48 protein-coding genes (1 of these 48 running past the window's edge) are annotated in these 57,671 nt (G+C 38.7%); 32 read left to right on the top strand and 16 right to left on the bottom strand.

Annotated elements, in window-relative coordinates; genetic code table 11:
* Positions 1–87: the end of an SEL1-like repeat protein gene (locus ASU03_RS09930; protein WP_057831693.1), read on the top strand. Its footprint begins 984 nt before the window's first position; the window shows 87 of its 1,071 coding nt (coding positions 985–1,071); the start codon falls outside the window, past its left edge; the stop codon is at positions 85–87.
* Between the two features lie 86 nt (positions 88–173).
* Here the strand turns inward: ASU03_RS09930 and dinG are convergent, their stop codons facing one another.
* Complete coding sequence (gene dinG / locus ASU03_RS09925) at positions 174–2,312, bottom strand: ATP-dependent DNA helicase DinG (protein WP_057831692.1); 2,139 nt, start codon at positions 2,310–2,312, stop codon at positions 174–176.
* 89 nt (positions 2,313–2,401) lie between these two features.
* On the opposite strand from dinG, the gene ASU03_RS09920 reads away from it, so the two are divergent.
* Entirely contained in the window at positions 2,402–4,951 is a 2,550-nt protein-coding gene (locus tag ASU03_RS09920) for a DNA polymerase II (protein ID WP_082627271.1), read from the top strand.
* Positions 4,952–5,129: 178 nt separating this feature from the next.
* Complete coding sequence (locus ASU03_RS09915) at positions 5,130–6,311, top strand: cystathionine beta-lyase (protein WP_082627270.1); 1,182 nt, start codon at positions 5,130–5,132, stop codon at positions 6,309–6,311.
* Positions 6,312–6,390: 79 nt separating this feature from the next.
* Here the strand turns inward: ASU03_RS09915 and ASU03_RS09910 are convergent, their stop codons facing one another.
* On the bottom strand, positions 6,391–7,737 hold the full coding sequence (locus ASU03_RS09910; protein WP_057832228.1) for an alkaline phosphatase: 1,347 nt from the start codon (positions 7,735–7,737) through the stop codon (positions 6,391–6,393).
* A 676-nt stretch (positions 7,738–8,413) separates the two neighbouring features.
* Here ASU03_RS09910 and ASU03_RS09905 point away from each other — a divergent pair.
* The 3 genes from ASU03_RS09905 (at position 8,414) to ASU03_RS09895 (ending at position 11,349) form a co-directional block, all read left to right on the top strand.
* A complete protein-coding gene (locus ASU03_RS09905; RefSeq protein WP_057181144.1) occupies positions 8,414–8,764 on the top strand; it encodes an HIT domain-containing protein in 351 nt (116 codons plus the stop codon).
* A 211-nt stretch (positions 8,765–8,975) separates the two neighbouring features.
* Positions 8,976–10,052 (top strand): sensor histidine kinase, encoded by a 1,077-nt coding sequence (locus ASU03_RS09900; RefSeq protein ID WP_082627236.1) that lies wholly within the window; start codon positions 8,976–8,978, stop codon positions 10,050–10,052.
* Positions 10,053–10,506: 454 nt separating this feature from the next.
* Positions 10,507–11,349, top strand: a complete 843-nt coding sequence (locus ASU03_RS09895) for a LytR/AlgR family response regulator transcription factor (RefSeq protein WP_057831690.1) — start codon at positions 10,507–10,509, stop codon at positions 11,347–11,349.
* A gap of 78 nt (positions 11,350–11,427) precedes the next feature.
* Here ASU03_RS09895 and pyk read toward each other — a convergent pair whose 3' ends face one another.
* Both pyk and ASU03_RS09885 read right to left on the bottom strand, forming a co-directional pair.
* Positions 11,428–12,882 (bottom strand): pyruvate kinase, encoded by a 1,455-nt coding sequence (gene pyk, locus ASU03_RS09890; RefSeq protein ID WP_057831689.1) that lies wholly within the window; start codon positions 12,880–12,882, stop codon positions 11,428–11,430.
* 84 nt (positions 12,883–12,966) lie between these two features.
* Positions 12,967–13,815, bottom strand: coding sequence for a MurR/RpiR family transcriptional regulator (locus ASU03_RS09885; RefSeq protein WP_057831688.1), 849 nt, complete (start codon positions 13,813–13,815; stop codon positions 12,967–12,969).
* Between the two features lie 463 nt (positions 13,816–14,278).
* Between ASU03_RS09885 and zwf the strand changes: the two genes are divergently transcribed.
* From zwf to ASU03_RS09865, 4 genes are all read left to right on the top strand, one after another.
* Complete coding sequence (gene zwf, locus ASU03_RS09880) at positions 14,279–15,748, top strand: glucose-6-phosphate dehydrogenase (RefSeq protein WP_057831687.1); 1,470 nt, start codon at positions 14,279–14,281, stop codon at positions 15,746–15,748.
* A complete protein-coding gene (pgl, locus tag ASU03_RS09875; protein WP_057831686.1) occupies positions 15,748–16,443 on the top strand; it encodes a 6-phosphogluconolactonase in 696 nt (231 codons plus the stop codon). Before zwf ends, pgl begins: the two co-directional genes overlap by 1 nt.
* A gap of 62 nt (positions 16,444–16,505) precedes the next feature.
* A complete protein-coding gene (gene edd / locus ASU03_RS09870) occupies positions 16,506–18,320 on the top strand; it encodes a phosphogluconate dehydratase (RefSeq protein WP_057831685.1) in 1,815 nt (604 codons plus the stop codon).
* Between the two features lie 132 nt (positions 18,321–18,452).
* Positions 18,453–19,100 carry a bifunctional 4-hydroxy-2-oxoglutarate aldolase/2-dehydro-3-deoxy-phosphogluconate aldolase gene (locus ASU03_RS09865; protein ID WP_057831684.1) on the top strand — a complete coding sequence of 216 codons (648 nt, stop codon included), beginning with the start codon at positions 18,453–18,455 and terminating at the stop codon, positions 19,098–19,100.
* 140 nt (positions 19,101–19,240) lie between these two features.
* Here ASU03_RS09865 and ASU03_RS09860 read toward each other — a convergent pair whose 3' ends face one another.
* From ASU03_RS09860 to rne, 3 genes are all read right to left on the bottom strand, one after another.
* Positions 19,241–20,182 (bottom strand): GYF domain-containing protein, encoded by a 942-nt coding sequence (locus ASU03_RS09860; protein ID WP_057831683.1) that lies wholly within the window; start codon positions 20,180–20,182, stop codon positions 19,241–19,243.
* A gap of 83 nt (positions 20,183–20,265) precedes the next feature.
* Complete coding sequence (locus ASU03_RS09855) at positions 20,266–20,697, bottom strand: DUF4339 domain-containing protein (RefSeq protein WP_057831682.1); 432 nt, start codon at positions 20,695–20,697, stop codon at positions 20,266–20,268.
* Between the two features lie 311 nt (positions 20,698–21,008).
* Entirely contained in the window at positions 21,009–24,083 is a 3,075-nt protein-coding gene (gene rne / locus ASU03_RS09850; protein ID WP_057831681.1) for a ribonuclease E, read from the bottom strand.
* Positions 24,084–24,776: 693 nt separating this feature from the next.
* Here rne and rluC point away from each other — a divergent pair.
* Positions 24,777–25,859, top strand: a complete 1,083-nt coding sequence (rluC, locus tag ASU03_RS09845) for a 23S rRNA pseudouridine(955/2504/2580) synthase RluC (RefSeq protein ID WP_082627235.1) — start codon at positions 24,777–24,779, stop codon at positions 25,857–25,859.
* Positions 25,860–25,864: 5 nt separating this feature from the next.
* Positions 25,865–26,518 carry an HAD-IA family hydrolase gene (locus ASU03_RS09840; RefSeq protein WP_057831680.1) on the top strand — a complete coding sequence of 218 codons (654 nt, stop codon included), beginning with the start codon at positions 25,865–25,867 and terminating at the stop codon, positions 26,516–26,518.
* 70 nt (positions 26,519–26,588) lie between these two features.
* Here ASU03_RS09840 and ASU03_RS09835 read toward each other — a convergent pair whose 3' ends face one another.
* Positions 26,589–27,191, bottom strand: a complete 603-nt coding sequence (locus tag ASU03_RS09835) for a Maf family protein (RefSeq protein ID WP_057831679.1) — start codon at positions 27,189–27,191, stop codon at positions 26,589–26,591.
* Between the two features lie 193 nt (positions 27,192–27,384).
* Between ASU03_RS09835 and yceD the strand changes: the two genes are divergently transcribed.
* The 13 genes from yceD (at position 27,385) to ASU03_RS09770 (ending at position 37,793) form a co-directional block, all read left to right on the top strand.
* Positions 27,385–27,897, top strand: coding sequence for a 23S rRNA accumulation protein YceD (gene yceD / locus ASU03_RS09830; RefSeq protein ID WP_057831678.1), 513 nt, complete (start codon positions 27,385–27,387; stop codon positions 27,895–27,897).
* Positions 27,898–27,945: 48 nt separating this feature from the next.
* On the top strand, positions 27,946–28,116 hold the full coding sequence (rpmF, locus tag ASU03_RS09825; RefSeq protein ID WP_011043108.1) for a 50S ribosomal protein L32: 171 nt from the start codon (positions 27,946–27,948) through the stop codon (positions 28,114–28,116).
* A gap of 40 nt (positions 28,117–28,156) precedes the next feature.
* Entirely contained in the window at positions 28,157–29,206 is a 1,050-nt protein-coding gene (plsX, locus tag ASU03_RS09820) for a phosphate acyltransferase PlsX (RefSeq protein ID WP_082627234.1), read from the top strand.
* Between the two features lie 91 nt (positions 29,207–29,297).
* Positions 29,298–30,236 carry an ACP S-malonyltransferase gene (fabD, locus tag ASU03_RS09815; protein WP_057831677.1) on the top strand — a complete coding sequence of 313 codons (939 nt, stop codon included), beginning with the start codon at positions 29,298–29,300 and terminating at the stop codon, positions 30,234–30,236.
* 123 nt (positions 30,237–30,359) lie between these two features.
* Positions 30,360–31,106: a 3-oxoacyl-ACP reductase FabG gene (gene fabG, locus ASU03_RS09810; protein ID WP_057831676.1), complete on the top strand. Its 747-nt coding sequence runs from the start codon at positions 30,360–30,362 to the stop codon at positions 31,104–31,106.
* A gap of 159 nt (positions 31,107–31,265) precedes the next feature.
* Complete coding sequence (gene acpP / locus ASU03_RS09805; protein WP_011043112.1) at positions 31,266–31,499, top strand: acyl carrier protein; 234 nt, start codon at positions 31,266–31,268, stop codon at positions 31,497–31,499.
* A gap of 156 nt (positions 31,500–31,655) precedes the next feature.
* A complete protein-coding gene (gene fabF / locus ASU03_RS09800) occupies positions 31,656–32,894 on the top strand; it encodes a beta-ketoacyl-ACP synthase II (protein WP_057831675.1) in 1,239 nt (412 codons plus the stop codon).
* Between the two features lie 122 nt (positions 32,895–33,016).
* Positions 33,017–33,823 carry an aminodeoxychorismate lyase gene (gene pabC, locus ASU03_RS09795; protein ID WP_057831674.1) on the top strand — a complete coding sequence of 269 codons (807 nt, stop codon included), beginning with the start codon at positions 33,017–33,019 and terminating at the stop codon, positions 33,821–33,823.
* A gap of 46 nt (positions 33,824–33,869) precedes the next feature.
* On the top strand, positions 33,870–34,904 hold the full coding sequence (gene mltG / locus ASU03_RS09790) for an endolytic transglycosylase MltG (RefSeq protein ID WP_057831673.1): 1,035 nt from the start codon (positions 33,870–33,872) through the stop codon (positions 34,902–34,904).
* 56 nt (positions 34,905–34,960) lie between these two features.
* Positions 34,961–35,599: a dTMP kinase gene (gene tmk, locus ASU03_RS09785; protein ID WP_057831672.1), complete on the top strand. Its 639-nt coding sequence runs from the start codon at positions 34,961–34,963 to the stop codon at positions 35,597–35,599.
* A 9-nt stretch (positions 35,600–35,608) separates the two neighbouring features.
* Positions 35,609–36,610 (top strand): DNA polymerase III subunit delta', encoded by a 1,002-nt coding sequence (locus ASU03_RS09780; RefSeq protein WP_057831671.1) that lies wholly within the window; start codon positions 35,609–35,611, stop codon positions 36,608–36,610.
* Positions 36,611–36,619: 9 nt separating this feature from the next.
* Positions 36,620–36,946: a PilZ domain-containing protein gene (locus ASU03_RS09775; RefSeq protein ID WP_057831670.1), complete on the top strand. Its 327-nt coding sequence runs from the start codon at positions 36,620–36,622 to the stop codon at positions 36,944–36,946.
* 79 nt (positions 36,947–37,025) lie between these two features.
* A complete protein-coding gene (locus ASU03_RS09770; RefSeq protein WP_057831669.1) occupies positions 37,026–37,793 on the top strand; it encodes a TatD family hydrolase in 768 nt (255 codons plus the stop codon).
* Between the two features lie 478 nt (positions 37,794–38,271).
* Here ASU03_RS09770 and ASU03_RS09765 read toward each other — a convergent pair whose 3' ends face one another.
* Positions 38,272–39,858 (bottom strand): cation:proton antiporter family protein, encoded by a 1,587-nt coding sequence (locus tag ASU03_RS09765; RefSeq protein ID WP_057831668.1) that lies wholly within the window; start codon positions 39,856–39,858, stop codon positions 38,272–38,274.
* Between the two features lie 726 nt (positions 39,859–40,584).
* The gene (locus ASU03_RS09760; protein ID WP_057831667.1) at positions 40,585–41,205 is read right to left on the bottom strand and encodes an arylesterase; all 621 of its coding nucleotides are present in this window, start codon (positions 41,203–41,205) and stop codon (positions 40,585–40,587) included.
* Between ASU03_RS09760 and ASU03_RS09755 the strand changes: the two genes are divergently transcribed.
* The 3 genes from ASU03_RS09755 (at position 41,204) to ASU03_RS09745 (ending at position 45,711) form a co-directional block, all read left to right on the top strand.
* Positions 41,204–41,917, top strand: a complete 714-nt coding sequence (locus ASU03_RS09755; RefSeq protein ID WP_057831666.1) for an ABC transporter ATP-binding protein — start codon at positions 41,204–41,206, stop codon at positions 41,915–41,917. The two genes, ASU03_RS09760 and ASU03_RS09755, sit on opposite strands and share 2 nt — an antisense overlap.
* Positions 41,907–44,420, top strand: coding sequence for an ABC transporter permease (locus tag ASU03_RS09750; protein ID WP_057831665.1), 2,514 nt, complete (start codon positions 41,907–41,909; stop codon positions 44,418–44,420). Before ASU03_RS09755 ends, ASU03_RS09750 begins: the two co-directional genes overlap by 11 nt.
* A 226-nt stretch (positions 44,421–44,646) precedes the next feature.
* Complete coding sequence (locus tag ASU03_RS09745) at positions 44,647–45,711, top strand: AI-2E family transporter (protein WP_057831664.1); 1,065 nt, start codon at positions 44,647–44,649, stop codon at positions 45,709–45,711.
* 66 nt (positions 45,712–45,777) lie between these two features.
* Here the strand turns inward: ASU03_RS09745 and ASU03_RS09740 are convergent, their stop codons facing one another.
* The 4 genes from ASU03_RS09740 to ASU03_RS09725 all read right to left on the bottom strand — a co-directional run bounded on the left by ASU03_RS09740 (position 45,778) and on the right by ASU03_RS09725 (position 48,857).
* Complete coding sequence (locus tag ASU03_RS09740) at positions 45,778–46,209, bottom strand: lysozyme inhibitor LprI family protein (RefSeq protein WP_057831663.1); 432 nt, start codon at positions 46,207–46,209, stop codon at positions 45,778–45,780.
* A 113-nt stretch (positions 46,210–46,322) separates the two neighbouring features.
* On the bottom strand, positions 46,323–46,625 hold the full coding sequence (locus ASU03_RS09735) for a YciI family protein (RefSeq protein ID WP_057831662.1): 303 nt from the start codon (positions 46,623–46,625) through the stop codon (positions 46,323–46,325).
* 56 nt (positions 46,626–46,681) lie between these two features.
* Positions 46,682–47,260, bottom strand: coding sequence for a septation protein A (locus ASU03_RS09730; protein WP_057831661.1), 579 nt, complete (start codon positions 47,258–47,260; stop codon positions 46,682–46,684).
* Positions 47,261–47,603: 343 nt separating this feature from the next.
* Positions 47,604–48,857, bottom strand: coding sequence for a sensor domain-containing protein (locus tag ASU03_RS09725; RefSeq protein ID WP_057831660.1), 1,254 nt, complete (start codon positions 48,855–48,857; stop codon positions 47,604–47,606).
* 500 nt (positions 48,858–49,357) lie between these two features.
* Between ASU03_RS09725 and ASU03_RS09720 the strand changes: the two genes are divergently transcribed.
* Positions 49,358–49,621 carry a globin domain-containing protein gene (locus ASU03_RS09720; protein WP_082627233.1) on the top strand — a complete coding sequence of 88 codons (264 nt, stop codon included), beginning with the start codon at positions 49,358–49,360 and terminating at the stop codon, positions 49,619–49,621.
* A 474-nt stretch (positions 49,622–50,095) separates the two neighbouring features.
* Here ASU03_RS09720 and ASU03_RS09715 read toward each other — a convergent pair whose 3' ends face one another.
* Complete coding sequence (locus ASU03_RS09715) at positions 50,096–50,707, bottom strand: TetR/AcrR family transcriptional regulator (protein ID WP_057831658.1); 612 nt, start codon at positions 50,705–50,707, stop codon at positions 50,096–50,098.
* A 147-nt stretch (positions 50,708–50,854) separates the two neighbouring features.
* Here ASU03_RS09715 and ASU03_RS09710 point away from each other — a divergent pair, with 147 nt between their 5' ends.
* Both ASU03_RS09710 and ASU03_RS09705 read left to right on the top strand, forming a co-directional pair.
* Positions 50,855–52,903 (top strand): NADPH-dependent 2,4-dienoyl-CoA reductase, encoded by a 2,049-nt coding sequence (locus ASU03_RS09710; protein WP_057831657.1) that lies wholly within the window; start codon positions 50,855–50,857, stop codon positions 52,901–52,903.
* Positions 52,904–53,571: 668 nt separating this feature from the next.
* Complete coding sequence (locus ASU03_RS09705; protein ID WP_057831656.1) at positions 53,572–55,017, top strand: acyloxyacyl hydrolase; 1,446 nt, start codon at positions 53,572–53,574, stop codon at positions 55,015–55,017.
* 546 nt (positions 55,018–55,563) lie between these two features.
* Here ASU03_RS09705 and ASU03_RS22085 read toward each other — a convergent pair.
* Positions 55,564–55,770, bottom strand: coding sequence for a phage integrase N-terminal SAM-like domain-containing protein (locus ASU03_RS22085; protein ID WP_082627232.1), 207 nt, complete (start codon positions 55,768–55,770; stop codon positions 55,564–55,566).
* A gap of 950 nt (positions 55,771–56,720) precedes the next feature.
* Between ASU03_RS22085 and ASU03_RS09700 the strand changes: the two genes are divergently transcribed.
* Positions 56,721–57,350 (top strand): thiol:disulfide interchange protein DsbA/DsbL, encoded by a 630-nt coding sequence (locus tag ASU03_RS09700; protein ID WP_057831655.1) that lies wholly within the window; start codon positions 56,721–56,723, stop codon positions 57,348–57,350.
* Positions 57,351–57,671: the final 321 nt, after the last annotated feature.

Raw genomic sequence — 57,671 nt, 5'->3', positions numbered from 1 at the left:
GACTTTACTAAACAAGTCGATATTAGAGCGACAACAAAGGCTTTTGCTAAAGCATTAGAATATGCTCGAGGTAATAAAGAGTATTAAATACCCGTTAAAGGCTTAAAATTTTATTTAAGCCTTTAACGGTGTACAGGACCGTTTATTAAAATAACAGTCAAAATTAGCTTAAATTATCTTTCATACACTCGGCTAAAAGGCGGCAAAGAGTCGAGTATTTGCTTACCATAGCGTTTGGTTACTACACGTTTATCCAGTAAGGTTATAATACCTTTATCTCTTTCATTTCGTAATAAACGACCACAAGCTTGTACCAATTTTTTCGCTGTATCAGGTACAGATAAGGTCATAAACGGGTTACCACCTTTAGCGGTAATATATTCAGCTTGAGCTTGTTCAACTGGCGACGTTGGCACCGAAAATGGCAGTTTGGTGATAATTAAGTTAGTAAGGTAGTTTCCAGGTAAATCTAGCCCCTCTGAAAAGCTTTGTGTACCAAAAATAATACTTTCTTTGTTATTATCGCAACGTTTTTTATGCTGTATTATTATTTGTTGTCGGGATAATTCGCCTTGCACCATGATTTCAATATCACTTTCATCCCTGAGTGCTTGTGCGACCTTATTCATTTGCCAATAGGAAGAGAATAGCACCAAGCTGGCACTTCCTTGGGCAAGGTATTTTGGTAATTTAGCAATTAATTCATCAGTGAACTCTTGTGCGCTGGCTTCATTTTCCATATTAGCGATAACTAATTTAGCGTTATTCTGGTAATCAAAAGGGGAGTCAACGTGTTGATATTGACTGCCATCATTATTTTTTAAACCCACTTGAAAGCGAAAGTGGTCGAAGGAATTTAAGGCACGTAAGGTTGCTGAGCATAATACGGCACCTTCACATTTGCTCCACAGCATATCTTCTAAGGTAAAACCTACTTCGATAGGGGATGCGCTTAATAGGTAATCATGACGCTTAGAGGTCAGTTTCTGTAACCAACGAGCCATAGGGGCTGCTTTTTCACTATCGGTTTTAGCATACATAAACCATAGGGCTTGTAAGTTGTCTAAACGTTGCAACATAAAGCCAGCTTCAGCCAATAATGGCTCGGCTAAATACAGTTGGGTATCGCCATCTTTTACCGATTCAATAAGTCCGTTATAGAGTTTATTTAAATGGGCTAATGATTTTTTACTTAAGCCTTGTAAATCTTCAGCCCAGGTTTTTAATGTTTGTGGAATGATGCCATTTTCAAATCGATACACTTGTTCATCATGTTGCGATTTTTTAGTAAATTTATTATTCTGGGATAATGAATCATTTTCTTGAAAATAAGTATTGGCATTAGCGTCAATGAAATTAACTACTTTTTGCATTTCCATGAGTAAATCTTGACAGTCATCGCCTAATTTAGCCGCCGGAGAAATAGCACTTTGTGACTTAATCAATTTAGCCATTTTATCGCCAGTTTCTGCGAGTTTAGTTAACCACTCAATTGAGCCTTTTAGGCTAATACTGGCACTGGAAAAATCACGGGTTACCTTGGCTAGGTGGTGCGCTTCGTCAATGATATAATAGGTATCTTCTGGTGATGACAGTATTCTACCGCCACCGAGCTCAAGATCGGCTAATAATAAACTATGATTGATCACTAAAACATGAGCTTGGTCCATGGTTTCACGTGCTTTGTGAAAAGGACAGTGACTATGCTCAGCTAAATGTTTTAAACAGCTATGTTTATCACTTTGTACCTGCTGCCAAATATGTTGAGGTAGCTGGGTTTTCCAAGAGTCAATATCGCCTAACCAGGAGCCATCAACAAGAGCCTTGTGCATGGCATTGAGTGTGCGAACATCTTTTGCATCGGGCTTTTCTGCAAAAGTAAAACCAACTTGAGCTGGTTCATTATCTAAGCCAGTGGTCACCGCTTGGCTTAATTTTTGTCGACAGACATAGCGTTGTCTGCCCTTGACTAAAGTAAATTCAAAATTTAAGCCCGAGTGTTTTTTAAAAAAAGGCAGATCTTTGTCGACTAATTGTTCTTGTAAGGCGACAGTGGCCGTTGAAATACAAACCTTTTTATCTCGATCAAGCGCTAGGGGAATTGCGCCTAGGCAATAAGCGAGGGATTTTCCTGTACCTGTGCCAGCTTCAATAGTAATTATCTTTCTATCTTTACTGTATTCACCTGCTAGAGTTTTCGCTATTTCGGCAATCAGTAAAGTTTGTTGTTTACGAGGATTAAAGTGAGTTAAGTTGTCGCCGATGGCTTTATAGGCTTGGCGAATAGCTTGTTTTAACTTATCAGATAACATTGTTACTAGTTTCCAAAAAACAGGATATCGGTTACACTGCTGTATATATTAACAGGTTTAAGCGCTTCACACGAAAAAAATACCAAAAAATGGCAACTTTTAACAACATCAATATCAATAGCGGCTTTCTACTTACCCGCCAAGTGCAAGATAGCGCCAGTGGTTTGCAAGTTACCCTTTGGCTGAAAAGTAGCTCTGGCCCAGTTAAACTGCAAATAAAGCATGAACTCGCTGTTTTTTTTGTTGAACATCATCAATTAGAAATTGCTCAAGGTATATTGACTGCCCAAGATATTCCTTTAGCAAAATCTCAACAATTATCATTAAAAACCTTTGCTCAGCAAAAGGTTGCTGCCCTGTATTTTAACTCTATGCGCAGTTTTTATCGTGCTAGAGAGGCCTTAAAAGCTAAACAAATAAAATGTTATGAAGATGATATTCGCCCCGACGACAGATTCTTAATGGAGCGCCATATTACTGCAGATATTACTTATGTAAGTGATGTTATTACTAAAGGGCTAGGTGATTATATTGATGGTAAGCAAAGTAATGACAGCGATAAAGCTTCTCAGGGTTACCAATTAATTACACAAGCCAGGTGTAAGCGCGCTACAGCACAAAGTGACATTAGCCTTACTATGCTCTCTATAGATATCGAATGCTCTATGCAAGGGCAGCTATACTCCATTGGTTTGTACGCCTGTAATACTAATACCTCGGCTAGTAAAGATGAATTTAAACGGGTCTTAATGATTGGTGAGCCACAAGCAACGAGCGAAAATTATATTCAATGGCTAAAAGATGAAAAACAGCTATTGCAGCAATTTATTGTGGCAGTGAATGTATTTGATGCCGATATTCTTATTGGTTGGAATGTCATCAATTTTGATTTTATCTTATTACAAAAACGTTGTGACTTATATGGTATTGAGTTTGCTATTGGCCGTGATGGTAGTAGTCCTAATTGGCGTAAAAATGCGAATAACCCTGAGCAAAATTTTATTGAAATAGCAGGTCGTGTTGTCCTTGATGGCATAGATTTGTTGAAAAGTGCAACTTATAGTTTTGCTAGTTTTTCACTTGATAATGTCGCCCATAATCTACTTGGCTTGGGTAAAAAGGTGGTTGATGTTGATAATAGAGTAGAAGAGATCACCGACAATTTTAACCATAACAAACCAGCACTGGCCGCTTATAACTTAGAAGATTGCCGCTTAGTTTGGCTTATTTTTGAAAAAACTCAGTTACTGGCTTTTGCCCAGCTAAGGGCGCAACTTACGGGTTTAGCCATTGATAGAATAGGTGGCTCTGTGGCGGCATTTACCAATCTTTACTTACCTAAGTTGCATCGCAGTGGTTATATCGCCCCTAATATGGGGGATGGTGACTCTGGTCTAGTATCTCCTGGTGGCTATGTTATGGATTCAATACCTGGCCTGTATGAAAATGTTTTGGTACTTGATTTTAAGTCGTTATATCCATCTATAATACGCACCTTTAAAATTGATCCCATGGGCTTAATTGAAGGTCTTGAAGAGGTTCGTGCGCTGAAGTCAGTGAAAGAAAAGGACGGGCATTTGCATCAAGATAACCGTCTTCGTGTTATCAAGGGCTTTGATGGCGCTTATTTTTCCAGAGACGCGCACTTTTTACCTGATATCATCGAGACCCTGTGGTTAGAGCGAGATAAAGCTAAATTACAAAAAAATGCCGCTTTATCACAAGCCATTAAAATTATTATGAACAGTTTTTATGGTGTTTTAGGCTCTAGCGGTTGTCGGTTTTTTGATCCCCGACTTTCGGGCTCTATTACCAAACGAAGCCATGAAATCTTAAAGAAAACCAGTCACTGGATCACAGCAAAAGGCTATAAAGTCATCTACGGTGATACCGACTCCCTTTTTGTTTATATCGGTGCCGATAAATCAAAGCAGCAGGCAAAGCAAATAGGCCTTGAGTTACAAAAATTTATTAATGATAAATGGCAATATACCCTGCAACAAGAATTTAAAATCACTAGCCAATTAGAAATCGAATTTGAAACCCATTTTACACAATTTTTAATGCCTAAAATACGTGGCTTTAATACCGGTAAAAACGCCAGTAAAAATACCGGCAAAGGTCAAAATGATATTGGTACTAAAAAGCGTTATGCCGGTATTGCTAATGGTGTGATGATCTTTAAAGGCTTGGAAACAGTGAGAAGTGATTGGACTGAGTTAAGCAAAGACTTCCAACAAGAGCTTTATCGGTTAGTGTTTAACGATGAGCCCATTGATGAATATATTAAAATGATAGTGGCTAATTTGAAGCATGGCCACTATGACAATAAATTGATTTATCAGAAAAAAATTCGACGAAAGCTCAGTGATTACGTTAATACACCGCCTCATATTAAAGCGGCACTGATTGCCAATAAAAAGTTAACAGCGCAGGGCAAGGAGCAACAATATAAACATAGGAGTACAATTAGGTATGTAATTACGCTAGAGGGGGTCCAGCCCTTAGAGTTTAACGACAGTAAACTTGATTATGATTTTTATGTGGAGAAACAACTTAAGCCAATAGCAGATGATATTTTACCCTTTATTGGCCGAGACTTTGAGTCGATTGCTGGTGACCAGTTGGGTCTTTTTTGACGATTATTTAATGGCTGCTATGTTTTTTTATTTTAATTACATTTATTTTCAATTTTTATTAACAATTTCTAGTCAGTAAGCTTTAATCAGGTTATAAATGCTTTATCATTATTTAGATGGCTAGATAGCTGGAATTAATCTTTATGCGCTTAGCTAAGCCCCTTTGATGGAAGTTGATATGAAACATGATACTAAAATAGTAAAAGCTGGACGAAACGCAAAATGGACTAAGGGTGTGGTCAATCCTGCAATTACCCGGGCATCAACGGTTGTTTTTGATACGGTTGCCGAAATGAATCATGCCGTTGCCAATCGACATAATCAAACCATGGTTTATGGCCGTCGTGGCACCACCACAGCTTTTGCTTTTAGTGAGGCCATGACCGAGTTAGAGGGCGGTGCTGGTTGTGCATTATACCCATCGGGTACTGCTGCTATTACCAATGCTATCCTAGCTTTTATCCAGCAAGGTGATCATATTTTAATGGTGGATACTGCTTATGAGCCTACCCGGGATTATTGTGATAAAATATTAGCTAAAATAGGGGTTAGTACCACCTATTATGATCCTATGATCGGTGCTGGTATTGAAGCTCTGATCCAAGATAATACCCGTATTGTTTTCTTAGAATCTCCCGGCTCAATTACCATGGAAGTACAGGATGTGCCGAGCATCAGTGCTGTTGCCCATAAACATGGCTGTATTGTTATGCTTGATAATACTTGGGGCGCTGGCATTAACTTTAAACCGTTTGATTATGGTGTAGATATTAGCGTGCAAGCGGCGACTAAATATATTGTTGGTCACTCTGATGTTATGCTGGGTACCGCAACGGCAGTAGAAAAACATTGGCCGCAACTTCGTGATTACAGTTATTTAATGGGTCAGTGTACTTCCCCAGATGACTTATACCTAGCGTTGCGTGGTATTCGTACCCTAGTAGTTAGATTAAAGCAACATCAACAAAGTGCAATTACCGTTGCTCATTGGTTAACGGCACGACCAGAAGTCGCTAAAATTTTACATCCCGCTTTTGCGTCTTGTCCAGGGCATGAGTTTTTTAAGCGGGATTTTTCTGGCTCGAATGGCTTGTTTTCATTTGTACTTAATTGCGGTAACAAAGTCGCATTAACCGCATTTTTGGATGGTTTAGAGCACTTTAAACTGGGCTATTCATGGGGCGGTTTTGAAAGTTTAATTTTGGGTTTTAGTAATGTAAATTCTATTCGTAGTGCCACTAGCTTTGATTGCGAGTTCCCATTAATTCGCCTCCATATTGGCTTAGAAGATGTTGAAGACTTAATCAGTGATCTTGAAAGTGGTTTTGAACGATTTAATAAAGTTCTAGCTGATAGTTAAGCGTATTTAATAAAGACTTACTGACAAATAAGTACACTATATTTCGTGCTTATTTGTCAGCTATGTATATTTAGTTACCTTATTTACCTAATAAGGTAAATATCTTTTTAGCAATATCGGTATTGTCTAATTGGCCGCTAAACTGCTCACTTTGCTTGCCAAAAGCAAATACTGGCACATCAATGGCAGTATGGCCTGTTGTGGTCCAGCCAGTATTGGTACGTTTATCAATGATAGTCAAAATTTCCTGGCGATAGAATTCTTTAAGTTCTGGCGCTTTTTGTGCTGTTTTTTCTGTAGCGCTTAACAACAAGTGCAGTGTTGTCGCTTGCTGGTAACTAGCGTTCACCTGAATTATTTGTTGGAATTCTTGGGTGTTTAAGTCAAAGTTTAGCCACTGATTGATTTCCTGAAGATTTAGCTGGTCGTTAGCGACAATATTTTTCGCTATTGTTGCTGGTGAATGCTGCATGGTACGTAATATTTCAGGATTCCAGCGATAGTCTTTATTGGCCGCCAAGGTCAAGCCACCAGTACTGTGATCCGCGGTTAATACCACTAAGGTATCAGGGTTCTCTGCAACGAATGATTCTAAATATTCCATCACTTTGGCCAAGTCATCCATTTCATGCATGGCAGTCGCGATATTATTATCATGTCCGCCCCAGTCAATTTGGCTAGCTTCAACTAATAGAAAAAAGCCAGCCTCGTTTTTCAGTTGCTTAGTCGCAGCCTTGGTTAAAGGTGTTAGTCGGTGTTTATTACTGTCATCAAGCGCCCAAGGCAAGCCAAGGTCGGAAAATAAGCCGATGACAGGTTTATCGTGAACTAATTCAGTTAACTGGCTGTAACTATCAATGTATTGAAAACCTGCTTGTTTAAATTCATTAACGATATTTCTATCGTCGCGAATATAGTTTTTCCAGCCACCACCAAAGTAGACATCAGCTATGATGCCATTATCGATATAGCTATTTGCCAGTTGGTCATAGTTTCGGCGACTTTCATTATGTGATAAATATGAGGCAGGTGTGGCATGATTAATACGCGAAGTTACCACTACGCCGGTCTTCTTACCCTGTTGTTTAGCCCATTCAAGTACCGTTAGTAACGGTTTTTTATTTATATCAACACTAATGGCGCCATTATAGGTCTTTATGCCAGTTGCTAGTGCTGTAGCCGCTGCAGCCGAGTCGGTCACATAACCTGAAACAGGTGCCGGGTAAGTACTGGCGAGACCTTTTAAATGTCTGTCAAAAACTGTTTGCTCTATTTCATCCGTTGCTGGATTATCATTAAAATACCGATAGGCCGAGGTGTACGCTGGTCCCATGCCATCGGCAACAACCATAATGATATTTTTAGGTAAATCTACTTGCTTTACTTGACCCTGCTGCTTCATATCTGTAGCAGTTGCATTATTCATAGTTAGAGCAACAGCACTTAATAAGGTCAGTGTAGAGAAAAACGAGGTATACTTTTTAGCACTAAACATAGGGCACCTGAGCATGTGAAAATGTGTAATTCTAAACAGTCACCTTGGCTTTGTCTATCTAATGACAGTAAGTAAGCTATCATTAGATATCTAGGAAAAACAGAGCCTTATTATTTTCAGCCGGACTACACTTCGGCTGAAATTTGTTTAGTCAGATAAAAATAGGCATTTACCGCTATGAGCATTGAAAAAATGTACCTAATCGAAGCCATTAACATCAAAGCAAGCAAAAATTTCAACGTGGAAAAAGTTAAGCCGAGCCGATGTAGCCGTGGTCACTACTGAGTTTAGCGCAATCGTTACGCTGAGCTTGATAAATAATGAAGGTCGGTCACCATTTTAGGGCAGACCATCTCTGATGGCCGGTTAAATTAAGCATGCTCGCTGACCATAAGGTTTGCACTCTGCCGGACTTGCTAAAGCACAGTTTATATCACAAAGCAGGGATTAATATCCATGCCAGCCTTAATAAACAATATGCATGTTATCGCTAGCTTAACTAGCGTGTTGCTTAAGGTTAATAAACTACAGTAAAGAGTGATTTATATTTATATAAAGGTAAACTAGTCAATAAAATGTTTAGTAATTGACAAAGGAAATAATCACCATGACTGAAGAAACTATTTTTTCGAAGATTATACGACAAGAAATCCCCACGCCTTTATTATATCAAGATGACTTAGTGACCGCTTTTAGAGATATATCGCCACGTGTTGATAGTCATATTTTAATTGTGCCCAATAAGCACATTGCCACTATTAATGATGTCACTAGTGAGGACGAATTAACTTTAGGGCGTATGATTACTGTTGCCAAAAAGCTTGCTAAAGAAGAGGGCATTGATGAGGATGGCTACCGTTTAATTATCAATTGTAACAGTGATGGCGGTCAAGAGGTTTACCACATTCATATGCATTTATTAGGTGGGCAACCATTGGGGCCATTGCTTTGCTGTTAAGTTTATCTTGGGGGAAAGTCAAATAGACTCTGTTAGATGGCCTGTTAATCGCTGATAACCTACCTTTGGCGCTAATGGCTACTATATTGTCTTCGCCTAAGATAATAGCTTGATTATCTTAGTTACTATGCGATAAGTCGCTAGTTTACTAAGGTCAAAGGCAATGAAATCATTTAATTATTAGCGCATACTTCCTTATAGCATCCTTTAAATGGTTACGTTTGTGAATTGGAAAGAATTACTAGAAAATAGAAATCGTTTGTTTTGGCTGGTCCATACTGCTGGTTGGTTTGGCTTTGCTTTTGTGCATTATCTTGGCTCATTACAGCATGATTTGCGTGATATATTTGTGGTAATTATTTTTCTTAACGCTTACGCTGGATGGTTGTTTACCGTACCCCTTCGCTATATTTATCAAAAAGCGTGGAACTTTCCGCCCATTAAAATTGCTTTGGTGGTGATACTTTCATCTTATTTTACCGGTGTATTATGGCAAATAGTTAAAAATATTAACTATTGGGAAATATACAAACACGGTTATGAGCCAGAATTTTGGTATATGTATACCCGTTCCACGTTAGGCTCTTTTTACATTATTTTAAGTTGGAGCGGCTTATACTTTGGTAGTAAATACTATCAAATGCTGCAAATAGAAAAGCAAAATGTCCTTAAAGCGAATGCTGTGGCACATCAAGCCCAGTTAAAAATGTTGCGCTATCAATTGAACCCTCATTTTTTGTTTAATACCCTCAATGCTATTTCAACGCTTATTTTGGTGGCAGAAAATAAAACCGCTAACTCTATGGTCACTAAACTCAGTGAATTTCTCCGTTACTCCTTAGATAAAGATCCGATGAAAAAGGTCAGTTTACAAACAGAAATACAAGCCTTACAACTATACTTGGCAATAGAGCAAGTACGTTTCGAAGATAGATTACAGTTAGATTTTCATATAAACGAGGATTGCCAAGCTGCGTTAGTGCCCAGTATGATTTTACAGCCATTAGCTGAAAATGCGATAAAACATGCTATTGCCGTACAAGAGCAGGGGGGACGCATTACCATTTCGGTACAGCGCTTTGCTGACGACTTATTAATTGAAATAGCTGATAGTGGTCCAGGAGCTGACATTGTTGATGGCAACTTACACCGAGAACGTGGTGTCGGTTTAGTGAATACCCGCGAGCGCTTGCAAGCTTTATATCATGAAAAGTTTTCGTTAGTTGTTTCCCATAACCAACCGACAGGTGTTAAAATAAGTATACGTATGCCATTTGAACTAAATTAACAATAAAGTATAGCCAACTTCACTTAGTTATACCTGTTACCATTCAAAGTGCTCGATTTAGTGGGAATTAAAAGGGCTTTAGGCAAGGGAAATAATTGAAGCATAGTCATTTTATTTAACGTGCTATAAAGTCATTTTAAACCCATCGAAGAAGCGGTTGAGCAACATCACTTCATCGTTGCGGTAACTCATAATGACGCGACATGGATGGTGTTATTAGAGAATGCAGACGGTACAGGAGTCCCTTATTAGATAATGCAGGAGCAATTATCCTGAGCATATTCTCCTGAACAACCATTATTTCATCACAGCGCCTTGAAGTGAAATTTCTCAAGCACTCTGAAACATGCATCTTGAATGGTCACGGGTATAAATGCCGCATTGCTCTTTATCGTAACTCATAGCAAGTGGCTCAATAACTTAGTGTCATTGGTATAATAAATTAGGAATTTTTATGTCTCTATCAACCATCATTGTTGATGATGAACCACTGGCTCGTAAGGGGCTAACCATACGCTTACAAGCCCATGATAATATTAATATTATTGAGCAGTGTTGCAACGGTAGAGAGGCATTAGAAGCCATTCGTGCTTATCAAGTTGATCTGATGTTTCTTGATATTCAAATGCCAGGTCTCAATGGTTTTCAGGTGCTTGAAAGTATTATCGAGCAGGGCTTAACTATGCCTGTTGTGGTCTTTGTCACCGCCTTTGATCAATATGCAATTAAAGCTTTTGAAGTACACGCGTTGGATTATTTATTAAAACCAGCCGATGAAGACAGACTGGCGCAGACCATTAAAAAAATACAAAAACATTTTAAAAGCAGCGCCGATAGTGCACATAAATCCAAATTAGTTCGTTTAGTGAGTGATGTCACGGGCAATGATTATCAGAAAATTTTAACGGAATTAGAGAATAATCAAGCATTAACCTTATCTAGCTATTCAGATATTTTGGCAATTAAGGATGCGGGAGAAGTGAACCGTGTACCGGTAAAAGATATTCTTTGGATTGATGCTGCTGGTGATTATATGTGTGTACACACCTTGGCAACCAAGCAAAACATTTTACAAGAAAACACCTATATTCTTAGAAAAACCATGAAAGAACTAGAACTGTGTTTAGATCCTAAGCAATTTATTCGCAATCATAGGTCGACCATAGTGAACAAGAACGTTATTGAAAAATTTTGTAGCCAAGTCAATGGTGAGTGTTTTTTAGTTTTGAAAAATGGTAAAGAATTGAAGGTGAGTCGCAGCTATAAAGATAAAGTAAAGCAGGCAGTCAATAGTTAGTTAAGCGTTTACTTTCATAGCAACAAAAAAGGCCAGATGTTGATAACATCTGGCCTTTTTTAGCCTTAATTATTGTTGTTATTTACTAAGGTGTTTTTTAGTGACGGTTAACACTTTTAAGGTATTAGATGCACCAACGGTTTCCATGATATCACCGTGCGTTAAAATCAATTTATCACCAATAGCTAGGTCAATGTGACCACTGAGCGCTTTTAATATCTCATTCGATAAATTGTCATGATTGACATAGGTTGAATCAAATTCAATCGGGTAAACTCCACGGTATATTGCCGTTTTATTCAATGTTTTTTCATGACGAGATAAGGCGAAAATAGGTAGGCCTGAGGTAATGCGTGACATTATTTTAGGGGTTTGACCTGACTCAGTTAACGCTATAATTGCTTTAACGCCTTCTAAATGGTTAGCGGCATACATAGCGGATAAGGCAATCGTTTCTGAAACTTCACTGAAAGTAAGCTCAATTCTGTGGCTGGAAACATTTACCGAACGATGTTGCTCAGCACCTAGACAAACATTGGCCATCGCTTTTACGGTTTCAACCGGGTATTTACCCGCCGCTGTTTCGGCCGATAACATTACCGCATCAGTACCATCTAACACAGCGTTTGCTACATCCATTACCTCTGCGCGTGTTGGCATAGGTTGCTCAATCATGGTTTCCATCATTTGTGTGGCGGTAATGACCACACGGTTTAGTTGACGAGAACGGGCGATAATATGTTTTTGCATACCAACAAGCGCAGCATCGCCAATTTCAACACCTAAATCACCACGGGCGACCATAACAACATCTGAGGCTAAGATAATTTCGTCAAGAATTTTATCATCATTAACGGCTTCAGCACGTTCAATTTTAGAGACTAAACGGGCATCACAACCCGCTTCTTGTGCGAGTAAACGCGCTTCGCGCATATCGGCTGCATCACGAGGAAATGAAACCGCCAGAAAATCAACATCAATTTTAGCGGCAAGTTTAATGTCTTCTTTATCCTTTGCCGTTAAAGCGGGAGCTGTTAGGCCACCACCTTGTCGGTTAATACCTTTATTATTGGATAATGGACCACCGACAGTCACTATCGTAAACACTGAAGTGTCAGAGGTCGATAATACTTTTAATTGTACGCGACCATCATCAAGTAATAATATATCACCCGTATTAACATCTTGTACTAATTTTTTATAATCAATACCTATTTTTTCTTGGCAGCCTTGATCTTTTTCTAGCGTGGCATCTAATTCAAATTTATCACCAATGGCTAATTTAATTGGGCCATTTTTAAAGGTAGAAATACGGATTTTAGGACCTTGTAAATCACCTAAGATACCTACATAAATGCCAAGCTCTTTCGCTATTTCTCTGACATTTTTTGCTCTATCAATATGATCTTGCGGAATACCATGAGAAAAATTCAGTCTAACTACATTTACACCTGCAACTAATAAATCTTTTAAAACTTCTCTATCGTCGGTTGCAGGACCTAAGGTAGCAACAATCTTTGTTCTTCTTGGCATTTTAATCCTCTTACTTTTTTAATTAGGTTTATGGCTTGAATTAATGATGGTTGAAATACAGTGTTAAATCTTAGCACTAAATAATCAGTCTTTTTTTTCGAAGCGTGAACTTCTTAAACAATCTTTTACTTTTTTTAAGTTGTCTCTAAATTTACTACCACGACGTAGGGTAAAACCTGTCGCTAAAACATCAATTAAAGCGAGTTGGGCAATGCGTGATGACATCGGCATATAAAGGTCAGTATCTTCACAGACATCAACGGATAAGACTATGCTACATTCCTTAGCCAGTGGCGTACCTTTTGCGGTAATGCCAATAACCGTGGCGTCGTTTTCTTTTGCTAAATTAGCAACTTCAACAAGTGATTTAGTACGGCCAGTGTGAGAAATCATAATAACCACATCACCTTGGCGACTATTTATAGCACTCATACGTTGCATTAATATGTCATCAAAATAAACAACCGGCACATTAAATCGGAAAAACTTATTCTGGGCATCATGGGCAACGATGGCCGAAGCTCCTAAACCAAAAAATGATATTTTACTGGCTTGGGTTAATAGATCGACCGAGCGATTGATATCATTTGAGTCTAAGTTTTTACGGGCTAATTCAAGACTTGCCATCGTGGATTCAAATATCTTGTCGGTATATTCTTCAGCAGTATCATTTTCATCTACATGGCGGTTAACGTAAGGTGTACCATTGGCTAAGCTTTGCGCAAGATGAAGTTTAAAATCGGGGTAACCTTTAGTGTCTAACCGACGACAAAAACGGTTCACTGTTGGTTCACTGATCTTGGCTTGTTTGGCAAGTGCCGCAATACTTGAGTGAATAACAGTACTTGGTGACGCTAAAATGACTTCTGCTACTTTACGCTCTGATTTACTGAGCATGTCTAGTTCGTTAGTGATCTTTTCTAATATATTCATTATGGTCTGATCCTAGATCTTCTTTATCTTAATTTTTAAAGTACGTTTAAACGATATTTCAATGATAGCCAACATTAATTAAGGGGCTATTTTGTCTATACTGTAATTTATTTTCTATCTAAGGAACAGAAAAAATGAAATTTTATTTCATGATTTAGGATTAAAGTCAGTAAAAATGGCTAATTTGGTAAATGTTTACTACTTAAACCGTACAATATTGAGCCTGTTTTGACTAGTTCGGGCAATTAATCCCTAGCTTATCTTGTTTGTAGGCGACTAGTCCATTGTGGTATTAATTCATGTAATAAAATTACAAAAAGTTCTTTACTGTCAGCTAAACAAGCGCTAAATTAGGTCTATATGTAGTTTACTTACAAATAATTATTTTTACTGTGACTGCCTAGAGTCGAAACTTGCGTAAAAATATAAGTAAAGCAATACCCTTTTATATAAGAGAAATTCTATGAGTAATTTAGATTGTCAATCAGCGAGTGACATCGTCATATTTGGAGCCTTAGGTGATTTATCCCGACGTAAGCTATTACCCGCACTCTATCAATTGGAGGTGTCGGGTTTAATCCATAAAGATAGCCGTATAGTGGGCGCGGCAAGACAAGAGCATAGTCTAGAAGAATTCAAAAGTATTGTGGTCGAGAATTTAAATGATTTTGTCAACGAAACAATAGATGAACAAGTACTGACACGTTTCATCAATCGTTTTGTTTATCAACAACTGGATTTTAAAGACAGTGCTTCATTTAATCTCCTAGCTGATGCACTCGCTAATGGCAATAGCACTCGTGTTTATTACTTTTCAACACCTCCGTCAATTTACGGTGATATTTGTCTGGGTTTAGCTCAGGCTAATTTAATTACTGATGCGGATCGTGTGGTAATGGAAAAGCCTATTGGTCACTCCTTAGAGTCTTCTATTGAAATCAATAACCAAGTTTCACAATACTTCAAAGAAAAGCAAACTTACCGAATTGATCACTATTTAGGTAAAGAAACGGTACTGAATCTTTTGGTGTTACGTTTTGCAAATTCACTGTTTACCAATAATTGGGATCGTAACAGTATCGACCATGTGCAAATTACCGTGGCTGAAAGTGTCGGTATTGAAGGACGTTGGGGGTTTTATGACGAAGCAGGGCAACTGCGCGACATGGTACAAAATCACCTATTGCAAATTTTGTCGCTATTGGCTATGGAGCCTCCTGCGGATTTAAGTGCCGAGAGTATTCGTGCAGAAAAACTTAAAGTGATAAAGGCATTAAAACCCATTAATCGCGAAAACATTAAAGATAAAGTGGTTCGTGGCCAATACAGTGACGGCTTTTTAGAGGGTGTTGCTGTACCAGGCTATTTAAATGAAGAAGGTGCTAACGCCAACAGTAATACGGAAACCTTTGTCGCTATAAAAGCAGAGATAGATAATTGGCGTTGGAAAGGTGTGCCATTTTATCTTCGAACTGGCAAGCGTATGCAAAAGAAGCATAGTGAAATAGTCATACACTTTAAACAACAACCCCATAATATTTTTAAAGACAGTTACAGTGATTTACCTGCCAATAAATTAACCATTCGTTTGCAACCTGATGAAGGGGTTGAATTACAAATGATGAACAAAATACCCGGTATTGCTTCACAGATGCATATTCAAGAAAACAAATTGGATTTAAGTTTTTCTGATACCTATAAAAACGAGCGTGTTGTTGATGCTTATGAGCGCTTAATGTTAGAAGTATTAAATGGTAATCAATCATTATTTGTTAGTCGTGATGAAGTTGAAGCTGCGTGGATTTGGGCTGATAGCATCATTGAAGCATGGAAAACCACCAATGAAACACCTAAACCATATGCTGCAGGTTCTTGGAGACCTGTAGCTTCTCTTTCCTTAATCGCGCGTGATGATCGCCAATGGGTTGAATAATGCACCAGTTAACAGAGTTCTCTACACGTAATGATTTAGATGTCGCCTTGGCCCAAACAGTGAGTCAAATCCTTGCGCAAGCAATAAGCCAAAAAGGCAAAGCAAGTATCGCCGTTTCAGGTGGTTCAACACCGAAAGGTTTTTTTAAGGTGTTATCACAAAGTGATATTGATTGGTCAAAAGTAACCATCACCTTAGCGGATGAGCGTTGGGTGGCAATCGATAGTCAAGACAGTAATACCCGCTTAGTACATGAAAATTTACTGCAAAACAAAGCAGAAAAGGCTAAGTTTTTTCACCTTAAACAAGGTGATGAATTAACGGATGAAACCCTTACTGATTTAAACGTGGCGGCAAGTAAAACGTTATTACCACTGGATGTATTAATTTTAGGTATGGGCGAAGACGGTCATACTGCTTCATTATTCCCGTGTAGCGACGAAATCAATGTTGGCCTTGATGAGACAAACGATGCAGCACTCATGAAAGTTCAACCTAAAACAGCGCCGCATCAACGTATCAGTTTTACTTTTGCTAGCTTAATCACCAGCAAAAACATTTTCCTTCATTCATGTGGAGAAGGAAAGAAGATGGTATTAATACAAGCGTTAAATGGTGATGATTCGTTTGAAATGCCGATTAGAGCATTTTTACAACACCCTAGCTTAAATACTCAAATTTTTTGGGCTCCATAACTCACTTGTCAAATAAGTTTAAGTATTAAATAAAATGAAAAGTATATAAGTTGAGAGAGTAAATGAAACAGCAAATAGTAGATATTACCGACAGAATCATAAAACGTAGTGCTAAAACACGGGCTAAATATTTAGCGAAAATTGACGCGGCAAAATCAGACACAGTACATCGTGCTGGTTTATCATGTGGTAACTTAGCCCACGGCTTTGCTGCTTGTGGTAAAGAAGATAAAGCATCGTTACGCGGCATCCAACACTCAGATATCGCTATTGTTACCTCTTACAATGATATGCTTAGTGCCCATCAACCGTACCAGACATACCCGGATATTATTAAGGCTGCAGTTAAAGATGCCGGTGGCGTGGCACAAGTTGCTGCGGGTGTACCCGCTATGTGTGACGGTGTTACACAAGGTCAACCAGGTATGGACCTTAGCCTGATGAGTCGTGATGTCATTGCGATGTCAGCAGCTGTAGGTTTATCTCACAATATGTTTGATGGCGCATTAATGTTAGGTATCTGTGACAAAATTGTACCGGGTTTGTTGATAGCAAGTATGACCTTTGGGCATTTACCAATTGTATTTGTTCCAGCGGGGCCAATGCCTTCAGGTCTGCCAAACAAAGAAAAAGCCCGTGTGCGTCAACAGCATGCTAAGGGTGAAGTAGATGAAGTAGTGTTACTTGAGGCTGAATCTGCATCATATCATTCTGCCGGCACTTGTACTTTCTTCGGCACAGCAAACTCTAACCAGTTAGTTGTTGAAGTGATGGGCTTACATTTACCAGGTTCCTCTTTTATTGCACCTAATACCCAACTTCGTGAAGAGTTAACAAAAGCGGCTGCTCGTCAGGCAACACGTTTAACCCAGCAATCGGGTAACTATATGCCGATTGGTAAAATGGTCGATGAACGTTCAATTGTTAACGCAATTGTAGCCTTATTAGCAACGGGTGGCTCAACGAACTTGGTCATGCATATTATTGCTTTTGCTAAAGCGGCTGGCATTATTATTAACTTCCAAGATTTTAATGACCTTTCTGAAAGCGTGCCTTTATTAACACGTATTTATCCTAATGGTCATGCTGACATCAATCAATTCCAAGACGCCGGTGGTATGGCGCTACTGTTCCGTGAACTTATTGACGGCGGACTGGTATACGAAGATGTAGAAACCATCTGTGGTCGTGGTTTAACTCGATACACTAAGAAGCCGGTGCTAGATAATGGTGAGCTTAAGTGGGTTGATTGCGTTGAAAAGTCACTTGATGATGCAATTATTGCAACAGTTGCTAAGCCATTCAGTTCTCATGGTGGCTTACGAGTGATGAAAGGTAATTTAGGTGTTGCTGTTATTAAAACGTCATCACTTAGAGAAGGCAGCTTTGTCATTAAAGCCCCAGCGATTGTTTTTGAAGATCAACATGAATTACAGGCGGCATTTGACGCGGGTGAACTCGAAAAAGATTTTGTTGCAGTGGTAAGATTCCAAGGCCCTAAAGCGCGTGGTATGCCTGAATTACATAAATTAACGCCCTTGTTAGGCGTGCTGCAAGACAAAGGTTTTAAAGTTGCCCTTCTTACTGACGGACGTATGTCTGGCGCTTCAGGTAAGGTACCTGCAGCCATTCATTTATGCCCTGAGGCACTTGATGGTGGTTTGATTGCTAAGGTTCAGACAGGCGACATGATTAACCTCAATGGTGAAACAGGTGAGTTAACATTGCTCGTTGATGAGCAGGAATTAGCCAATCGCAAGACTGCACTATTTCAAGTGAATGGCCACCATGAAGGTATGGGGCGTGAGTTATTTGGCTTTATGCGCCGTAACTTGAGTTCAGCTGAAACAGGTGCGTGTTCGCTATTCGACTCTTAATCACTAGTAATAAGAGTAAATAACAGCTCACGATTAAGGAGTCATAGCTTGACTCCTTAATAATTAATAATATAAAAAATTCAGTGCCTATTTAACCCTGGGTTCAATTGGTCAAGAAAATAAAGAGGATTTATGACAGTATCAAAAAATTGGCAAATCATGCCAAAGGACCTTTTCAACATGGGACCTATTGTTCCTGTACTTGTAATCAATAAAGTTGAAGATGCGTTGTATATTGCGGAAGCATTATTAGCTGCGGATGTTAAGGTCTTAGAAGTAACCTTACGTACGCCAGCCGCACTTGATGTGATTAGTATCATTGCAAAAGAACTACCAGAAGCGATTATTGGTTCAGGTACAGTGACCAATCGTCTGCAATTACAACAGTCTTATGATGCAGGTGCTAAATTTGCAATTAGCCCCGGTTTAACCAAAGACTTATTACAAGCCGGTAATGACGGTAATATTGCCCTAATACCCGGTATATCTTCAATTTCTGAGCTTATGGATGGAGCAGATTATGGTTACGACCATTTTAAATTCTTTCCAGCAGAAGCATCAGGCGGTATTAAGGCCATTAAATCAATTGGTGGACCTTTCCCCGATATTCGCTTTTGCCCAACAGGTGGCATAAATTTTAATAACGTGCGTGACTATTTGGCCTTACCTAATGTTGTTTGTTGTGGTGGCTCATGGTTAGTATCAAGTGATATTGTTGACAATAAGAACTGGTCGGAAATTACTAAATTAGCCAAACAAGTCTTGGCCCATGTAAAATAGCTCAGGGGTAAAGATAGACAAGAAAAAGTACTAAGGGTCTAGCTACTCTTAGAGCGAGACAACCAATATCAAAAAAGCCAGTCATTTTAAATAATGACTGGCTTTTTATTTATGTCGTTTAAGGACTATTAATAACGATTTTATTGGTTGCTTTGAGCCATTTTTAAACGTTCAGCCATTGATCGTGGCTCTTCTTTAGCTTTATTCGCGTCTATATTTTTAGTTTTTACTTCTTTCTCTATTTTACTGTCACCTTTAAATACCGACTTCATCATATTTTTCATACCAGTGAAACTGTCTTTAGGCGAATGACTGGCTTCGTTGGTGTCATCTAAAAGTGATTGGCTTGCCGGTTTTTCTACTTTTTTAGTTACTTTTTTAGTTACTTTTTTAGCCTGATTTTTTACGGGCTCTTTTATTGCAACCTGCGCTTCCTCAAGTTTTGCTTCGTTGGGTTCAACACGTCTATGAGGCGTCGCTAATATTTCTTGCGCAAGTTTGGCTTTGCTTCCTTGTGCATTGTCTGATAATACGTTGTTTTCCTGCTCTTGTAGTATTGCTGTACTTGGAGTACAAGAGGGCATAAAGATATCATTTGAGCTCATTCTATGGGTGAAATCATCAACCACTGCCGATATTTCTGTTTCCGCAATATCTACCGCGTCTTTAACTTGAGACAGCTTACGGCTTAAATTTTTGTACTTCTTCTCGATGTTATCGATAGCACCCTTAACATCATCATTCAAATTTTTGGTCAAGTCTTTATAGCTGGCAATTTGTTGTTCAAACTTAGCTAAAGATGACTGGCTGTGATTAATACTATCGTCAATAGAGGTTAATTTTACTTCTAAGCGCTGCTTTTTAGCTAAAAACTGGTCAGAAATTTCTTTTGGTATTAATGGCGCTTGTACTGTTGGCGGAAGTACATCGACAAATTCACTAATACAATTGACTGGCTTCCATTGATTAAATGAAGGATGCCAGCCATACACATTGGGGTTACTGGCTAAATAATCTTTTGCTGCATCTAAATCTAAGGGGGCAGTAATTTCGCCATTATTTGAAAAATACCATTTTTTCATAGTAAATACTCTTATCTGTTAACTTTAGTGTTTATGATGAATCAGATTCACTGGTTAACGGTTAGTTAAATATGCTGAAGCCATTAGTAGTCAGCTTTAATTACGTTAGCTAGGTTCTTTTGTAAAACGGCGTACTGCTCTTCAATTGTCTTAACTACCACCCTAACTTCTTCCGTTAAATTATGGGCAATAGTGCCATAATTATCTAATTCGGTATCTATTTCATATAAAGAGTCTGCAGTGATTTTAATTGTTTTATCTATACGGTCTAAGGTTGTTATTAATTCTTTTTCTTCGCCAATTAAGTCATCAATAAGATCATTTGGGATGGATATTGGCGGAGGAGGGGGCGTGACTGATGTTTCAAATTCATTAATACAACTAACCGGAACCCAATGAGTATAAGAAGGATGCCAAGCATATAAGTCAGGGTTTTTAGAAATAAATTCGTTTGACTCTTTTAATCCTAAAGGGCCAGTTACTTCACCATTGTCAGAAAAAAACCATTTTTTCATAATAATTATTACTCTCTTTTATATCCGTTACCTTACTCTTAACTAGGTAACAATAATGACCTATCTAATTTATTAACAGCTGGCCGACAACTATTTACCATTTAACGTTAGCTTAGAGTAACAGTCAAGCTATTTGTTAATGCTAAGTTATCGTCTTGTATAAGTTTTTAAGGTTTAGCTTATTGAGTGATGTAGCTTATACCGAGTAGAGGATTACTTCTCATATTCATTAATAAAGTAGGTAGAATTTAGACAAAAAAAAGCCAGTTATACTCTTTATAACTGGCTTTAAATTTTAAGCTAGGTGTGCTTTATGGCTTAGTTGCCTGCGCAGCGCTACGGTTTACTACATCAGCCGTTATCGCCGTTCTGCCTGATGACTGATGAGCGAGTCGCTCACTATCGGCCATAAAGTTAGTCGGGATTTCTTTAATTGTGGTGATCGTTTCCGTTTTTGTCATAGGCGCCGTGGCATGACCAGCAAGGCGATTTGCTTTTTTCACTTGCCTAGCGAGCTTTTTATCCTTAGGTGCCGATTTCTTTTTCACCGGAGCTACTTTCTTAGTCGCAGTAGCCGCTTTTTTCACTTGTTCAACTTGCACCGTCTCAACTTTAGCTTCTTGAACTTTGCTGTCGGTAGTCGCTGTTCCAATGATCGTAGCTACCGGAGTGACAACATTTTCGCTTTGCAGCTCAACAACTTCAGTCGCTTGATTTGTCACTACGGATGTTACTGTAGTTTCGTCAACGTCTGCGGTGGTTGCCAGTGAAGTTTCTTTAGTTGCAGTAATATCTTCTTTTTGCTCTAAAGGTAACTCTTGTTGAACTTCTGTTACTGGCTCGGCAACCTCAGTTGTTGACGTGTCTTCTTTGGCTTGCGGCGCATTAATTACTGCTGCGCTTGCTAACGGTTCTTCAACAGTAGATTCTCTTGCCGGCGTTTTAACTGCAGCAATGATTTTATCTTTAACAACTTCATCCGGTGTTGCTTTATTGACTTCAGTTGAGGACGTCACTACTTCAGACTGCGCGGCCATTTCTGACGTAACAGGATTAGCAGTAGCAGGGTAACGCGCTTCTACTGATTCATCGACAGACAAAGTCTCACTAGTTAATGGCTGCTCTATTGATGCAGTTTCCGCACTGTTTTTACTATTGTTATTACGACGACGTTGTCCATTTGCTCTTAGGTGTCTAGGTGAACGTCTATTTCGTGGTCGGTCATCATGTTTTGTTTCGCTTTCGGCCACCGGTTTATTAAGCTGTTCAGTCTCCATCGCTTTAACTGCGGTTGATTTTTCAGCGGTATCGATAGCTTTACTTGGTGTTTCGATACGTATTTGTTTGCGATTAGTTCTACGTTGACGACGCTCAGTGACTTTCTCTTCTTTAACAACTTTATCTTTATCTAGATTATCACTTTTACGCGTTTGTCTCTTCGGCTTATTCTGTTCGTCATCACGAGTGGAACGGATATTTCTTGATTCACTGGTATGACTGGTTGAGCTAGTCGAAGAGTTTTCATCGTTTCGATCATTTCGTTCGTTGCGATTACGATTACCGCTACGACTATTACGACGCTTACCTTGTTGATTCTCGCGTCTACCTTGCGAACGTCTTGGCTTATCACTGGTGTCGCTTTCTTTAACTTCTTTAACTTCATCAGCTACTTGTTCAGTAACAAAAAGTCCCTTCAACCAAGCAAAAAAGCCACTAGACTTTTCTTGATTTTCTGTCTTTGTTTGTTCAGCTTTTTTGCTTAAGTCACTTGGTCGTGGGGCAGGTGTTGGTGTTGTCATTCCTTGAATTAAGGGTTCATCACTTTTAGCAGTCGCTTTATCAAATTTAGGCATTTTAGCTTCTTCAAGTTCAGCTTGTTTGACCGGTAATTCATAACTTGCTTCTTCGACAGTTTCATCCGTTTTAACACGCAGTACTTCATATTGCGGGGTATCCATATGTGGATTAGGAATGATTAAAACCCTGACATTATGATGCTTTTCAATATGCATCACTGAACGGCGCTTTTCATTTAATAAATAAGTAGCAACAGGTACTGGCACTTGTGCTTGTACCTGTAAGGTATTATCTTTAATGGCTTCTTCTTCCATTAAACGCAATATTGATAACGCTAAAGATTCAACACCACGGACATGACCGGTACCGCTACAACGAGGACATACCCCTTGGCTTGTTTCACCAATCGACGGACGTAAACGTTGACGCGACATTTCTAATAAGCCAAAACGAGAGATCTTACCTAATTGAATGCGGGCTCTGTCTTGGTGAACTGAATCACGCATTCTGTTTTCTACTTCACGCTGGTGTCGAACGGGGGTCATATCGATAAAGTCAATAACGATTAAACCACCCAAATCACGTAAACGTAGCTGACGAGCAATTTCTTCAGCCGCTTCCAAATTGGTATTAAAAGCAGTTTCTTCAATGTCACTACCTTTAGTGGCTCGAGCTGAGTTGATATCAATGGAAGTCATGGCTTCGGTCGGGTCAATTACGATTGAACCGCCAGAAGGTAGGCGTACTTCTCGTTGAAAAGCCGTTTCAATTTGTGTTTCAATTTGGTAATGAGTAAATAAAGGCACATCACTGGTATAAAGCTTTATTTTATTTAAGAAATCAGGGCGAACCACCTCGATGTGCTTTTTAACACTTTCAAAGGTTTTAGGGCGATCAATCAATACTTCACCAATATCTCGGCGTAAATAGTCTCGAATGGCGCGTAAAATAAGGTTTGTTTCTTGGTGGATTAAGAAAGGTGCGGGGCGCGTTTTTCCAGCGTCGCTGATTGCTTGCCAGTGATGTAAAAGTACACTGAGATCCCACGCTAATTCATCATAATCTTTACCAACGCCAGCGGTTCTGACAATTAAACCCATGCCTTTAGGTAATTCTAGCTTACTTAAAGATTCTTTTAATTCGGTACGTTCATCACCTTCAATGCGGCGTGAAATACCACCTGCTCGGGGGTTATTTGGCATTAATACTAGGTAGCTACCAGCGAGACTTATAAAGGTGGTCAGTGCAGCACCTTTTTGGCCACGTTCTTCTTTATCTATTTGAACGATAACCTCTTGGCCTTCGCGCAAGACTTCTTTAATATTAGGGCGGCCTTGAAAGGTATAGCCCTTAGGGAAGTATTCACGCGCAATTTCTTTCATTGGTAAGAAACCATGGCGGTCAGCGCCATAATCAACAAAAGCGGCTTCTAAAGAAGGTTCAATACGGGTGATTTTTGCTTTATATATATTAGATTTTTTTTGTTCATGACCAGGACTTTCAATATCTAAATCGTAAAGTTTTTGGCCATCTACTAGTGCTACGCGCAATTCTTCTGATTGGGTAGCGTTAATTAACATACGTTTCATAGTTTGTCGGACTCATTTTAGTCACAACACATCATTTGCTTAGGACATAAAGCAATCTGTTTTTCTGATAACAGCAAATTGTCAGCCTCACGGTTGTCACGGTTAACCTGTCATAAAACCAAGTTAAGCTGTTATAAATTCTGATTGTTTTTCAATATCACTGCCCTAATTAGAGTAGGCAATGTTAATTTATTTCTTTATGTGCTCAGCTTGTGTGCTGTGCAAAATACCAGCTTAATTCGCGTTGGTATTATTTTATAATAATTGCTTTATGGTGCTGGGCTAATAACATTTTAAAATCAAATTGTTAAAACTGTTTATGCTTTTATGACAATCTACCGCGGTTAAGTTTACAAAACTGATAACTACCTGTGTCAATTTATACAATAGGCCGTACTATTAATATGTCTTATTTTTACGTTTGTTAACGTCATAATGGTACAGTTAACAAGATGAAATTCGCATACTAATGTGGCCGCAGTTTGCCTCTTACGTCTCTCTTTAAAGCTTCTAGGGTTAAAATGTTATGTTGATTAGCCTAATGTTAGTTTTTTCATATGGCTGCTTATATACGGTGTTAGCGTTAAATATCAACTAATAACCCTTTAAGTATCCCACTATCTTTCGATTTTAGCCAATAAAAAGCTATTTTAATTGCATTATAAGCGAAATAAAATGTGTTAAACTGCCGTTATGAAAGAAATTAATAGCAAAAAAGCCAATCACGTGCATAAAAACAAAGCAAGCTCTCAACATCGCTCAGTTGATAAAAAGCCTCAGCATAAAAAAATAATTGCTGAAAATACCCCTCAAGTTAAGAATGCTGCGGAAGCCGAAAGACCTAAAGTACGCTACATCACCATAGATAGTGAAGATGCGGGGCAGCGCATTGATAATTTTTTATTGAGAACACTCAAAGGTGTGCCAAAAAGTCACCTTTATCGTTTAATGCGTAAAGGAGAGATCAGAATAAATAAAAAGCGCATCAAACCACCCTATAAATTAGTACTTAATGATGTAGTACGTATTGCACCGATTAGAGTTTCTGAACAAAAAGATGCGGTCTCCACCGGATTAACTATTGTTGCCAATCTAGAGAAACAAATATTGTTTGAAGATGACAGATTAATTGTTATCAATAAACCTTCAGGTATGGCCGTACATGGCGGCAGTGGTTTGAGTTTTGGTTTAATCGAAGCATTACGAGCATTAAGACCTGATGCGCGTATGTTAGAACTTGTCCATAGGTTAGACCGAGATACCTCAGGCTGCTTAGTCGTGGCCAAAAAGCGTTCGGCCTTACGGCATTTACATGAACAGTTACGTAATAAGAATGTACAAAAGTTCTATCATGCTTTGGTGAAAGGGCATTGGCCAACTAAGTTAACCCGAGTGACTGAGGCATTAAAGAAAAATGACTTAAAGTCCGGTGAACGTGTTGTCGTGGTTGATAATCAAGCGGGCAAAGAATGTGAAACACGTTTTAGGGTGTTAGAGCGTTATCGAGGTGCTACCTTAATTAGGGCTTTTCCTGTCACAGGCAGAACCCATCAAATACGTGTTCATTGTCAAGTGAGTGGCCATTCCATTGCCATGGATGCCAAATATGGTCATGAAGGGTTTGATGAACAGATGAAAAGTAAGGGCTTAAAACGTTTGTTCTTACATGCTGCCAGTATAGAGTTTACTCACCCTAAAACCGAGCAACGCATGAAAATTGAAGCGCCGCTCGAGCCAAGTTTAGAAAAATTGTTAGCTAAATTGGTTAAAGAATAACCTATATGCGTGAGTATAAATTAATTATATTTGATTGGGATGGTACCTTGATGGACTCGATTGCGCGCATTGTTGCTTCAATGCAAGCCGCAGCACATCATTGTCAATTAGACATACCAACAGCAATACAAGTAAAAGACATTATAGGTTTAAGTTTACCTAAAGCTCTTGCTATTTTATTCCCCTTGGGCTCTCAAGGGCAACTGACGGCTATGCTTGAGCAATATAAATACCAATATGTCGAAGGTGATAATCCCCCTACACCTTTATTTGATAATGCACGGTCACTGTTAACAGCCCTTAAGGATAATAATAAGTTGCTTGCCGTAGCAACAGGAAAAGGTCGTCAAGGTCTACAGCGTGTTTTATTTGAAAGTGATACTGAGCACTTTTTCCATGCTTTACGCTGTGCCGATGAAATGCGCTCAAAGCCAGATCCGCAAATGATATTGAGTCTATTGGCCGAGTTAAATGTTTTGCCTGAACAAGCGGTTATGATTGGTGATACTCACTACGATATGCAAATGGCGCAAGCGGCAGGGGTTGACAGAATTGGTATAACGTTAGGTGTTCATGATAGAGATACATTAAGTCGCTATCAGCCTAAAGCTATTGTTGACTCTCTAGCAGAGTTGCAACCGTTATTATTACCGGTATAAAGGCTCTGCTAAGGCTTCATCGATACTTGAAAATACCAACACTGTACATAATCAACGTTGGTATTTAATATTAGTAGCTCGTTTTATTCTGTTCAGCTAATACATCTACACCTTGTTGTTTTAATAAGGCAACTAGCTTAATCAAAGGTAAGCCTATTAAGGTGTTAGGATCATCACCTTCAAGCTTGCTAAATAAACATATCCCTAAGCCCTCACTCTTAAAGCTGCCAGCGCAGTTATAAGGCTGCTCTGCATGCAGGTAGTTTTTAATGTCTGCTAGGCTTAATTGCTTAAAGTGCACGGTAAAGGGCTCGACTAAAGCAAGTGCGTTATCCTTTTCACTGTCATAGACGCATAAGCCAGTATAAAAAATAATAGTTTTGCCGCTAAATTTAGTTAATTGCCTAACCGCATTGTCGAAGTTATGGGGTTTTCCTACAATCTCTCCTTCACATACAGCTACCTGATCCGAACCAATAATTAACGCCTTTGGATAGTCTGCGCTAACCGCTTTTGCTTTTTCAATGGCCAAGCGTTTAACTAAAACTTGCGGTGATTCATCTTGTTGTGCACTCTCATCAATAGCAGGCTTTGCGCAGTGAAATGGTATTTGCAGCTTTTCTAAAATGGTTTTACGAAATGGAGACGTTGAGCCGAGTACTAAGGTTTTCATATTTAGCCTTTAAAATGGGAATAACGAGAGGAATAGCTATAATTACGCAATTGTTTACTTAGAGAACAAATGTTGGCTAAATAAACTGTTTTTATGCAATTATTGCTATTATTGGTTCTATCTTGAGCTTTTAAACAAAATAGTGCAATTTTCTTTTGACACTTGCCTATAGGGACTATAATATGCGCGCCTTATGCAGAATCTTAAACTTCCAATAACAATTAGCCCATCCCGTAGTGCACAGCGAAGACTTGTGTGTGAAGGTGAGTATAAATTGTCAGATATGACTCGACTACTTGCTGAATGCGAAAGCGGAAGCGAGCATGTCAAAGTTAGTGTTAAGTTTGATGTCGATGAACGTGGTTTGACAGTAATGTCAGGTACGGCTTCGACATTAGTTGCATTAACTTGTCAGCGGTGTAACGAAAATTTTGACCATGCACTTAAAGTAGATTTTACTTTTAGTCCGGCCAAAAATGAGGAAGCCGCTGAAAAAATCCCGTCATATTATGACGTAGTAGAATTAGATGAAAATGGTGAAGTAAACTTATGCGAATTAATAGAAGAAGAGTTCATGCTCATTATTCCATTAATTCCACGGCATAAAATTCGAGATTGTTCAGCTGATGCTGATTCAGTTTGGGGTGAATTGCCTGAAGAGCTTGAGAAGCCAAATCCATTTGATGTATTAAAACAATTCAAGTAGTTAATAAGCATATAGCCCTTTAACTAATAACCGATTTAGGAGAAACTCATGGCAGTTCAAAAAAGCAAAAAGTCTCGTTCAAGACGTGGCATGCGCCGTTCACATGATGCAGTTACACCAGAAAACTTATCAGTAGATCCAGTATCAGGTGAAACGCATCGTCGTCACCATATCACTGCTGATGGTTTTTACAAAGGCGTTAAAGTAATCGCTGTTTAAGCGATTACTTCGTTATAGTCAAATAGTTTAGGCTTTTCGCTTGAGCTTAAATACTAATCTAACCATAGCGTTAGATGTTATGGGGGGCGATCAAGGCCCCTTTATAACACTTTCTTCAGCAATAATGGCGATAAAACATCAGCCTAACTTGCACCTCATACTTTGTGGTGATGAAATCATCATTACAGAAACCCTTGCTCGTCTAAATATATCTAAAGAAAAATTTTCCAAACATAAGCAATTAAGTCTTTTCGCTACTTCACAAGTTGTCTCCATGACCGATAAACCCCTTGTGGCGTTACGTAGCAAAAAAGACTCATCAATGCGTAAATCCCTGGACCTAGTTCATGACGGGCGTGCACAAGCTTGTGTCAGTGCGGGTAATACCGGTGCACTCTTTTCAATGGCACACTTTGTATTAAAGACTTTACCTGGGGTAGAGCGTCCAGCACTTATTTCATCTTTACCTACCCATGATGATGATAAACATGTCTTTATGCTTGATTTAGGTGCCAATGTCTTTTGTGATTCACATGTATTATACCAGTTTGGTGTCATGGGCTCCGTCATGGCAGAACAAGTTGATGGCATAACTAAGCCGCGCATTGCCTTGCTTAATATGGGTGAAGAAGCAATTAAGGGCAGCGACCATATAAAGCTCGCCGCACTTGAATTAAGTAACAATGAAGATATTAACTACGTCGGCTTTATTGAAGGCTGTGATATTTTTTCTAATAAAGCGGATGTCATTGTCTGTGATGGTTTTGTCGGTAATGTCGCGCTAAAAACGTGTGAAGGTGTCGCTCGGTTAGTTTATGAAAAATCAAAAGCGGCTTTTAATGCTAGCTTAGTGGCTAAGTTGTTTGGTTCTTTGTTAAAACCTAGCTTTAAAAAACTCTTTAAAACCATGAACCCCGACCAGTACAATGGCGCAAGTTTGATAGGATTACGCGGTATTGTGGTTAAGAGTCATGGTAATGCCAATATAGAGGCTTTTTATGCCGCAATTATGGAAGCCGTTAAAGAAGTTGAAAGGCAAGTACCTGAAAAAATCAAAAACTCTTTAGAGCAGGGTTTATCTGCTCGATAATGATTCAGAGTCACTTTTAGAAAAATTGACAACTTCAGCTTCAATAATAAATAATCTTCTTCATTAAATAGCACTTAAATAGAGTATCAATATGCACAATAAACTAGCCTTCATATTTCCAGGGCAGGGTTCTCAAACTGTCGCCATGCTCAGTGACTTTTCAGAAAACACTATAGTACAAGCAACCTTTGCCGAAGCCTCTACCGCATTGGGTTATGACTTATGGCAATTAGTTGCTCAAGGTCCAGTAGAAAAACTAAATCAGACCAATTTTACCCAGCCAGCATTGTTAACCGCCAGTGTCGCCCTATGGCGAGTTTGGCAAGCAGAGTCTGATGTGATTCCTGAGGTCATGGCCGGCCACAGTTTAGGTGAATATTCAGCCTTGGTTTGTGCGGGTGTTTTTACCTTAAGTGCAGCGGTAGTACTGGTGGAAAAACGTGGTGAATTCATGCAAGCCTGTGTACCAGCAGGTGTTGGCGCCATGGCTGCGGTCATTGGTTTAGGCGATGAAGAAACGATTAATGCCTGTGCAGCGGCAAAGCAAACGCAAGTCGTTGCCGCGGTGAATTTTAATTCCCCTGGACAAGTGGTTATTGCTGGCCATAAAGAAGCCGTTGAGCGTGCCACCGAACTATGTAAAGCGGCAGGTGCTAAACGGGTTTTACCGCTACCGGTAAGCGTGCCATCACACTGTGCGTTAATGAGTGATGCCGCGACTAAGTTGGCTATTGAACTAGATAAAATCACCTTTAACGTGCCACTCATTAATGTGGTTAATAATGTTGATGTTGCTAAAGAAACAAGCAGTGCAGCAATCAAAGCCGCTTTAGTTAAGCAATTATACTCCCCCGTTCGTTGGCGCGAAACTATTTGTCTGTTAACAAATGAGGGCATTGATAAAATGGTTGAAGTGGGTCCTGGTAAAGTACTACAGGGCTTAAATAAGCGTATTAATAAATCAATAAAAAGTGTTAGTTTCAACACTACTGACACCTTACAACTAGCAAAAGAACTGCTGAATAGTTAATTTAAATAATTACTTGATGTTATAATTCAAACCATCACATCAAGTTAGTAAATGAATCAAAGTAAATAATTCGTTATCTTATTCAGTAAGTTAACGTTATAAAATAAAAATAGTAGGTAAAATATGTTTTCATTAGAAGGTAAAGTTGCTTTAGTAACTGGCGCGAGCCGCGGTATTGGTAAAGCTATAGCAGTACAATTACAAGCACTTGGTGCAACGGTCATTGGTACTGCTACTTCAGAAACTGGCGCAAATAACATTACTGAGTACTTAACTGCCAATAATGGTACTGGTATGGGTCTAGTGCTCAACGTGACCAGTGATGAATCGATCAGTGAAATGTATGCTGCGATTAAAGCAGCACATGGGGCAATTGATATTTTAGTCAATAATGCTGGTATTACCCGTGATAACTTGTTTATACGTATGAAAAATGACGAGTGGCAAGATGTTATCGATACAAACCTAACGTCGGTCTTTAAAGTAAGTAAAGCCGCTATTCGTCCAATGATGAAGAAACGCACGGGCCGTATTATTAATATAGGCTCGGTTGTGGGTACTATGGGTAATGCCGGTCAAGTCAACTATGCTGCGGCTAAAGCTGGCTTATTAGGTTTTACTAAAGCATTGGCACGTGAAGTGGCTTCACGTGGCATAACCGTCAATACTGTTTCACCAGGTTTTATTGATACGGATATGACAAAAACACTTACCGATGAGCAAAAAGAGGGCATTTTCTCTCAAGTACCGGCAAAGCGTTTAGGTAAGCCAGAAGAAATTGCCAGTACGGTAGCCTTTTTAGCGTCTGATGCTGCCGCTTATGTGACAGGTGAAACTATTCACGTCAATGGTGGTATGTATATGGTCTAAGCCTTACTTATTAAGGCTTAGATGGTTTTCAAATAATATTTTTCAATACTTCAACAGGTTAGACCAGATAAAAAATTGAATTAGATGCTTGCATGGCAAGCTGTTGACGAATACACTACACGCAATTTGAAAAAATGCACTTTCAGTAAAGGAAATAAAATGAGTAATATCGAAGAACGCGTAAAAAAAATCACAGTTGAACAACTAGGTGTTAGTGAAGCAGAAGTTAAAATTGATTCATCATTTGTTGATGACTTAGGTGCTGACTCACTAGACACTGTAGAATTAGTTATGGCGTTAGAAGAAGAATTTGATACTGAAATTCCTGACGAAGAAGCTGAAAAAATCACGACAGTTCAAGCAGCAATCGATTACGTTACTGCTAACCAGTAATTGTTAATAAGTTCGAGATAATCGAGCTTAGTAAAATATTAAAAGCGGTATACTTAATTGTAAGTGACCGCTTTTTTTTATGTCTAAGATGACGGTATTAACCAATTTAAGTGTTAATTTGGCTAATACAATTAATTTTTCGGAGGCCGCTCTGTTATGAGACGTATAGTAGTTACTGGTATGGGCATGCTTAGCCCATTAGCCAATACAGCAGAAGAAACATGGCAAAAATTACTACTTGGAAAAAGTGGTATAAGTAATATTGATTACTTTGATACTACAGATTATCCAACTAAGTTTGCTGGTTTGATAAAAGATTTTGATGCGCAAAATTATATGGAGCGCAAAGAAGCCAAAAAAATGGATCTTTTCATTCAATATGGTGTTGCCGCGGGTGTGCAAGCTTTTAAAGATTGTGGCCTAGAAGTTACCGAGCAAAATGCTCCTCGTATTGGTGTTGCTGTTGGCTCGGGTATTGGCGGTTTAGGCTTAATTGAACAAAACCATAACAAGCTGTTAAAAGCTCAAGGTAATCCCCGTAAGTTATCGCCCTTTTTTGTACCTTCAACCATTATTAATATGATTGCCGGTCACATATCTATTATGTTTGGCTTGCAAGGTCCTAATATTGCTATTACCACAGCTTGTACTAGTGGAGTGCATAATATCGGCCATGCTGCTCGTATGATTGCCTATGGTGATGCCGATGTTATGGTTGCTGGTGGTGCTGAAAAAGCATCGACTTCTCTTGGTATGGGCGGCTTTGGTGCTGCACGTGCATTATCTCGTCGCAATGACGACCCTGAGGCTGCATCGCGTCCTTGGGATAAAGACAGAGATGGCTTTGTGCTTGGTGATGGTGCTGGTGTTATCGTTGTTGAAGAATATGAACATGCCAAAGCGCGTGGCGCAAAAATTTATGCTGAGCTGGTTGGTTTTGGTATGAGTGGTGATGCGTATCATATGACTTCACCGCCTGAAAGTGGTGAGGGTGCAGCGCGTGCTATGCAAAATGCGATTAATGATGCAAAAATTGATATCAGTAAAATAGGCTATATCAATGCCCACGGTACTTCGACACCTGCGGGTGATATTGCCGAAACCAATGCTGTTAAAACCGTCTTTGGTAACAGTGCGCACAAAGTCATGATGGGTTCTACTAAATCAATGACTGGGCATTTATTAGGTGCCGCTGGCGCAGTTGAAGCTATTTTTAGTATTCAAGCACTGATGAACAACCAAGTGCCACCAACGATAAACCTAGATAACCCAGGTGAGGGTTGTGATTTAGATTATATTGCCGGTGTCGCTCGTGATGTTGAGCTGGAATATGTGCTTTGTAACTCTTTTGGTTTTGGCGGCACTAACGGCTCCTTGATTTTTAAGAAAATCTAGTTAAGCGAGTCAACGTAATTTAAATTACTTGAAAAATAATGAGTAAGCCTGAATACTAATCGCCTGCTTGGCGGACGTTTCAGGCTTTTTTATGTCAATAATTAATATTATTAAGATAAAATATGAAATATTGCTCGGTAAATGGTCAACAACAAACAGATATCGCGGTAACTGAACGCGGTTTAGCTTACGGTGATGGGATATTCACCACGGCAAAAATTGTGCATGGCGAAATAGTTTTACTGACAAAACATATAGAGCGATTAACCCGAGGTTGCCAGCAATTAAAGCTGCAAGTACCCTTAATGGCCAAGTTAACGGCACAATTGCAATCGCTTGCCAGGGCTTATCCACTGGCGGTATTAAAAGTGATAATTACTGCGGGTAGTGGTGGCAGAGGTTATTCAAGAATAGGGCTAAGCGATAATGCCAGTAATATTATTATCATGGTATCTGATTTTCCTAGCCATTATACTGCGCTAGCCCAGCAAGGAATTAACTTAGGGGATAGTAAGCAACAGATCTCTATTAGCCCTATGCTCGCGGGATTAAAGCACCTTAATAGACTCGAGCAAGTGTTATTTAGGGCTGAGCTTGATGAACGTATTGAAGATGATCTTATTGTGACTAATTACCTTGATGAGGTGATTGAAGTAACGAGTTCAAACTTATTCTATTGGTTAGATGGGCATTTATGCACCCCAGATTTATCAACATCCGGTGTTGATGGTATTATTAGACAGGCCATTTTAGCCAAATATCCGCAGATCAAAGTCTGCCATACTAAGTTAGTCGAGCTTAAACAAGCACCAGCAATGTTTATCTGTAATTCTTTGATGGGCATAGTGCCGGTAAAAACGTACAATAATCGCCTACTTACTATGAATGCGGTATTACAGCTGCAAAACCAGATGAAAGACTTTATCTAACGACTTGTCAGTCGTTAGATAATTTATTACCTGTTAAGGAAAATGTGTGCTTAGAAATCTTATTATTTTTATGCTATTAATATTGTTGGCTACCGCGGGAACCTTGCTCTACCAATTTGATAAGGCATTATCTACGCCACTAGCGATTGAAAAAGATAGCTTTTTAAAAGTAAAGCCCGGTAGCTCAATTAGTTCTTTTGCTAAGCAATTAGAGCAGCAACAATGGCTCACTAACCGTTTTTGGCTGAGAACTTATGGCCGATTATTTCCGCACAAAGCCAATATTAAGGCAGGTACCTACCTGATCACTAAAGAGACTACTTTAGCGCAATTATTGGTCCAGTTGGTTAAGGGTAAAGAACACCAATTCACTGTTACTTTTATTGAAGGCACTCGCTTTCAAGATGCGGTAGTTATTCTGGCAGAACACCCTTATATTAAAAAAAGCATTCAAGGTGATACGCTTAATGAAATAGCGGTAAAAGTTGGCATCGATTCAGCAAACCCCGAAGGTTGGTTATTTCCCGATACCTACGCCTTTACTGCCGATACCTTAGATATCATGTTATTGAAACGTGCTTATGCCAATATGCAGACACAGCTAAATATTCTCTGGAAAAATAGAGCAGAAAATCTGCCTTATAGTACCCCTTATCAAGCGTTGATTATGGCTTCCATCATTGAAAAGGAAACCAGCTATGTTGCCGAGCAAGCTGTTATATCCTCTGTTTTTGTTAATCGTTTACGCAAAAAAATGCGCTTACAAACCGATCCTACGGTTATTTATGGCTTAGGGGAGCGCTATCAAGGTGATATAACGCGAGCCCATTTACGAGAAAAAACGCTGTATAATACCTATCGGATTCATGGTTTACCGCCAACACCTATTGCAATGGCTGGTTTGTCAGCTTTAAAAGCGACGTTAAACCCAGCGACTAGTGATTACCTATACTTTGTTAGTGATGCTAACGGCAAGCATGTTTTTAGTAAAACCTTGGCTGAGCATAATCGCGCTTATAGGGATTATCGGAAAAAACAAAGAAAAAAACAGCAGAGCAAAAGTAATAATATTACTAACTAGTCATTACAGCAATAATTTAATATAAAAATATAACTGACCCAAGGTAAAGCTCAAGTATGTCTACAGGAAAATTTATTGTCATTGAAGGCATGGAAGGCGCAGGTAAATCCTCGGCTATTACTGTTATTGAAAGTATCTTAAATAAACAGGGTATAGCGTATATTAATACCAGAGAGCCAGGTGGCACACCTTTAGCAGAGGCCCTGCGTGACATGGTAAAATCGGTAGAGCATCAAGAAAAGCTCACCGTTGAAACAGAGCTGTTACTTATGTATGCCAGTCGTAGTCAATTACTTGCCAACAAAATACTGCCTGCTTTAGCGGCAGGAAAGTGGGTAATAGGTGATAGGCATGACTTGAGTTCGCGTGCATACCAAGGTGGTGGTCGAGGTTTTGAGCAAAGCATAATGGATACCATTAGTGACATAACGTTAAAAGGCTTTCGTCCTGATATCACCCTCTATTTAGATATAGACCCACATATTGGGTTATCTCGTGCTAAAGCTCGGGGGAATTTAGACCGTATTGAATTAGAGAAAATGGATTTCTTCATTCGAGTTCATAATAAATATCGAGAGCTAGTGGCACAAGATAAAGCAATTATTACCATTGATGCGGCGCAAACAATGGTGCAAGTGCATCAGGATATAGAAAAAGTGGTTATTGAGTTTATCGCTGCAACAGACTTGGATTAGAGCGCGAATATGTTACCAATTTGCCGGGAAAAGCAAAGACAATTAAGTCGACAATATCAACAACAAACCTTGGCTCACGCCATACTATTACAAGGTATAACGGGTTCAGGCACAGAGGCATTGGCACAGTGGCTCATTGAGCTATTAATTTGCCAAGCGCCATTATCAAGCAATGATGCAGTTGCTGGCGATGTTATCAACCTAGCCTGTGGGCAATGTAAAGCCTGTTTACTCCGAAAAAGTAAAAGCTATCCTGATCACTTATTATTAACCAGTGAAAATAAAACCTTAGGGGTTGATGATATTCGCCGCGGTAATGCTTTCCTAGAAAAAACAGCTCATCTTGGTGTGGTGAAAACCATCTTAATTCCTCAAGCTCAAATAATGACGGTTGCTGCGAGCAATGCTTTATTAAAAACCTTAGAGGAGCCAAGTGCTAACAGTTATATTGTGTTAATCACCGATGATTTGGATAGTTTATTACCGACTATAATTAGTCGATGCGCAATATATACTATCAGGCCTATGGTAGGCGAAGCCTTGCTGGCACAACTCAAAACATCATTGCATGACAACACTCAAGTTAGTAATGACTCAGCCATTAACAGCGGCTTAAATGCTAATGCTTTTGTTAATTTATCCCAACTAGCAGAATTAACTGATACGGATGTTTTTCAAGCGTATCAACACTTTAATCAATGCTTTTTAGCTTACTTAAATCAGGGGGGAAGTGAAAGTGACTTACTTAACCAGCTTGTTGATAATATTCACGCTTTACGTTGGTTAGAAAAAATAACCTGCAATCTAGTAAGACACTATTATCTTGTTAAAGACCCAGAGCAGAAAAATCTTGTGGTTAATCAACAAATTTCAATACAGATGCTTAATCAAATATATCAAGCTATCATCAGTAGTAATAAACTGATAAAGTCTTTTACACAAGCTAATCGACAATATGTTGGTGCACAGCTACTTATGACGATAAATGATATCGTTAGACCCTCGACATAGGAGACCAACTTGGTTCCACTAAACATAGAGTTCCATTCTGAGCGTGATCTATATCTTGCCTTTATGCCTTTTCTTAAAGAAGGTGGGGTTTTTGTTCGTACACCACGCCAATATGAACTAGGTGATGAAGTTGAGTTACACATATTACTGCCCGATGCGTTAGAAGAGTCGGTCGTTCATGGTGAAGTTTGCTGGTTGACCCCCATTGGCGCGCAAAACGGAACCCCCCCAGGTGTTGGTGTCACTTTTGTTAAAGATCCAGAAAAAATACGCCATCAAATTGAGCAAATCATTGCTCGACACTTAAATTCTTCCGAGCCTACGCTAACTATGTAGCTTGGTTTTCTTGTCACAAAATGAAGTAGTGACAAAAAATATAACCGCTTAAAAACTTTTAAAGCACAGGAGTTCCTCGTTGTTTATAGATTCCCATTGTCATTTAGATCGCCTTAACTTATCCCTTTATGATGATAATCTGGATAATGTTATCCAGGCGGCCAAAGCGGCTAAAGTAGATAAATTACTTTGTGTCTGCGTAACGTTAGCTGATTTTCCTGAAATGGCAGCAAAAACGGCTCATTATGATAACGTCTTACTTACCTGTGGTGCTCACCCTTTAAATCAAGAGGATGAAATTATACCTGAGCAGCTATTAGCCTTAAGTAAAAATGAGCGAGTTATCGCCATTGGTGAAACTGGCTTGGATTATCACTACGCACCAGAGACTAAAGCGCTGCAGCTTGATTCCTTTAAAAAACATATTCACGTTGCCAAGCAATTAAATAAGCCACTTATTATTCATACCCGAGCCGCACAAGAAGATACTTTAGCGTTATTACGCAGTGAAGGAGCAGAGCAGGTCGGTGGTATTCTACATTGCTTTACGGAAAGCTGGGATATGGCTGAACAAGCAATAGCATTAGGTTTCTATATTTCGTTTTCAGGCATAGTCACCTTTAAAAATGCCAGCGCATTAAGAGAAGTTGCCGCCTTAGTACCCGATGATAAATTCTTAATTGAAACAGATGCGCCATATCTCGCCCCGGTACCTTATCGAGGTAAAGAAAACCAACCAGCCTTTGTGGTCGAAGTTGCTAAACATTTAGCCAGTATTCGAGGTCAGTCGGTTGAAAAAATAGCCCAGCTTTCTAGTGATAATTTTAATCGCCTCTTTAAGCTTTAATGGTATTTTAGCACCTTGAATCAATTGATAGCTTGTTAAATTTTAGATAAAAAAAGGCCCAAACATATAGTTTGGGCTCAAGGATTGGCTCAAGGGGTTTGAGCCGTGCGCTAATTAACCATAACCTGGTAACTAAGATAAAAACAAAAACAAAAATAAACTAGGTTGTGTAATCCTGTTTACTAACCTCTTAGCAGGAAAATCTTACTTCATGCTAAGCTTGTGTAACTAAGTGTAGTGGATGTTTTTTAAATAGCGAATGTTTCTGTATGTATTTATTTTATTAAACTAAAACAATGCCTTATATTGATATCGTGCTTTTTTAATTGATTTTTAATAGTGGTTATTAACCGTAGTAATAGTGCTTTATCACAGCTTTTACAGCGGATAAAACCTTCCGCTCTTAGCCTCTTAGGACGGCTATTTTAGCAGAGATTTATCGTTACTAACTAATGATAATCGCAGCCAGCGGTTATCATCAGTTAGTTGTTATCACCTTGCTTTTAGGTAATAAAGCTAAACTTTCCTCAGCAAAACCGACCCCAGCCTCGGTATAAAAGTTAAAAACTTTATCAATACCAAATTCTTCCAGTTGTAAACGTTCATCATCATAGCGGGCAACAGCCGCAATTTTCCCTTGATAATTTGCTGCCTTTAACTGGGCAGTAATACTGATGGCATCTTGTACCGAGGGTAGCGCCAGCAAGACTAATTGAAGTCGTGAAAGATCAATACTTTCCCAAAAATGAATATCCTCAGCATCACCATAATAAGCTTCGACCCCTTTGTTTGTTAACCAGATTATTTTTTCTTTATCAGCATCTAAGCCCCATGCAGAGCTAGTACTATGGCTATTAATGGCTTGATAAGCGCCGATGCCAACACGGCCCATGCCGATGATAACAATAGGGCGCTGACAGGGTTGACAAAAAATGTCCTCTTCGAGTTTTTCTTGGCGCTCAAATTTTGATAAAACACCTCTATATTTAGCAAAGAGTGTGTGGGCAAAGCGATAAATGATATTGGTTAAAATAAAGGAGATAGATACACTTAATGCTAGGATCACTAGCCAATCATTACTAAGCCAACCAGCGGTCACGCTTAATGCGCCAACAATTAAGCCAAACTCACTATAGTTACTTAAAGCTAGGGCACTGAGGAAGGCACTACGGCAACGCATTTTTAATAGGCTGAAAATGCCATAAAACATAACAAACTTAATCGGGATCAACAGCACTAATAAACTCGCTAAACCTAGCATCTCTAGTGTCGGCACGGCAGTAAAGCCAATCGATAAAAAGAAGCCTATTAAAAAGATATCTTTAAAACTCATTAAGGCTTTATTAATTTCAGTCGCTTTAACATGGGAGGCTAAGAACATGCCGACCAGCAGTGCGCCTAAGTCACCTTTAATGTTAACTAGCTCGAATAATTCATAGCTACCTAGCGCGAGAAAAAAGCCCATTAAAGGTATTAATTCTCCATGGCCAACATGGCTGATAACCCTATTAATAATAGGTTTTATTAGAAATAAACCCAGTAGAGCAAAAGCCCAAAGCGATGGCATTTTACCGGTAGCGACAACTAAAAAGACAACGGCGACAATATCTTGAATAACCAGTATACTGACCGCTAATTTACCGTGGCGAGTACGCATTTCACCATTTTCTTCTAATAATTTTATCACGCAAACTGTGCTGCTAAAACTTAAGGCAAAAGCAATTAACGCCGCAGTCATCAAGTCTAAGTCACTGAAGTAACTCACCGACATGAGCGCGAGTATCTTGACAAAGGTTATGGTGACAATCATCCAAACTAAGGTGTGTAAAGAGCAACCCAACCAAACTTCGGTTTTGAATAGGTTTGTCACGTTGAGCTTTAAACCTATGGTAAAGAGCATGATGGTGATACCTAAATCACTTAAAATACTTAAGCTTTCATCGGCTTGATAACCAGCGATATTTAAGATAAAACCAGCAGCAAGGTAACCTATTGACGGGGGAAGTGAGGTGGTTTTTGCTGCCAAGCCGCAGATAAATGCGAAAAGTATCCAGATAAAGTCCATAGCATTACTCTAATTATAAGTTGGTTTACTGAGCGGTAAAGGTTATAGGGTATTTTGCACATTATGCAGGTAATAGGTTGACATCTATAAAGCAAGCAGCAGTGACTTTTATTGGAACATATCTTCTAAACATCCACTGTCTTGAAGAGAAGTTTACCTTAAAAACAACCCCTTATACCGATCTAATTAAGGAATTAGCAATTTTTGATGAGTATTGATTGTTGTTGACGGGCACATGATGGGCCGGGCCTGGCATTGGCATGGAGAATAAAGAGGTTATTGGCTATTAAAGCCATTTTAAAAGTCCCTTAGTCACGTTGAATGTTATATAGCCATTACCATTCAAGATGCCTATTTCAGAGTGCTTGAACAATTTCAATTCAAGGCGCTGTGATGACATAATGGTTGTTCAGGAGAATATGCTCAGGATAATTGCTCCTGCATTATCTAATAAGGGACTCCTGTACCATCTGCATTGTCTAATCACACCATCCATGTAGCGTCATTATGAGTTACAGCAACGATGAAGTGATGTTGCTCAAACGCTGCTTCGATGGGTTTAAAATGACTTTATACTGCGTTAAATAATTAAACCATAGAGTGGCTATGCTTACATTATTATCCTTGCCTAAAGCCATTATAATGGCCACTGCAAGCCCACATTTTGATTGGTAACGGGTATATGACCCGCTTGTTTTATAACATCTTTGTTGATTATCTTTTAAATTAGTCTGCTAGCCACTTATTAATCTCATTATACATAAAATCACGGATAATTGGCTGAGCTTTGGCGTTAGGGTGTAAATTATCAGTTAGCATTAACGAAGCATCAACCGCAACTGCTGTCATAAAATAGGGCATAAGGTAAGCGCCTGTTTGTTTAGCTACTTTACGATAACTGTCAGTAAACATTTTACCATATCTTGGGCCTAAGTTTGGCGGGATATGAATCTCCATTAAGGCAACTTTTGCACCATGTTGTTGACTTATCGTGACGAGTTGGCTTAAATGCTTCTGCAGTAATTTCACTGGAAAACCTCTAATGCCATCATTGCCACCAAGCTCAATCAATACATGACTAGGTTGATGAGCTTTAAGCCAAGCATCAATTTTCAATAAGGCGTTATCGGTAGTTTGTCCACTGATGGCGGTATTAATGACGGTGATGGGCTGATTTTTTTCTAGGTATTTATTTTGTAACAAATGAACCCATGCTTGTGCTTGCTCAAGCCCATAGCCAGCGCTTAAGCTGTCACCAATAAGTAAAATTTTGTCGTTTGCTTGGCTAGTAAATGCCAGGTTTGTCAACATTAAGATAATAATAGATTTTAGGAAACAGCGTGTCATGTCAGTACTTTCTCAGTTAAATGTTATTCAAGTGTCAGGCCTTACTAAGCGTGTTAACACACTTGAAGGCAGCCTCACTATCCTTAGCGATATAAACTTTTCTGTCAAGTCAGGGGAGTCAGTTGCTATTGTTGGTGCATCAGGCTCGGGTAAATCTACCTTGCTTAGTTTATTGGCTGGACTAGATGTTGCAAGCGAAGGTGAAATTCATCTCGATGGTGAGGCCTTAAGTACCCTCGATGAAGAGGCTCGTGCTCGGTTAAGAGCAGATAAAATTGGTTTTGTCTTTCAATCCTTTATGTTGGTGCAAAGTTTAACTGCTCTGGAAAATGTCATGTTACCCGCAGAGCTTGCCGGTGATCATGATGCTAAAGCACAGGCGGTTGAATTGTTGGAGAAAGTAGGGCTTTCACACCGACTTGCCCACTATCCTTCACAATTGTCTGGCGGAGAGCAGCAAAGAGTTGCCATTGCCCGAGCTTTTATTGGCTCCCCTAAAATACTGTTTGCTGATGAGCCGTCAGCGAATCTAGATCGTAAAAATGGTCAGCTGATCGAAAATCTACTCTTTGATTTAAATAAGCAGAACGGTACTACGTTAGTATTGGTCACTCACGATGAACAATTAGCAAAAAAATGCCAGCGGATTATACATATTGAAGGTGGCCAACTGGAAAAAATCAGTGAAGGGGGAGCTGCCAATGTGGGTTAAACTGGCTTTTAAACTCTTCTCTCGGGAACTACGACGTGGTGAATTAACGATTATCTTTGCGGCAATAGCCCTAGCCGTACTTACTGTTTTTAGTTTATCGGCAATTACCGAGCGAATATCTTTAAACTTAGCGCAGAAAAGTAGTGACTTCATTGCTAGCGATCGCCGCTTATCGAGCAATCATGCCTTTGAGCCACAGCTACTAACGCAAGCGAATAAATTTGGACTGGCAACGGCAGAGATGCTGTATTTTGATTCTATGTTGTTTGCCAATGATGAATTGGTTTTAGGCTCAGTAAAAGCAATAACTGGCTCTTACCCTCTGCGAGGGAAAATCACCATTAAAGACAGCCTTACTAGCCCAGCTTATGACGTTGATACTGGGCCCAAGGCCGGTGCAATTTGGCTTAGTGAAGGATTGTTTTATGCCCTTAAGGTAAAGGTTGGCGATAAAGTTGAGTTGGGTGCCGGGCTTTTTAACGTCACCAAGGTGTTAGTAAAAGAACCTGATGCCCCGTTTTTCTCTTTATCGGGTAATAAACGAGTGCTGTTAAACTATGCTGACATTGCGACTACCCAAGCCGTGCAACCAGGTAGTCGGGTATTTCACCGTTTACTTTTTGCCGGTAATGAACAACAGTTAAGTGAGTATTATACTTGGCTTAAGCCGCAACTTAAAAGTAATCAAAACTGGCAAGGGATTAAAGACAGACAATCACCTTTAGGCAATAATATAGTTCGTGCCGAGCGCTTTTTATTATTGGCCGGTTTATTTGGCATAATGCTGGCAGCTGTAGCGATGGCAGTTTCCGCTAAACGTTATTGTGAACGTCAATATGATCCCGTCGCTATGATGAAAACGCTCGGCGGCAGTCGTAAGGTTATCCGCAATATTTTCCTTTTACACCTGAGTTTAGTGACCGTTTTCTCTATTGTTGCCGGTTTGATGGTAGGTTTTGTCTTGCAAACGATAGGGGCAGATTATTTAGCAACCTTTATGGGCACTGAGTTACCACAAGCAGGGTTTCGCCCTTGGTTATTATCTGCTTTTATTGGCCTTGTTTGCGCATTGATGTTTTCACTAAAACCTTTGTTAGATTTATTTGATATTCCACCGCTGAGAGTGTTACGCCGTAATTTAGGGGACACCTTAGCCATCAGTCGAATTCATATTGCCCTTTCAATGATGACTATTTTTGTGTTGATGTGGATATTTAGTGGTGAGATCATGACTACTTTAATTCTATTTGCTTCGACTTTATTAATCATTGCGATTTTATTTGCCATCTCACGGTTATTATTTGCTGCGGGTCGCCGGCTAGGACTTAGACCAGGGTCTAGTTGGTCTTTAGCACTAGCGACTTTACAAAAAAGAGCCAATGCCAATGCCATTCAGCTGATCAGTTTCGCTTTAGCTATTAAGCTGATGCTATTTTTAGTTATCTTAAAAAATGACATCATTGCCGACTGGCAAATGCAAGTTCCTGCCGATGCACCCAATATGTTCATCATCAATATAGCCAAAGAAGAAGTTACGCCAATCAAAAAATTCTTTCGCGATAATAACATTGCCCATGAAGATTTTTATCCGGTATTTAGTGGTAGAGTCGATGCGGTAAATGGTGAAAAATTTGCCCGTCGAGTGTCAAAACAAGAAGGGGAAGAAAACGATAAAAATGCCAAGAAAGGGGTCAGTAGAGAGCCCAATTTAACGTGGTTAGCGTCCTTACCTGAAGGCAATGAAATAACCGAAGGGCAATGGTTCACTTATGGAGTTACTGGCGGTAATGACATTGAAGTATCCGTCTTTGATGGTTGGCAAGATGTTCTCGGGCTAAAACTTGGCGATACGATTACACTTTTGGTTAATGAACAGGCGATAAACGCCAAAGTCACTAGTTTTAGGAAAGTTGATTGGGGTACACTCAAACCCAATTTTGTTATGATCTTAAGCCCCAATATGGCCGGTAAAGTCCCGGTAACTTACTTTAGTGCCGCTCAATTGCATGACAGTGATACCAAAGCGATTAGCCAGCTGTTACAGCGTTACCCAACGATAAGTATGATTGATATTAAGTCTCAAATTGAACAGGCACAATCAATTATCGCACAAGTGTCTTTAGCGATAGGCTTTGTTTTATCGATAGTGTTAGTCAGTGGTGCTTTAGTGCTTATTTCTCAGGTGCAAGCCAGCTTGGCAGAGCGTATGGAAGAAATGGTGATATTACGTACCTTAGGCGCTAAAGGTCGTTTAATTAAATTGGCGACACTTTACGAATTTATGCTGTTAGGTGGCATTGCCGGCCTAGTTGCCGCACTAGTAAGTGATATTGCTTTATTGGTCATTCAACAGCAACTCTTTGATGTGGCAGGGCGCCTTCACCCTTATATATGGCTGTTAGGACCGTTAAGTGGTGCACTATTTGTTTCGAGCATAGGTTACTTTATGGTAGCCCATACCATGAGGCAAAACACTCAAGGATTGTTAAGAAAGCTTGGCTAATTACCGATAACGGTCCCTGTTTAGGATGGGGCCGCAAGTCTGAGTAAATGTTAAGGTTAGTGGGCTATTTATCGACGTTTTTAACGCATAGCTGAGAATAAATAAGGCTGTTGAGCACGTGCCGCATATCCAGAGTTCAGGTTACTTAAGCTTAAACACAAGTAATCTAGTGTAGTTAGGGGATTTAAGGTATATTGAAACGATAAAAATATAAGGATTCATTTTCATGGTTTCAAGTTCAAATCATAGCTCTATCGTCAAAGCTTTTGTTACGGTAGCGGCTATTTTTATCATTTTTGCCGGTATTAAAATTGCAGCGAATATATTAGTGCCGTTTTTACTTTCCGTATTTATCGCCATCATCTGTAATCCACTCATCACCAAAGCCAGTGAATTCAAAATACCCAAAGCAATTTCAATTATTTTTGTTATCGCATTTTTTGTTACCATGGCGGTATTTTTAACGGGTTTAGTGGGCAGTTCGTTAAATGAACTTTCACAACACATTCCTCAATACCGGGTGCAACTTAAACAACAATTTGTCTGGTTAACAGATTTTTTTTCCAAATACGACATTCAACTTTCTACCTCTATCGTGACAGAGTATTTTGATCCCGCTGCAGCCATGGGTTTAGCCGCAGAAATGCTATCAAGTTTTGGCTCAGTGATGGCAAACTTGTTTCTGATCATCTTAACTGTGGTGTTTATGTTGTTTGAATCCTCTTCATTTCCTCATAAGTTACATTTAGCTTTAGATGATCCACAAATGCGTTTGAAACAAATTGAGCGCTTTATCTCTTCAGTAAACCATTATATTGCCATTAAAACCTTGGTTAGTCTTGCCACTGGCTGTATTGTTTCGCTGATGTTATGGGGTTTTGGTTTAGATTTCTTTTTATTATGGGGCGTGTTGGCTTTTTTACTTAATTATATTCCTAATATTGGCTCTATAATTGCTGCGGTACCACCAATGACCCTCGCCATCTTACAACTAGGTATTGGCGATGCTGGCGCCATAGGTGCAGGTTTTATTTTAATCAATATGGTGATGGGCAATCTTATTGAGCCTAGATATTTAGGTAAAGGTTTAGGGTTATCGACCTTAGTGATTTTTTTATCACTGATATTTTGGGGGTGGTTACTTGGCACGGTCGGTATGTTATTAAGTGTACCGCTAACCATGATATTAAAGATCGGCTTAGAAAATTCGCCAGAAGGTCGTTGGTTAGCTGTGATGCTAAGTGATGGCAATGAGTTGGATGATAAAACTGAGCAAGTATTACTTAACTAATGTAGGCTTAGTTTAGTTGAATTAAGATGAGTTAATTCAACTAAAGTCGCTCGGTAAAAGTAAAACCTATGTCGTAGAGTTGGTCGTTTTAATTTTACTTAGCGTGCTTATCCGGCTTTTACTTAATAGTACATAACAAGTTTTGTACGCAATATTGGCGCCTTTCTCTGGGGATATTGCTAGATATTGCCAGCGACAATCATTTTCTCTATAGGTAATAAAATTACTTTGTGAACGCTTAAACATTTTTAATGCAGAATAGCGGCCATTCACTAAGGCTTTTTCCTCTAAATTAAAGGTGTGCAAATTAACCCAGGTTTGTAACTCCCTATCCACAGAAGAAATAACGCCGTCTAAACACCGAGACATGGCCGCAGATGATAGTTGTTCTGCAGTTTGCTGTTGACAGACGGTAATGTTTTTTACCGCATAAGCAGGGTTCATCATCAATAATGGGTATAACAATGATAAGGCTAAAAGTGTTTTCTTATAGATCATTTTTCGTTTATACACTCTAATAGTTACAAGGACAAAGTACGCCAAGACACTAAAAAACGGGTCGACTAGATAGCAATCTTTGCTGTTAAGTTTAGTTGAGTATTTTAGCTTTATTAGGCAGGTAATACCTTTTTGTAGGGTTTTACTGTGACTTTCTTATAAACACCTGCGCTGATATACGGGTCTTGATCTGCCCAAGTTTGTGCAGCAGTTAAACTATCAAATTCAGCAACGATTAAAGAACCGGTAAAACCGGCTTCACCGGGATCTTCACTATCAATGGCTGGGCATGGGCCTGCTATTAATAACTTTCCTTGCGTCTGTAAGGCTTTTAAACGCTCAATATGCTTATCGCGTACCGATAGGCGTAAACTAAGTGAGTTTTCAACATCTTCACTGTAAATAAGATAAAACATGACGGATATATTCCTTTAAATAATAGGGTGACTTAGTTCGTTATGACGAGGTCAACTTAATTTGATTTATTACTTTTATCCTCTTTAACTTTATCGTTATCATCTTCTTCAAGAGGTAAATACTTATATAAAAATAAAATTGACGTGATAGAGAAAATAAACATTAAGCCCGTTAAACCAAAAACCTTAAAATTGACCCAAGTATCGAGGTCGAAATTAAAAGCGACGTAATAATTCAAGCAGGCACAAAACAGGAAGAACATGGCCCAAGCAAGGTTTAACCGAGTCCAAATTTTTTCAGGTAGGGCTAAGGACTCGCCTAAAAACTGTTTAATGATATTTCTTTTGAAAAACATATCACTCACTAATAATGCACCGGCAAAAAAAGCATTAATAATGGTTACTTTCCATTTGAGAAAAGCCTCATTTTGTAAATAAATAGTAAGACCACCAAAAACCACCACCAAGCCAAAGATAATCCATTGCTTAGTGGGGATTTTTTCTTTCTTAAATTTATAATGCAGCATTTGTATACAAGCGGCGATAATCAAACTACCCGTGGCCCAGTAAATACCAGCTACTGAATTAACAATGAAAAAAATAATGAGAGGGAAGTATTCAAGAAATAACTGCATATAAAACCAATATTAAAGGGTCAAGTAAAGCGAGATTAATAATCGCCATGTTATGAATAAGACAATTTTAACGAATGTGAGTTTAATAGCCAAGCTTATATTTACATATTGCTAAATGTGCATAAAACTTATCATTTTAATGTTGAGCAAGGTGAAAATAATTAACTACTTTTCGTTTGATTATCTTGTGTTTTCGGTTTTTTAAGGGGAATGTTATTTTTAAAACTGGAAAAATTTGAGCTACATGACCAGTTCTTATTTTTACGCACTTTTTTATTATCAATAATTGAACACGTATTAAGTCCTTGATTGATTAAAAATTATCATTTGAGACCTAATTAACTCATATAAAATAAATTGAACTACCTGCTTGTTTTTTTGCTTCATACATAGCTTCATCGGCTAATTGTATTAATGTATAGGTATCTTCGTTGTTATTTAAATACACAGAAACACCAATACTGGCCTGAACATGTATTAATTGTTTTTGTATTTTAAAAGGTGAATTGAATTCATCTTTTAGTTTATTTGCCATTACTTTTAAAGACGAGCTATTTTCAACACCACTCATCACCACTAGAAATTCATCACCTCCCATTCGAGTGACAATATCGGACTTTCTGATACAGTGTTTTAATCTATTAGCAGTACCGACTAAAACTTCGTCTCCAACAGAATGACCATATGAATCATTAATAAGCTTAAAATTATCAAGATCAATAAAGATAAAAGCAATTAAAGTATTTCTTAACTTTGCTTTTTTAAATAATTCTTCTAATTTATCCTCAAGTGAGCTTCTGTTGGGCAGTTTAGTCAAAGGATCCAAGTTAGCTAACGTCAACGCTTCTAACATCTTTTGTTTTCGTCTCGAAATATCCCTTACTATGGCCAATAGATAACTTGTCTCGTTATATTCAATGAAACTAATGCTCGCTTCAATTGCTAGTTTGGTTCCATCTTTTCTTGTATGTGTGGATTCAACTACAATGTTTTTATTAAGCTTTATCTGTTTAAAAAGTTCTTTCCACTTACCTTTGACACTGAATTTATGATTGATATCTGAAACTGATAACTTTAGTAATTCACCTTTAGTATACCCTAACCTTTGATGTGCTAATTGATTACAATTTAAAATGTGACCATACTCTGGCTCAACAACATAAATTGCGTCATTAGATTTGTTTACTAAATGATTGAGCAGTATCTCTGCTGCATCTGATTTTTTGAGGGTTGTTAAATCTATTAACTGAGAAATATATCTTTTTATCAATTTTTCATCATCTGGTTGTGCAACAATGTGTAATTGAACAAAAATAGTATGCCCTAGCTTGTGCTTATATCTTTTTTCTATTTGAATGGGGTCAAAGGGATTATGAGTTAATTTTTTTCTTATAGCTTCATTAATGTGAATGTCATCAAGGTGGGTAATTATCACATCTTGAGAATATATTTCATCACCTTCATAACCAAGCATTCTTTTTAATGCAGGGTTAACGTATTCAAGCTTGCCGTCAGGAAAAAACAAGGCAGTTGGGACGGGGGTAACTTCAAATAAACGATAGATAGATTTTTCTAATTGCTGATCATTATCTTTCATGGCTACGCGCACCTTCCATTCATAAAATCCCTCTGTGAGCAATTGAAATAAATCCTTATAAATGATTATAGACCGTTTTATATAAGTTACTGAATAGAAAAATTGCTTTTACCACCATCCCATAAAGCACTCCATAATAGAGTGTTTTGATCAAGTAAACCTGAAGGTGTTTTGGTCGTTTTTTAACTCAATGTTTATGCAAGTGAACGACAGGTATGGTGGTGAAGCGCAAATGGTAACGGGTATATCTATCATTATTTAATAAGTGGCCCTTTTACCGTGTTTAATCACTCTGGACAAAATTTAGAAATAAACTGAATCCCACAGATTGGCTTGGTTTACTTGGACACTCTACATGAGGGATTGTAACTCATTGCACTGTTTAACTTATGGAAAGTTATGGAAAAAACATCTGCCTTTAAACACCTTTTAGCTATTTTCCTCCTATAGTTTAGCTAGCTAATAATTCTTATCGCTAGTATTTGAGTAGCATATAAATAATGACAAGATTGGAAAACTTTAACCGCATAGGGGGCCGGTCTAGTCTGGTGGCTATTAACAAAGTCTTTTATGATAAAGTCTACCAGCACCCCTGGTTAAAACAGTACTTTCTTCATATTTCACAGCAGCATATTGAAGATCAGCAAGTTGATTTTATGCAAAAAGTGCTTGGTGGGGAAAATAACTATATTGGCAAAGCCCCACCCATCGCCATATTTTTATTCCAGACGAGTTATTTGATATTAGAAGACAACTACTTATAGACTCCTTTAGTGAGACAAATACCCACCCAGAATTGATTAAAAAATGGCTTACTCTTGATGAATCATTTCGTCGTGTTTTGGTGAGAAAATTAGCAACTGAATGTATGCCTCGTTTTAACAGCGATGCTATTTTAAATTTTGATAAACCTAAATAACCGGCACTTATTCAACCAGCCCCTTTATTCGCGGCTCTGCGTTAAAACGTCGGTAAATAGCCCTAGATTGATAAACGTTTTACCTGAATAATTGAATAAATTGAACCATGGCTTGGCTACACTAAGTTCAGTTGCTTTTTAATATTGCCTCGGAGTATAACTTGTTGATTTTACCTAAATATCCATCACACATTATGCAGAGTTCAGCTTAAATAGTTTTCGGATGACCGACATCGCAACGAGGTATATTTTATTGCTACGGGTAAGCCTAGCTACCTATTCATTAGTTAAGCCTAAGTGTGAGTTATCTAGCTGTTAACTAATGAACCAGAAACATATCAACGGCGTAATCACATATCTCTTCAACATGGGCAACGTCGGTATAAATACCATCGATAAGTAATTTAGCAATGCCATGAACCGTGCCCCACAGCACTTGCGATGCACGTAAAGCATTCTCTTCACCGCTGTGATTGAGCAGTTTAAGTTTTTGCCATTCTCGAGTCATGGTTACCTGATACTGAAAGCAGGGGTAGGCGGCAGCACGCAGTTCTTGTGTGCTATTTTCTTGTTTCCAAATGGTACGACCAAACATCAATTCATAAAGATCTGGATTGCTCTTGGCAAAATTTACATATTCATGGATAAACAGTGAGAACTTTTCTTTAGTTGAACGACCTTCAGCATTAAAGCTGCGTTTATTCATGGCATGTAATTGCTTAAAACCAGCTTCTGCAATACCACAAAGCAGGGCGTTTTTATCTTTAAAGTGGTGATAGGGAGCCGTTCTGGATACCCCGACGCGGGCCGCCAATTTACGCAATGAAACTTCTTCAATGCCGCTTTCTTTGAGCATTTCTCCAGCAACGTGAAGTAAAGTCGTTCTTAGATCACCGTGGTGATACTTTGATTTTTCGGGAGTATTTTTCATAATGGCTAATTTAGCAAGCTATTGTTAAATAATCAATCTTGACACTGTCAAATTTTACCTGTATTTTGTTTTTAATCAAACTAGACAGTGTCTAAATTAAGTATCTACCTTGAATGGGTTACTTGATAAATACAAAGAGAGCGAGTTATGTCCCAAGTTAATATTGAAGCCGCAAAAAAGAACAATTTTTCCAAATTATTAGCACCACTTGACCTTGGTTTTACCACCTTAAAAAACCGAATTTTAATGGGCTCAATGCATACCGGTCTTGAAGAGCATCCTGACGGCACTAGGCGTATGGCGGCATTTTATGGTGAACGTGCTAAAGGCGGTTGTGGTTTGATAGTTACCGGTGGCTATGGCCCAAGTAAACGTGGCGCGACGCACCCTAATACTCAAATAATGACCAGCGCAGAGGATATTGCTAAACATAGGGTTATTACCGATGAAGTACATAAATATGGCAGTAAAATTTGTCTGCAAATACTTCATACTGGCCGGTACGCTTTTAATCATAAGTTGATTGCGCCCTCGGCTATTCAGGCACCTATCAATCCATTCACACCCGAAGCGGTCACTGTTGAAATGATAGCAGAAGAGTTGCAAGCTTTTGTCGATTTAGCCGTTAAAGCACAGCAAGCAAATTATGACGGTGTTGAGGTAATGGGTTCAGAAGGCTATTTTATCAATCAATTTACTGCCTTAAGAACCAACCAACGTGATGATGAATGGGGCGGCTGTTTTGATAACCGCATTAAATTTGGTGTTGAAGTGGTGCGCCGTATCCGCCAAGCGGTTGGTGAACATTTCATTATTATCTTCCGTCTGTCGATGATGGACTTGGTCGAGGGCGGCAGTAGTTTTGCCGAGGTAGTTAAGTTCGGTCAAGCCATTGAAAAAGCTGGGGCAACCATTATTAATACCGGCATTGGTTGGCATGAAGCGCGTATTCCGACTATTCAAACCAAGGTGCCTCGAGCAGCATTTACTTGGGTAACCGCTAAATATAGAGAACATTTTACCATTCCGGTGATCACCTCAAACAGAATTAATACTCCCGAAGTTGCCGAGCAAGTATTACAACGTGGCGATGCCGATATGATTTCAATGGCAAGACCATTTCTAGCCGATGCCGAATTTGTTAACAAAGCGGCAGCAGGGCGCAGTGATGAAATTAATACCTGCATTGGTTGTAATCAGGCCTGCCTTGATCACGTTTTTAATGGTGAAATGGCCAGTTGTTTAGTTAATCCACGGGCTTGTTTTGAAACTGAACTTAATATTGTGCCAGCAAAAATAAGTAAAAAAATTGCGGTGGTAGGTGCCGGGCCGGCAGGTTTATCTGCGGCAACGGCGGCGGCAGAAGCAGGGCATCAAGTGACTCTGTTTGATGGTGAAAGTGTTATTGGTGGCCAATTCAATATTGCTAAACAAGTACCAGGTAAGGAAGAATTTAGTGAAACCATTCGCTATTTTTCTCGTCAATTAGCATTAAAGGGCGTTACCTTAAAGTTAAATACTCGGGTCTCGGCCAATGAGTTAAACAACAGTGATTTTGACGAAATCATCATAGCCACGGGCATAAATCCACGGTTGCCGCCCATTGAAGGCATTGAGCATGATAAAGTTTTAAATTATATCGATGTCATTAAGCACAAAAAAGCGGTCGGCAAAAAGGTGGCAGTTATCGGCGCTGGTGGTATTGGTTTTGATGTCGCTGAATACTTGGTCCATTCTGGCACCCCAACCAGTCAAAATATTGCTGCCTACATGAAAGAATGGGGCGTTGATATGACGTTAACTGCTCGAGCGGGTATTGAAGGGGTCAAAGCTGTGGTTTCACCGCCGGCACGTGATGTTTATCTGTTACAACGTAAAGACACTAAAGTCGGTGCCGGTTTAGGTAAAACTACCGGTTGGATCCATCGAGCTGGGCTAAAAAACAAACAAGTAAAAATGCTGTCATCGTGTGTTTACCATAAAATTGACGATGCCGGTCTGCATCTGTCTATTGCTGGGGTAAGACAAGTATTAGCCGTTGATAATGTCATTATTTGTGCCGGGCAAGAGCCAGCAAGAGAGCTGATTGAAGGGCTAAACAAACCTTATCACTTGATTGGTGGCGCTGATGTTGCCGCCGAACTTGATGCTAAACGCGCGATTAAACAGGGTTTAGAAGTCGTTGCCATGCTTTAACCTAAGCGTAATGCTGAAAATGAGCTGCCTGTTGCGCTAGCAAATAAAACAGTGAGAACTGCGTTTGCTATGCTCACACAAGGCAGGGAGTATATCCTCGCTTAAAAAGTTTAACAATAAAATGTATAATTAAAGATAAAAATCAGCCCTTTGGGGATTCGAGAGTAATACATGCTCATCGTGTTATCTATTTTTAAGGGGTAACCTTTAAATAAAAAGATACGCCTTGATCATGATTCGCTCTCGCATCCTGAAACTCGCATTGTGAGGTGGCTTGGGCATATAATAGGGTGAGAAATGTAGGATTTATTGGTGCTTAAGAGCAAACTGGTCATCAATTGTTAGTACGTTGTTGCTCTGCTCAAGCTAACAGAATATAATGCGGATCTTTCCGGCTACACGCTTGTTGTCCATGGGTCATGACATAAATTGTCATGACCCATTCGGAATATACTTTTCAGTTATTGATTTTTCAGTTGTTGGTGTGCCATTTGAGCTGACCTAGGGGCTTATAGTCCTGTTAGCGTGCAAATATTTATCGCACCGCAAAAATGAATAAGCCGTTAGCTGAAAAGTTAGTGGCTTTTTTCATAAATAAATAAATAAATAAAGAAAATAATTGCTGGTAATGAAGTGATTATGCATTGTAAGTAATTAAGGATCTGCGTTTGACCATTTTGGACCTGAATAAACATTCAAGTAAGACAAACAATATTAAACATATTGTTTTAGCCGTATCACTCGCAATCTCTGCAATATTACCCAGTCAATCTTTGGCTCAAGATCTTAATCAAGACAAGCAGAATCAAGAGGCTAAGCCTGAAGTTACCTTAACTGCTGATATCACCGTTGAAAATCTTGATGAAATTTATCGAGAAATAGCGACCAATACGCTGTGGGAAAACTCTACCTCACCCGCTGACTTTTATGATTATCCTTTTCAATTGTCTATTTTTTCAGACGCCAACGGTGAAGATAGTGACAGGCTTTGGTCACAAACCAATTCAATTTTTGCCTACGGTTTTGGTGTTATTGGTTTAATTGCTTTATTACCAGAAGACATTTCTAACTGGGATAAAGAAGAGGGTATTTTTAGTAAATGGTCTGATAATGTCAAAGGTGGCCCCGTATGGGATAGAGACACGGGTATGTTAAACCTGGTTGGCCACCCTTATTTTGGTGGTGTTTACTATCAAGTAGCGCGTAAATCAGGTTACCGTCAATGGGATGCCTTTATGTACTCTGCTATTATGTCGACCTTCTACTGGGAATACGGCATTGAAGCCTTTGCTGAAGTACCATCCATTCAAGATTTAGTTATTACCCCAGTACTCGGTTGGGCATACGGTGAGTGGGCTTTTAATGCTGAAATGGACATTAGAGAAGAGGGCGGCACAGTTTTGGGCTCGACTATGTTAGGTAATACAGCATTATTCTTTTTAGACCCAGTAGATAGTATGAGTGTCGGCATCAATAATCTCTTTGGTAAAGAAATTATTAGAGCGGGTACAGGCTTTGTTCGTTTTAACAAAATTTCATACGGCGATACGGGCCAAACGGACAGGCAAATAAATTTTAATATATCCTTACAATTTGGTGATGGTGGCAGTTACACACCAAGCACAGTGAAAAGGTCATCCTATAAAAATGATCCTATTGATACCGGTATCATAGGCGTGAGTTATGGTGTAGGTAATGTAGTACTTGATGATTTATGGGACATTGCAGGCGGAACTACCTCGGAATACAGTTTAGGTTTATATTTCACCCGTCAATTTTCCAGTAGAGTTACTTATTCAAAAGCTAAGTTGACTAATAACTTGAGCGCAGCAACCGATAACTATGAAAATTACAGTGTAGATAGCCAGTTTTACTTCAATACTGACAGTGATTTCAGGCCATACCTAACCGCAGGTTTTGGTGAAACCTTGTGGCGAAGAGATATCGACACCAAAAGATTTCAAGTCAATGCGGGTGCTGGTCTACATTACAAACTTAATAATAACTTCGCTCTCCAATTAGATTGGCGCTTTTATCACAGTACCAATGCCAATACCTCAGATCACAATACCAGCCTACGCTTAGTCTATTTATTAGGAAACGGTGAACGCTAACGCCGTTAATAGCGTTAGCTAATACGTCAATAAAAGCATAAATACTCTGAGAAAAAGCTACGTAAATTGTAATCCAATATGAATAGCTACCTAACGGGCAGCTAGTTTATAGTATTTGTCTGTTTACCGCGGTTACTTGCTTGTCAAAGCAATGCAAATATTCAAGCTAATCAAAGTCCACCTTCGATAAATTTATACCTAGATAGTCACTTTTACGCCGAAATCCCCATCAAAAAGCCATGATTTTACTTGAACACTTGTTTAATAAATAGCATATAGTGTTAAGTTACTCAGGCTTTAAAAGTACTAAACATAAAAATTATCACAGTGAATTTGATGATGATGTGAATATAAACCAAACGTTATTTCTAAGCGCCACTGAGATCGTTTTTTGGCCGCTTATTGGGGCGTTGAGGCTGTAGAATTTCTCCAAAAAGGAACAATTCCATATTCCTTTTACTCTTTCTGGTTTGTTTGTTTCTGTATTAACCTTGTCCCGCGATCTTGTCTGTGATCTAATAGATACTATTCATCCATTGTAAAATCTTATGGCGAACTACAAGCCCGATTTGTCTTGTCAAAGTAAGTTAAATATTGTTCAACTTCTTTATTATCCAGTTTTGATGGATGTTGCTTGTTGTTGAAAATAATATATCGCTTGATCCAATAAATGTAAGTTTGAATAGTTCTTTTAGCAAATCTACGTGTGATCATAAATTCACCGATGCTATTTAAAAGTAAAGATTCAGACATAGTAAAAATAAATATTTAATAGCTGTGTTTGTATACAGTATAGCTGGAATTATAAATGTGTCTTTGATAGACGGAATATTTCCGTAATGCACGCAATAATGAAAAAGTTAAAATTTTATTAAAGTCTTTGATATTAAATATGAAAGAGAGTATTTTAGTATGAATTAAATATCATGATAGACGGAATAATTCCGTGTTTAAACACGGAATTATTCTCTCTATTAAGCTGTTATATGCGGTTAAAACCTGAGTATTAGAGCAAGACAATCTTTTTAGTTTTACGCTAAATCAGGTTCAGTTTAATCACTAATAAGCATTGCCTCTTTTACCTTTTTCAAAGGTGGCAACGCTATTAAGTTTATTCAATCAGTTGTGAGTAGCGTAAAAATTCACAGCTTAATTATGTATTACAGTGCCTTTAAGTTAGTGCAAAGCTTGGTTCAACCAGCGTTGCATATAACAAGCAATTCAACGTGACACGCAACAGTTGGCCGCGCTCACTACGTTCACAAGTATGGCCAACTATTACTTAGCCCGTTAATTGGGCGTTAGTTGGTACCGCTAATCAAGTAAGTTTTATTGCAAAAGCGGTGTTTTATAAATTGGTTTGGTCTGTGTTTTAGTTGGGTTTTCGCCATTCTGTTTTGTTCTTTAACCAACGAAATTCAACCTCATTTTTCAATTGAAGGTCTAATGCGTTCGCTTCAAAATGGCTAATTGCGTGGCTCAAAATTCAGGCTTTATTTTGTAGCAGTACGGGTATTCTTTATTATTAATTTATGCAGTATGCTATGGTAACTTGTTGTTAGCGTAGAGCTTTTAATCCCAACAACTAACAAGACATTCAAACGGACAAAAAACAGTTGGTTGTTTTCACTCCGTTCAACATTTTAACCAACTATTTTATTGCCGCTTAATGTGGCGTTAGGCATACAAAAAAAGGATCGCAGATGCACCGTAAAATATTACTATCAATCTTTATTTTTATATCCTTCAACTATACAAGTCAGGCTGTTGAATTTACCAAAGGTGATTACTATATAGAAATTGAAGGGAGCCTAACTGAAAAGAAAGAAATAACTGAGTTTTTCTCATTTTATTGCCCCGGCTGCTTTAAACAAGAATCATTTATGAATGAATTAAAATTATCTCTACCGGCAAGTGCAGAGTTTAAAAAAAACCATGTTGACGGTATGCCTGGAAGAAATATAAAAATAGAACAAGCATTAACTAAAGCTTTAGTAACTGCTGATATTTTAAAAGTAAAAGAAAAAATAATTCCCGCAATATTTAAATATATACATATCAGCAAAGCTAAATTTAACAACGACAAAGATATTAAAAACCTCTTTTTGATTAATGGTGTAGACGGGGATAAGTTTGATAAAACCTTTAATAGTTTTAGTGTAAACATTCAATCTCAGAAAATGCAAAAGAAAACAGAGGCATTACGTAAGCAAGGCTTCTCTAGCGTACCAACATTAATTATCAATGGTAAATACAAGCCGGTTACAGATAAAATAAAGAGTATGGATGAGTACAAAAAACTCATAACATACTTATTAAATAAAGCAGCATAATTTTGTGCACGTATGCCTAACAAGCCAATTAAGCAGGACTAAAAACAGTTTGCTAGTTCCGCTGCGCTCCACATTTTAGCAAACAATTTTTAGCCTCTTATTGGGGCGTTAGTTGGCTAATAAAAAATATCTTATAAGTGCTAAATAATTCAGTTTCACCAATTCACTGTTTGGTGCTTTACCGCGAATAAGTTAGTCACTTTCATCACGTTTCTGAAAGGTGTATTAGCGTAACTATTCGCTTTAAATAGTGAGTGTAATGGCTCAAATTCACGGTTTGGTATTTTCATTACGGTGCGTTTAAGTTATTGTTGTACTTGG

It is taken from the genome of Colwellia sp. TT2012, assembly GCF_001440345.1.
Classification (GTDB): Bacteria; Pseudomonadota; Gammaproteobacteria; order Enterobacterales; family Alteromonadaceae; genus Colwellia.
The sequence above is the reverse complement of the archived record's forward strand: the minus strand, read 5'-3'. Positions and strand labels throughout refer to the sequence as shown.

Bases quoted from the DNA above. Each gene is read 5' to 3' on its own strand.
- ASU03_RS09895 (WP_057831690.1), top strand. From the start codon at position 10,507: ATGTCTCTATCAACCATCATTGTTGATGATGAACCACTGGCTCGTAAG.
- ASU03_RS09900 (WP_082627236.1), top strand. From the start codon at position 8,976: ATGGTTACGTTTGTGAATTGGAAAGAATTACTAGAAAATAGAAATCGT.
- ASU03_RS09700 (WP_057831655.1), top strand. From the start codon at position 56,721: ATGCACCGTAAAATATTACTATCAATCTTTATTTTTATATCCTTCAAC.
- fabG (WP_057831676.1), top strand. From the start codon at position 30,360: ATGTTTTCATTAGAAGGTAAAGTTGCTTTAGTAACTGGCGCGAGCCGC.
- fabF (WP_057831675.1), top strand. From the start codon at position 31,656: ATGAGACGTATAGTAGTTACTGGTATGGGCATGCTTAGCCCATTAGCC.
- ASU03_RS09840 (WP_057831680.1), top strand. From the start codon at position 25,865: ATGCGTGAGTATAAATTAATTATATTTGATTGGGATGGTACCTTGATG.
- pyk (WP_057831689.1), bottom strand. From the start codon at position 12,882: ATGCCAAGAAGAACAAAGATTGTTGCTACCTTAGGTCCTGCAACCGAC.
- ASU03_RS22085 (WP_082627232.1), bottom strand. From the start codon at position 55,770: ATGTCTGAATCTTTACTTTTAAATAGCATCGGTGAATTTATGATCACA.
- ASU03_RS09755 (WP_057831666.1), top strand. From the start codon at position 41,204: ATGTCAGTACTTTCTCAGTTAAATGTTATTCAAGTGTCAGGCCTTACT.
- acpP (WP_011043112.1), top strand. From the start codon at position 31,266: ATGAGTAATATCGAAGAACGCGTAAAAAAAATCACAGTTGAACAACTA.
- rne (WP_057831681.1), bottom strand. From the start codon at position 24,083: ATGAAACGTATGTTAATTAACGCTACCCAATCAGAAGAATTGCGCGTA.
- ASU03_RS09915 (WP_082627270.1), top strand. From the start codon at position 5,130: ATGAAACATGATACTAAAATAGTAAAAGCTGGACGAAACGCAAAATGG.
- ASU03_RS09885 (WP_057831688.1), bottom strand. From the start codon at position 13,815: ATGAATATATTAGAAAAGATCACTAACGAACTAGACATGCTCAGTAAA.
- ASU03_RS09920 (WP_082627271.1), top strand. From the start codon at position 2,402: ATGGCAACTTTTAACAACATCAATATCAATAGCGGCTTTCTACTTACC.
- rpmF (WP_011043108.1), top strand. From the start codon at position 27,946: ATGGCAGTTCAAAAAAGCAAAAAGTCTCGTTCAAGACGTGGCATGCGC.
- ASU03_RS09730 (WP_057831661.1), bottom strand. From the start codon at position 47,260: ATGCAGTTATTTCTTGAATACTTCCCTCTCATTATTTTTTTCATTGTT.
- ASU03_RS09780 (WP_057831671.1), top strand. From the start codon at position 35,609: ATGTTACCAATTTGCCGGGAAAAGCAAAGACAATTAAGTCGACAATAT.
- ASU03_RS09910 (WP_057832228.1), bottom strand. From the start codon at position 7,737: ATGAATAATGCAACTGCTACAGATATGAAGCAGCAGGGTCAAGTAAAG.
- ASU03_RS09765 (WP_057831668.1), bottom strand. From the start codon at position 39,858: ATGGACTTTATCTGGATACTTTTCGCATTTATCTGCGGCTTGGCAGCA.
- ASU03_RS09855 (WP_057831682.1), bottom strand. From the start codon at position 20,697: ATGAAAAAATGGTTTTTTTCTGACAATGGTGAAGTAACTGGCCCTTTA.
- ASU03_RS09740 (WP_057831663.1), bottom strand. From the start codon at position 46,209: ATGATCTATAAGAAAACACTTTTAGCCTTATCATTGTTATACCCATTA.
- pgl (WP_057831686.1), top strand. From the start codon at position 15,748: ATGCACCAGTTAACAGAGTTCTCTACACGTAATGATTTAGATGTCGCC.
- fabD (WP_057831677.1), top strand. From the start codon at position 29,298: ATGCACAATAAACTAGCCTTCATATTTCCAGGGCAGGGTTCTCAAACT.
- tmk (WP_057831672.1), top strand. From the start codon at position 34,961: ATGTCTACAGGAAAATTTATTGTCATTGAAGGCATGGAAGGCGCAGGT.
- ASU03_RS09735 (WP_057831662.1), bottom strand. From the start codon at position 46,625: ATGTTTTATCTTATTTACAGTGAAGATGTTGAAAACTCACTTAGTTTA.
- pabC (WP_057831674.1), top strand. From the start codon at position 33,017: ATGAAATATTGCTCGGTAAATGGTCAACAACAAACAGATATCGCGGTA.
- edd (WP_057831685.1), top strand. From the start codon at position 16,506: ATGAAACAGCAAATAGTAGATATTACCGACAGAATCATAAAACGTAGT.
- ASU03_RS09760 (WP_057831667.1), bottom strand. From the start codon at position 41,205: ATGACACGCTGTTTCCTAAAATCTATTATTATCTTAATGTTGACAAAC.
- ASU03_RS09725 (WP_057831660.1), bottom strand. From the start codon at position 48,857: ATGAAAGATAATGATCAGCAATTAGAAAAATCTATCTATCGTTTATTT.
- ASU03_RS09710 (WP_057831657.1), top strand. From the start codon at position 50,855: ATGTCCCAAGTTAATATTGAAGCCGCAAAAAAGAACAATTTTTCCAAA.
- ASU03_RS09865 (WP_057831684.1), top strand. From the start codon at position 18,453: ATGACAGTATCAAAAAATTGGCAAATCATGCCAAAGGACCTTTTCAAC.
- ASU03_RS09860 (WP_057831683.1), bottom strand. From the start codon at position 20,182: ATGAAAAAATGGTATTTTTCAAATAATGGCGAAATTACTGCCCCCTTA.
- ASU03_RS09745 (WP_057831664.1), top strand. From the start codon at position 44,647: ATGGTTTCAAGTTCAAATCATAGCTCTATCGTCAAAGCTTTTGTTACG.
- ASU03_RS09750 (WP_057831665.1), top strand. From the start codon at position 41,907: ATGTGGGTTAAACTGGCTTTTAAACTCTTCTCTCGGGAACTACGACGT.
- ASU03_RS09835 (WP_057831679.1), bottom strand. From the start codon at position 27,191: ATGAAAACCTTAGTACTCGGCTCAACGTCTCCATTTCGTAAAACCATT.
- yceD (WP_057831678.1), top strand. From the start codon at position 27,385: ATGCAGAATCTTAAACTTCCAATAACAATTAGCCCATCCCGTAGTGCA.
- dinG (WP_057831692.1), bottom strand. From the start codon at position 2,312: ATGTTATCTGATAAGTTAAAACAAGCTATTCGCCAAGCCTATAAAGCC.
- ASU03_RS09715 (WP_057831658.1), bottom strand. From the start codon at position 50,707: ATGAAAAATACTCCCGAAAAATCAAAGTATCACCACGGTGATCTAAGA.
- rluC (WP_082627235.1), top strand. From the start codon at position 24,777: ATGAAAGAAATTAATAGCAAAAAAGCCAATCACGTGCATAAAAACAAA.
- zwf (WP_057831687.1), top strand. From the start codon at position 14,279: ATGAGTAATTTAGATTGTCAATCAGCGAGTGACATCGTCATATTTGGA.
- ASU03_RS09905 (WP_057181144.1), top strand. From the start codon at position 8,414: ATGACTGAAGAAACTATTTTTTCGAAGATTATACGACAAGAAATCCCC.
- ASU03_RS09720 (WP_082627233.1), top strand. From the start codon at position 49,358: ATGACAAGATTGGAAAACTTTAACCGCATAGGGGGCCGGTCTAGTCTG.